General features: G+C 37.7%; 53 protein-coding genes and 1 tRNA gene (2 of these 54 cut by a window edge). 34 read left to right on the top strand and 20 right to left on the bottom strand.

The features are described 5' to 3' along the window. Positions 1–743 carry the 5' portion of an adenylate/guanylate cyclase domain-containing protein gene (locus tag RM706_RS08480; protein ID WP_311350625.1) on the bottom strand. Its footprint begins 373 nt before the window's first position, so the window shows 743 of its 1,116 coding nt (coding positions 1–743); the start codon lies at positions 741–743; its stop codon lies off the left edge, out of view. A gap of 152 nt (positions 744–895) precedes the next feature. Between RM706_RS08480 and RM706_RS08475 the strand changes: the two genes are divergently transcribed. The 11 genes from RM706_RS08475 (at position 896) to RM706_RS08425 (ending at position 9,131) form a co-directional block, all read left to right on the top strand. Next, a complete protein-coding gene (locus RM706_RS08475; protein ID WP_311350624.1) occupies positions 896–2,155 on the top strand; it encodes a serine hydrolase domain-containing protein in 1,260 nt (419 codons plus the stop codon). 20 nt (positions 2,156–2,175) lie between these two features. Further along, complete coding sequence (locus RM706_RS08470) at positions 2,176–3,048, top strand: SDR family oxidoreductase (protein ID WP_311350623.1); 873 nt, start codon at positions 2,176–2,178, stop codon at positions 3,046–3,048. Positions 3,049–3,059: 11 nt separating this feature from the next. Then, positions 3,060–3,407 (top strand): DUF983 domain-containing protein, encoded by a 348-nt coding sequence (locus tag RM706_RS08465; protein WP_311350622.1) that lies wholly within the window; start codon positions 3,060–3,062, stop codon positions 3,405–3,407. A 99-nt stretch (positions 3,408–3,506) separates the two neighbouring features. Next, the gene (locus tag RM706_RS08460; protein WP_311350621.1) at positions 3,507–3,797 is read left to right on the top strand and encodes a hypothetical protein; all 291 of its coding nucleotides are present in this window, start codon (positions 3,507–3,509) and stop codon (positions 3,795–3,797) included. 11 nt (positions 3,798–3,808) lie between these two features. Then, positions 3,809–4,729 (top strand): NAD(P)-dependent alcohol dehydrogenase, encoded by a 921-nt coding sequence (locus RM706_RS08455; RefSeq protein ID WP_311350620.1) that lies wholly within the window; start codon positions 3,809–3,811, stop codon positions 4,727–4,729. A 27-nt stretch (positions 4,730–4,756) separates the two neighbouring features. Continuing rightward, the gene (locus RM706_RS08450; RefSeq protein WP_311350619.1) at positions 4,757–5,335 is read left to right on the top strand and encodes an NAD(P)H-dependent oxidoreductase; all 579 of its coding nucleotides are present in this window, start codon (positions 4,757–4,759) and stop codon (positions 5,333–5,335) included. Positions 5,336–5,442: 107 nt separating this feature from the next. Then, positions 5,443–6,399, top strand: a complete 957-nt coding sequence (locus RM706_RS08445) for an NAD(P)H-dependent oxidoreductase (protein WP_311350618.1) — start codon at positions 5,443–5,445, stop codon at positions 6,397–6,399. 2 nt (positions 6,400–6,401) lie between these two features. Further along, positions 6,402–7,109, top strand: a complete 708-nt coding sequence (locus tag RM706_RS08440) for a GNAT family N-acetyltransferase (RefSeq protein WP_311350617.1) — start codon at positions 6,402–6,404, stop codon at positions 7,107–7,109. Between the two features lie 11 nt (positions 7,110–7,120). Continuing rightward, the gene (locus tag RM706_RS08435; RefSeq protein ID WP_311350616.1) at positions 7,121–7,573 is read left to right on the top strand and encodes a DoxX family protein; all 453 of its coding nucleotides are present in this window, start codon (positions 7,121–7,123) and stop codon (positions 7,571–7,573) included. A gap of 23 nt (positions 7,574–7,596) precedes the next feature. Further along, entirely contained in the window at positions 7,597–8,697 is a 1,101-nt protein-coding gene (locus RM706_RS08430; protein WP_311350615.1) for a serine hydrolase domain-containing protein, read from the top strand. After that, positions 8,694–9,131, top strand: coding sequence for a hypothetical protein (locus RM706_RS08425; RefSeq protein ID WP_311350614.1), 438 nt, complete (start codon positions 8,694–8,696; stop codon positions 9,129–9,131). Before RM706_RS08430 ends, RM706_RS08425 begins: the two co-directional genes overlap by 4 nt. A gap of 166 nt (positions 9,132–9,297) precedes the next feature. Here RM706_RS08425 and RM706_RS08420 read toward each other — a convergent pair whose 3' ends face one another. The 4 genes from RM706_RS08420 to RM706_RS08405 are packed head-to-tail and all read right to left on the bottom strand — an operon-like array spanning position 9,298 to position 13,843. After that, the gene (locus RM706_RS08420) at positions 9,298–11,100 is read right to left on the bottom strand and encodes a serine hydrolase domain-containing protein (RefSeq protein ID WP_311350613.1); all 1,803 of its coding nucleotides are present in this window, start codon (positions 11,098–11,100) and stop codon (positions 9,298–9,300) included. After that, entirely contained in the window at positions 11,093–12,040 is a 948-nt protein-coding gene (locus tag RM706_RS08415; RefSeq protein WP_311350612.1) for an alpha/beta fold hydrolase, read from the bottom strand. Before RM706_RS08415 ends, RM706_RS08420 begins: the two co-directional genes overlap by 8 nt. A gap of 43 nt (positions 12,041–12,083) precedes the next feature. After that, positions 12,084–12,815, bottom strand: a complete 732-nt coding sequence (locus tag RM706_RS08410) for a LytR/AlgR family response regulator transcription factor (protein ID WP_311350611.1) — start codon at positions 12,813–12,815, stop codon at positions 12,084–12,086. Then, positions 12,812–13,843 carry a sensor histidine kinase gene (locus RM706_RS08405; RefSeq protein ID WP_311350610.1) on the bottom strand — a complete coding sequence of 344 codons (1,032 nt, stop codon included), beginning with the start codon at positions 13,841–13,843 and terminating at the stop codon, positions 12,812–12,814. The genes RM706_RS08410 and RM706_RS08405 overlap by 4 nt, the downstream gene beginning before the upstream one ends. Before the next feature lie 221 nt (positions 13,844–14,064). Here RM706_RS08405 and RM706_RS08400 point away from each other — a divergent pair, with 221 nt between their 5' ends. The 12 genes from RM706_RS08400 to RM706_RS08345 all read left to right on the top strand — a co-directional run bounded on the left by RM706_RS08400 (position 14,065) and on the right by RM706_RS08345 (position 22,392). Next, positions 14,065–15,348 (top strand): DUF5686 family C-terminal domain-containing protein, encoded by a 1,284-nt coding sequence (locus tag RM706_RS08400; protein WP_311350609.1) that lies wholly within the window; start codon positions 14,065–14,067, stop codon positions 15,346–15,348. 100 nt (positions 15,349–15,448) lie between these two features. Then, positions 15,449–16,042 carry a Crp/Fnr family transcriptional regulator gene (locus tag RM706_RS08395; RefSeq protein ID WP_311350608.1) on the top strand — a complete coding sequence of 198 codons (594 nt, stop codon included), beginning with the start codon at positions 15,449–15,451 and terminating at the stop codon, positions 16,040–16,042. A 148-nt stretch (positions 16,043–16,190) separates the two neighbouring features. Next, positions 16,191–16,835 (top strand): hypothetical protein, encoded by a 645-nt coding sequence (locus tag RM706_RS08390; RefSeq protein WP_311350607.1) that lies wholly within the window; start codon positions 16,191–16,193, stop codon positions 16,833–16,835. A gap of 12 nt (positions 16,836–16,847) precedes the next feature. Continuing rightward, entirely contained in the window at positions 16,848–17,300 is a 453-nt protein-coding gene (locus RM706_RS08385; protein WP_311350606.1) for a DoxX family protein, read from the top strand. A 5-nt stretch (positions 17,301–17,305) separates the two neighbouring features. After that, entirely contained in the window at positions 17,306–17,848 is a 543-nt protein-coding gene (locus RM706_RS08380; protein WP_311350605.1) for an NADPH-dependent FMN reductase, read from the top strand. A gap of 99 nt (positions 17,849–17,947) precedes the next feature. Continuing rightward, positions 17,948–18,295, top strand: coding sequence for a hypothetical protein (locus tag RM706_RS08375; RefSeq protein WP_311350604.1), 348 nt, complete (start codon positions 17,948–17,950; stop codon positions 18,293–18,295). Between the two features lie 2 nt (positions 18,296–18,297). Next, complete coding sequence (locus RM706_RS08370) at positions 18,298–18,792, top strand: anthrone oxygenase family protein (RefSeq protein WP_311350603.1); 495 nt, start codon at positions 18,298–18,300, stop codon at positions 18,790–18,792. Between the two features lie 45 nt (positions 18,793–18,837). Further along, on the top strand, positions 18,838–19,218 hold the full coding sequence (locus RM706_RS08365) for a DUF5367 family protein (protein ID WP_311350602.1): 381 nt from the start codon (positions 18,838–18,840) through the stop codon (positions 19,216–19,218). A 90-nt stretch (positions 19,219–19,308) separates the two neighbouring features. Beyond that, on the top strand, positions 19,309–20,148 hold the full coding sequence (locus RM706_RS08360; RefSeq protein WP_311350601.1) for an NAD(P)H-binding protein: 840 nt from the start codon (positions 19,309–19,311) through the stop codon (positions 20,146–20,148). Between the two features lie 70 nt (positions 20,149–20,218). Then, positions 20,219–20,359, top strand: a complete 141-nt coding sequence (locus tag RM706_RS08355) for a hypothetical protein (protein ID WP_311350600.1) — start codon at positions 20,219–20,221, stop codon at positions 20,357–20,359. 2 nt (positions 20,360–20,361) lie between these two features. Further along, positions 20,362–21,627: a serine hydrolase domain-containing protein gene (locus tag RM706_RS08350; protein WP_311350599.1), complete on the top strand. Its 1,266-nt coding sequence runs from the start codon at positions 20,362–20,364 to the stop codon at positions 21,625–21,627. 57 nt (positions 21,628–21,684) lie between these two features. After that, positions 21,685–22,392, top strand: coding sequence for a hypothetical protein (locus RM706_RS08345; protein WP_311350598.1), 708 nt, complete (start codon positions 21,685–21,687; stop codon positions 22,390–22,392). 27 nt (positions 22,393–22,419) lie between these two features. On the opposite strand, the gene RM706_RS08340 is transcribed toward RM706_RS08345, so the two are convergent. From RM706_RS08340 to RM706_RS08315, 6 genes are all read right to left on the bottom strand, one after another. Then, complete coding sequence (locus RM706_RS08340) at positions 22,420–23,274, bottom strand: helix-turn-helix domain-containing protein (protein WP_311350597.1); 855 nt, start codon at positions 23,272–23,274, stop codon at positions 22,420–22,422. Positions 23,275–23,558: 284 nt separating this feature from the next. After that, positions 23,559–24,122, bottom strand: coding sequence for a BfmA/BtgA family mobilization protein (locus tag RM706_RS08335; protein ID WP_311350596.1), 564 nt, complete (start codon positions 24,120–24,122; stop codon positions 23,559–23,561). 293 nt (positions 24,123–24,415) lie between these two features. Continuing rightward, a complete protein-coding gene (locus tag RM706_RS08330; protein WP_311350595.1) occupies positions 24,416–25,675 on the bottom strand; it encodes a phage integrase SAM-like domain-containing protein in 1,260 nt (419 codons plus the stop codon). A 217-nt stretch (positions 25,676–25,892) separates the two neighbouring features. After that, a tRNA-Pro gene (locus tag RM706_RS08325) sits at positions 25,893–25,967 on the bottom strand. Positions 25,968–26,035: 68 nt separating this feature from the next. Beyond that, positions 26,036–26,329 carry a hypothetical protein gene (locus RM706_RS08320; RefSeq protein WP_311350594.1) on the bottom strand — a complete coding sequence of 98 codons (294 nt, stop codon included), beginning with the start codon at positions 26,327–26,329 and terminating at the stop codon, positions 26,036–26,038. A 222-nt stretch (positions 26,330–26,551) separates the two neighbouring features. Next, positions 26,552–35,170, bottom strand: coding sequence for a T9SS type B sorting domain-containing protein (locus RM706_RS08315; RefSeq protein ID WP_311350593.1), 8,619 nt, complete (start codon positions 35,168–35,170; stop codon positions 26,552–26,554). A 158-nt stretch (positions 35,171–35,328) separates the two neighbouring features. Between RM706_RS08315 and RM706_RS08310 the strand changes: the two genes are divergently transcribed. Next, positions 35,329–36,447 (top strand): PQQ-dependent sugar dehydrogenase, encoded by a 1,119-nt coding sequence (locus RM706_RS08310; RefSeq protein ID WP_311350592.1) that lies wholly within the window; start codon positions 35,329–35,331, stop codon positions 36,445–36,447. 10 nt (positions 36,448–36,457) lie between these two features. On the opposite strand, the gene RM706_RS08305 is transcribed toward RM706_RS08310, so the two are convergent. From RM706_RS08305 to RM706_RS08285, 5 genes are all read right to left on the bottom strand, one after another. Continuing rightward, the gene (locus tag RM706_RS08305; RefSeq protein WP_432264971.1) at positions 36,458–38,062 is read right to left on the bottom strand and encodes an alanine/glycine:cation symporter family protein; all 1,605 of its coding nucleotides are present in this window, start codon (positions 38,060–38,062) and stop codon (positions 36,458–36,460) included. A gap of 121 nt (positions 38,063–38,183) precedes the next feature. Continuing rightward, positions 38,184–39,260, bottom strand: a complete 1,077-nt coding sequence (locus RM706_RS08300) for a hypothetical protein (protein WP_311350591.1) — start codon at positions 39,258–39,260, stop codon at positions 38,184–38,186. Between the two features lie 74 nt (positions 39,261–39,334). Continuing rightward, a complete protein-coding gene (locus RM706_RS08295) occupies positions 39,335–39,853 on the bottom strand; it encodes a hypothetical protein (protein ID WP_311350590.1) in 519 nt (172 codons plus the stop codon). Further along, the gene (gene murQ / locus RM706_RS08290) at positions 39,853–40,662 is read right to left on the bottom strand and encodes an N-acetylmuramic acid 6-phosphate etherase (protein WP_311350589.1); all 810 of its coding nucleotides are present in this window, start codon (positions 40,660–40,662) and stop codon (positions 39,853–39,855) included. The genes RM706_RS08295 and murQ overlap by 1 nt, the downstream gene beginning before the upstream one ends. A 2-nt stretch (positions 40,663–40,664) precedes the next feature. After that, entirely contained in the window at positions 40,665–41,414 is a 750-nt protein-coding gene (locus RM706_RS08285; RefSeq protein WP_311350588.1) for a DeoR/GlpR family DNA-binding transcription regulator, read from the bottom strand. A gap of 183 nt (positions 41,415–41,597) precedes the next feature. Between RM706_RS08285 and nagB the strand changes: the two genes are divergently transcribed. The 7 genes from nagB to RM706_RS08250 all read left to right on the top strand — a co-directional run bounded on the left by nagB (position 41,598) and on the right by RM706_RS08250 (position 50,295). Further along, complete coding sequence (gene nagB, locus RM706_RS08280) at positions 41,598–43,529, top strand: glucosamine-6-phosphate deaminase (protein ID WP_311350587.1); 1,932 nt, start codon at positions 41,598–41,600, stop codon at positions 43,527–43,529. 38 nt (positions 43,530–43,567) lie between these two features. Next, positions 43,568–44,842, top strand: a complete 1,275-nt coding sequence (locus RM706_RS08275) for an MFS transporter (RefSeq protein WP_311350586.1) — start codon at positions 43,568–43,570, stop codon at positions 44,840–44,842. Next, positions 44,835–46,364 carry a glycoside hydrolase family 3 protein gene (locus tag RM706_RS08270; RefSeq protein ID WP_311350585.1) on the top strand — a complete coding sequence of 510 codons (1,530 nt, stop codon included), beginning with the start codon at positions 44,835–44,837 and terminating at the stop codon, positions 46,362–46,364. The genes RM706_RS08275 and RM706_RS08270 overlap by 8 nt, the downstream gene beginning before the upstream one ends. Positions 46,365–46,374: 10 nt before the next feature. After that, positions 46,375–47,040, top strand: a complete 666-nt coding sequence (locus RM706_RS08265; RefSeq protein ID WP_311350584.1) for a class I SAM-dependent methyltransferase — start codon at positions 46,375–46,377, stop codon at positions 47,038–47,040. Next, the gene (locus tag RM706_RS08260) at positions 47,037–48,116 is read left to right on the top strand and encodes an anhydro-N-acetylmuramic acid kinase (protein WP_311350583.1); all 1,080 of its coding nucleotides are present in this window, start codon (positions 47,037–47,039) and stop codon (positions 48,114–48,116) included. The genes RM706_RS08265 and RM706_RS08260 overlap by 4 nt, the downstream gene beginning before the upstream one ends. Before the next feature lie 264 nt (positions 48,117–48,380). Further along, positions 48,381–48,863, top strand: coding sequence for a hypothetical protein (locus RM706_RS08255; protein WP_311350582.1), 483 nt, complete (start codon positions 48,381–48,383; stop codon positions 48,861–48,863). A 172-nt stretch (positions 48,864–49,035) separates the two neighbouring features. Then, on the top strand, positions 49,036–50,295 hold the full coding sequence (locus RM706_RS08250) for a hypothetical protein (RefSeq protein ID WP_311350581.1): 1,260 nt from the start codon (positions 49,036–49,038) through the stop codon (positions 50,293–50,295). A gap of 318 nt (positions 50,296–50,613) precedes the next feature. On the opposite strand, the gene RM706_RS08245 is transcribed toward RM706_RS08250, so the two are convergent. The 4 genes from RM706_RS08245 to RM706_RS08230 all read right to left on the bottom strand — a co-directional run bounded on the left by RM706_RS08245 (position 50,614) and on the right by RM706_RS08230 (position 55,564). Next, positions 50,614–51,828 carry a multidrug effflux MFS transporter gene (locus tag RM706_RS08245; RefSeq protein ID WP_311350580.1) on the bottom strand — a complete coding sequence of 405 codons (1,215 nt, stop codon included), beginning with the start codon at positions 51,826–51,828 and terminating at the stop codon, positions 50,614–50,616. 252 nt (positions 51,829–52,080) lie between these two features. After that, positions 52,081–53,622 carry an acyl-CoA carboxylase subunit beta gene (locus RM706_RS08240; protein ID WP_311350579.1) on the bottom strand — a complete coding sequence of 514 codons (1,542 nt, stop codon included), beginning with the start codon at positions 53,620–53,622 and terminating at the stop codon, positions 52,081–52,083. 5 nt (positions 53,623–53,627) lie between these two features. After that, entirely contained in the window at positions 53,628–55,070 is a 1,443-nt protein-coding gene (accC, locus tag RM706_RS08235; RefSeq protein WP_311350578.1) for an acetyl-CoA carboxylase biotin carboxylase subunit, read from the bottom strand. An 8-nt stretch (positions 55,071–55,078) separates the two neighbouring features. Beyond that, positions 55,079–55,564, bottom strand: a complete 486-nt coding sequence (locus RM706_RS08230) for an acyl-CoA carboxylase biotin carboxyl carrier protein subunit (RefSeq protein WP_311350577.1) — start codon at positions 55,562–55,564, stop codon at positions 55,079–55,081. Positions 55,565–55,766: 202 nt separating this feature from the next. Between RM706_RS08230 and udk the strand changes: the two genes are divergently transcribed. The 3 genes in view from udk to RM706_RS08215 are tightly spaced (at most 25 nt apart) and all read left to right on the top strand, a layout consistent with a single transcriptional unit that may run on beyond the window. Then, positions 55,767–56,375, top strand: coding sequence for a uridine kinase (gene udk / locus RM706_RS08225; RefSeq protein WP_311350576.1), 609 nt, complete (start codon positions 55,767–55,769; stop codon positions 56,373–56,375). A gap of 1 nt (position 56,376) precedes the next feature. Continuing rightward, on the top strand, positions 56,377–56,703 hold the full coding sequence (locus RM706_RS08220) for an FtsB family cell division protein (RefSeq protein WP_311350575.1): 327 nt from the start codon (positions 56,377–56,379) through the stop codon (positions 56,701–56,703). Positions 56,704–56,728: 25 nt separating this feature from the next. Next, on the top strand, positions 56,729–57,671 hold the 5' portion of the coding sequence (locus RM706_RS08215; RefSeq protein ID WP_311350574.1) for a methylmalonyl-CoA mutase subunit beta. 434 nt of this gene lie beyond the right edge of the window; 943 of the gene's 1,377 nt are visible here — the first part of the coding sequence; it begins with the start codon at positions 56,729–56,731; the stop codon falls past the right edge of the window.

Genomic DNA, 57,671 nt, shown 5'->3' with positions numbered 1-57,671 from the left:
TTGTTTTTAAGACCATTATCCAATTTCCAAGTAATAACAATTTCATCACCTACATATTGATAGACCTCACCATAGTTTTTGATAATGGCATCTGAAAAACTTCGATAGTAGTCTCTTAGTAATTTGAAGTATGTTTTATGACCTAGTTTTTCAGCAATAGTGGTACTATCTTTCATATCTACAAACATAAAAATGCGGTTTTCATCTACCGGCCTATGATAACGGCCAGTAAAGAAATTGTATAGTATATTCTGCCCGAGATTCTCGCTAACTTCAGCATAAAGTAATGAAGCTAAAAGGGAAAAAAGTAATTGAATCCAAGTACTGATATGAGTGATGCTTAAAAAAAATGCCACGTATTCGCCCCATATCTTTTTGCTAAACATAGACGCATTGGATACGATACTTGCGGCCAATAGGTATAATATCAAAACTAAAACGGAAAGTACTAGCGTGTACAATAACAATTTGCCTATAATCTTCTTAGGGAAACTTTGCCTTATAAAAAGCTTGTTGACAATGAAGACTTCGATACAACCTACAATACAGCCAACCAAAAAAATACTGACGGATGCAAAAATCACTATCTCGAATGTTAAGGGAACGTCAGATTCTATAATTTCAATTTGCTCAGGATTTACTGCATATTGAGACCACATTATGAGTAATGCTATTGAAAGCCAAATGATTCCAAAAGGAAGTATACGTTTAAGGTAGTATTTGTTTTTAGCTGAAATTGACATTGTTACAAAGGAATCAAACTTTCAAATTATATCATAGTAAAAAGTTCCGATTCTCATTGTATAGGTTCTGAATTTCATTTCAGAACGATTGCCTTTCCTTTCTAAATCATCTTTGTACCATCAAAAATTTATAAATCAAAAAACAAACAATTATGACAACATTATCTAGAATTATCGGATTAACATTACTGAGCTTATTTGTGCTCTTAACCTCCTGTTCAAGCGATGACGATAGTATAACTATCGAACCCACGCCCACAGGAATTCAAACCCAAGCAGACCTTAACGCTTATTTCGAGGAAATTATCGAAACAAAGGAAATTCCCGGATTTGCGGTAAGCATAGCAATTGGGAATGACATTGATTACAAGGTTTCTTTTGGCTTTGAAAACATTGCGGCACAACGGGATTTTAGTAATCAAACCGTAATCAATATCGCTTCACTGAGTAAATCTTTTGTGGGAGCTGCAACGGCCAAAGCCATTGAACAGGGATATTTTACCTTAGATACACCCATCAACGATTTATTGCCCGTTGAGATAGTTAATCTTGAAAACCCCAACGCGGTAATTAGCATAAGACATTTAGTGACGCATACCTCAGGCATTGTAGACGACCCATCTACCTATATTCAAGCGAATTATGTCATACTGCCCAATCAAAATTTAGGGACAACCGGTGCCAATATCCTGACGGACGGTTTAGAACTTGCAGTAATGAATCCAGTACCGCTTGCTGAATATTTAGGGGAGTATTTCTTGGAGGATGGCGCACTCTATGGTAATTCCAACTTTATGAATAGCGAACCGGGTGAAGTATGGTCATATTCCAATGTAGCAACCTCGTTAATGGGATTCGTAATTGAATCGGCTACGGAAGAAGATTTTGATTCCTACGTTAACACTCATATTTTACAGCCCTTGCAAATGAACAAGTCCACTTTTGATGTGACTGAGGTGAACTGGCAAGAATGGGCTATTCCTTATCTAGATAAGAACACACCACTACCATTTTATGGAAATCACGGCTACCCAGAAGGAAGTATACATACTACAAATGATGATTTGGCCAATTACCTTTTGGATATGACCAAGGGCATTAAAGGACAATCCAATACCTTATTCGGAACTGCCTACTACGAATTGTTGTTTACACCACAACTTGATGCAGGTATCGTACCTAATGGTTTTGCTGAAAACCACGGACTGTATTGGTATAAAACGGGTAATAGCTGGTCTCACGGTGGTAACAGTTTAGGCGTATCAAGCCATATGGAAATTAAGGCTAATGGAAGTTCTGGTTTTTCAGTGATTGCGAATATGGATGCAACCTTTTCAGAAAACTCACCTAAATGGGAAGCAGTTTTACAACTCATTGAAGCTGGAATACAGGAGTACATTCAAAACAGATAATTCATCAAAACACAAAAACAATGTTATTAAAAACGAACAATAAACGCATATTGCTTGCGGGTGGTACAGGTTACTTAGGTGGTCATATTGCTAAGGCTATACAGGAGCGAGGTTTATCTGCACGATTGCTTTCGCGAAAGCAAGAGAAACTAAAACAGTATGAATCCTCAAAGATTCAAATTATGGAAGCTACTGTAACGGAACCCAACACATTATCTAGGAGCTGTGACGGAATCGACACCGTAATCTCTACCATAGGTATCACACGTCAAAAAGATGGTTTTACCTATATGGATGTAGACTATCAAGCGAATCTGAATCTATTGCGGGAAGCACAACGTGCAGGAGTAAGAAAGCTTATCTATGTCTCTGCCATTAATGGGGATAAACATCGAGACCTCAAAATTTTTGAAGCTAAGGAAGCTTTTGTTGATGAACTTAAAAAATCAGGATTGGAATACACTGTGATACGACCCAACGGATTTTTCTCCGATATGAAAGACTTTTTTCAAATGGCAAGAAAAGGACGTGTATTTCTCTTCGGAAGCGGAGAGCAATTGATGAATCCCATTCACGGAGCCGATTTGGCAGAAATCATATTGAATATGATAGATGAACCAGCCAATGAATGTTCCGTAGGAGGACCAGATGTACTGACTCAAAACGAGATTGCTGAACTCGCTTTTGATGCCCAAGGTAGAGCACCTAATATTTGGCACCTGCCAGATTGGGTGAGACGTTTTAGTCTTTGGTCGGTACGCACATTCACTTCCGTTGAGACCTATGGCCCAATTGAGTTCTTTCTGACCTTGATGGCTAATGATAATGTAGCAATGCGCTACGGAACCCATAAACTAAGAGACTTCTATTTCGCAGAAGCAAAAACCAATTAAAACCTAAAGTGATGATACATAAAATATTAAATAACAAATGCCCTCATTGTGATAAAGGTCATATTTATAGAGAGAAGAACATCTATTTCAATTTTAGAAAACCTAAGATGAACAAAAGCTGTTCCCATTGTGGATATGCCTTTGAGAAAGAACCTGGCTTTTTCTTTGGAGCGATGTACGTAAGTTATGCTTTAGGAATTGCTGAAGCTGTAGCAGTATTTATTATCGGAACATTCTTCTTTGAAAACACATTCGATTTGAGAATTCTACCCTGGATAGCCATCACCATTCTTTTGTTATCATCCTTCAATATGAGAATGGCAAGAATCATATGGATTTATCTTTTAAAAGGTGTTTAAAGAAGTTCGGATTTACATTTCAGAACGATTAATGTCTCAATCAATCGCATCTTTGAACCATCAAATTACAAGAGTTTATTCATCAACAAAAAATCAATTATGAAAACCGACTTTTATTTACTAGCAACGCACTTACAAGAGATACAACTCTTGGCGATACGACCCCATTTGGATGCTATTGTAGGCAAAGGACAATGGAATTTTGACCTCGAAGATTGTGATAAAGTGCTACGATTGCATAGCAATCAATTAACCAAAGAAAAGGTAATTCGATTTTTAAATCGTATCGGACTTTTTGATAGGGAACTACACTATTTAGAAAGTGAACAATATGCTCACATAGGTACAGTCCGCCCCTTGTCAATTTACAATTTGTCAACAAACGCCTAATACGCAGAAAAATGAAAGCAGTAGTATATTCCAAATACGGCTCACCAGAAGTACTTCAATTGAAGGAGCTTAAAAAGCCTAGTCCAAAAACCAATGAAATTTTGGTTAAAGTAATGGCCACTTCAGTAACTTCAGGAGATGTTCGTCTACGAGCCTCTGATTTTCCAGCTTTGGTATGGTTACCTGCACGTTTGATTTTTGGATTGTTTAGTCCTAAAAAGCAAATCTTGGGTCACGAATGGTCGGGAATAATTGAACAAATAGGAACCAAGGTAACTAAGTTTAATGTAGGCGATGAAGTTTTTGGAACGACATCAATGCTCAAAACGGGAGCCTATGCCGAATATATGTGCATTCCTGAATATTGGAATCAAGGTGTGGTCATTAAAAAGCCGAAGAATCTGTCTCACAAAGAATCGGCAGTAGTACCTATAGGCAGTATGACGGCACTGTTTCTATTGCAAAAGGCAGAGATTGCTAGAGACCAAAAAGTGCTTATTTACGGTGCTTCTGGTAGTGTGGGGAGTTATGCCGTACAATTAGCAAATCATTATGGAGCTAGTGTTACCGGAGTTTGTAGTACACGAAATGTAGCACTAGTAGAACACTTAGGGGCAGAGACGGTAATCGATTATAAAAATGAGGATTACACGAATTCTTCCGAACAATATGATATTGTATTTGATACCGTAGGTAAAACATCAAAGTCCAATGCTAAAAAGGTTTTGAAAAGCGATGGACGATTCGTCACTACAAAAATGTTGACCAAAGAGAGCACAGAACTGTTACTTAAAATTCGTCAACTGGTAGATAGCGGACAACTAAAACCATTAATTGACAAAGAATACAGCTTAGACACTATAGTTGAAGCGCATCGCTATGTGGATTCTGGTCGAAAACGTGGAAATGTTTCGGTAGTCGTCCACCATTAAAATCATCAATCAAAAAACGAACAGAAAATGAAAAAAGTACTCATCATTAACGGACATCCAGATAAGGAAAGTTTTAATTGGGCTTTGGCAGAAAGCTATAAAAAAGGTGCTATTTCAGGAAGTGCCTTAGTAGAGACTATCAATCTTTCTGAATTGAACTTTGACCCTAATCTAAAGTACGGTTACAGAATTCCCTACGAATTGGAACCTGATTTACAAATAGCCATCAAGAAAATAAAGGGAGCAGAACATTTGGTTTGGGTCTTCCCGATGTGGTGGTATGGTATTCCTGCTTTATTGAAGGGATTTATAGACCGCACTTTTTTACCAGGTATCACTTTTAAATATCAAAAAGGGAAACTTTTTCCTGAGAAATTGCTGAAGGGAAAAACTGCTCGAATAATAATTACAGCAGATACAGTGAGTTGGTATAATAGTTTGGTGATGAAAAATCCTGCTATCAATCAATTTAAAAAAGGAACGCTTGAATTTTGCGGTATAAAACCAGTAAAGGTTACCTATCTCGCAGCAGTAAAAAATTCAACTAAAAAACAACGTACACAATGGCTATCTAGAGTTAATCGACTAGGAGTTAGTGTGTCCTGAAACGCAGCTTAAAAGACTTTTAGAACAAATTAGATTTCCGCTCAAACAAGTATTATGAGCAGGAGGTCAAGAAATTTGCATCAGTATTAATCAAAAAATAGAACAAAATGAAAAACATTTTAGCCTTTTCTGGAAGCAATAGTCCAGAATCTATTAACGAAAAGTTAATCCAATCTGTAATTGAAAGATATTCGGAGTATGAGATTAATTTAATTGACCTAAAGCAATTTGAAGCACCCATTTATTCGCCAAGTATTCACGCGGAAGGCATACCAAAATCAATTCAAGATTTGTACGCTATTTTTCAAGATAGCGATGGTTTCATTATCGCTTCACCAGAGCATAATGGTTTGCCTACTGCATTTTTAAAGAATACATTGGATTGGCTCTCTGTGTTTACTCAGCAGTTTTTTGGTGAGAAGCCAGTTTTATTGCTGAGTACATCACCTGGTGCCACAGGCGCACAAACACAATTAGCATTGTTAGAAAAGTTGATGCCAATTTGGGGTGGGCAAGTAAGAGGAACCTATTCACTGGGGAGTTTTCAGGAGAGTTTTGACCCTCACACTAATAGCATTAGTAATATTGAAGAGTTAGAAAAATTGGATAAAGAATTTTATACTTTCGCGAAGGCGGACTACAAACCAAAGAAAACCAATACAGGAGTAGTGCAGTCCTACTTTGATGCCTTTCAACAAGGAGATTTAGATGCGGTTCTTAATGTTTTTCATCCTGATTGTTATATCGTAAGCGTGAAGGAAGAAGAGCGATTAAAAGACCAATTGCACGGTATCTATCGCACCCGAAAGGAAGCAAGACAGTTCTTAAAGAATATCGTATCCCTTTTTGAAACCAAAGAATTTATAGTTGACACAGTTGTAGAAGCAGGTAATAATCTGGTTATTGCCAAAGGTTCATTCTCACACTTGGTGAGAAGTTCAGGAAAGCTATTTAACAGCAACTGGGTACAGCTTTGTGTTGTTGAAGATGAAATGATAAAAGAATATCGTTTTTACGAAGACTCTGCTGCGCTTTTTGAGGCATCTAACATTGAATATGCATAAAAGTGATACTGGCGGTACAACATCAATTTGAATTTTGGAGACATATTGGTCAAGTGGGCGGATACTTCCATCAATACAAAGGATTTTCCAGTCTTTCCCCTGAAGATGCTACTTGGCCTTCAAAAATATTCAACCTTGAAGAACAACATATTCAAGGATTGAAAGAGAGTGTTACGAAGTACCAGTTGGCGAAGTCTTTGGCGGTAGAAGAAAATGTGGGGATTGAAGAACTTTTAAAAGTGCAAGGGCTTACCCAAACATCTTCTGTAGAAGCGATGACAATGCATATGAAAGAAGAACCAAAATACGCTGGCTCTTCAGATATTGAAAAAGTAAGAGATGTTCTAGGCGCACAAACCTTTGCAAGAATTGCTTCGGAAGCTTTTCGGTATACCATTTATGAGGGTACCATTAGTCCTTTGATACAGAGCGATAAGATTCAACTTTTCTTAGGAAAACATAAAGGGGACTATGTGAGCTGCGGCATTGTGTTTCAAGATTCCAACGGAGATTCTGGGCTACATATGATTGGTGCCAAAAAGGAATACAGAGGATTGGGCTTAGGAAAGAAAATGACTGAACATTTGCTTTCTATTGCTTTAAGAAATGATAGCGAGTATATCCATCTAGTAGCCTCAAAATTGGGAGCGCCTATCTATAAAAAACTTGGTTTTCAGCATCAAGGTAATTTAAAGTCATATACTATTTAAAACAATCTATTATGAAACCACTCATCGTTCTATTATTAAGTTTTGCTATTTCCATTTTAGCCATTAAAATTATCAAAAAGGAGTATGATTTTGCCTTGTCTGCTAGAATTGCAATGTCAGTAATGCTTGTATTTACGGCTATTGGACATTTTGTGTTTACCAAGGGAATGACAATGATGATACCGGATTTTATTCCTTTTAAAGAAAGCTTTGTTCACCTTACAGGCGTATTCGAAGTCTTAGTTGCCATAGGACTTCTTGTCCCTAAATTTCAATACCTATCTGGTTGGGCTTTAATCATTTTTCTCATACTAATGCTACCTGCCAATATTTATGCTGCAGTTCATAAAGTAAACTATCAAACAGGAACATTCGACGGAAACGGTCTTGCTTATTTGTGGTTTAGAGTTCCGTTGCAAATTCTTTTTATCGCTTGGACGTATATCGCTTCCGTCAGAATGTAATCCTATTAAAACCAAAACGCATTATGAAAACACTAATCCTTATTTTAACGATGTTCCCATTCCTGCTTAACGCACAGGAAGTTTCCGAGCTTTTGCAGGAGAAACTAATCAATGATACAGAAAATCCTGTTCACGGTATGTCATTTTTGATTGAAAGAGATGGAGATGTCTTGGTCAATGAAGCTGTGGGGTTACGAAAGAAAAATGGAGATACTTTACAGGTAACAGACCAGTTTAGAATTGCGAGTAGCACAAAGCTTTTCGTTTCGACTATTATTTTACAGTTGGAAGAAGAAGGCAAGCTTTCCCTTCTGGATACTATCTATCCGTATTTAAAGAGTATTGAATTCTTGAAGTTAGATGAATTTCATTGGCATAAGAATAACGCTTTCGCGAAAGCAATAACCATAAAGCAACTCTTATCTCATAAAAGTGGATTAGCTGATGTTTTTAATGATAGGCAACAGGTACTCCTAGAACGTGTATTGAAAAATTCACAGCAACAGTATCAACCCAAAGATGTGGTAGATTGGTATTTTGAATTTGGCCTTCATAAAGAAGCAAAATTCAAACCAGGAGAAGGTTGGCATTATTCGGATATGAACTACGTACTGTTAGGTTTCTTGATAGAGAAATTGGATAAAAAATCATTATCGCAGTCCATTCGTGATAGAATTCTCAATCCGTTGGATATGCAAGACACCTATTTTGAATTTTACGAAAAGACGCACTCCAAAAACGCTAGAATTCATCAATATGTAGGCGCTACGGATTTTAATGAAGTCAATACCTCCTTTGATTGGTCAGGTGGAGGATTGGTTAGTACGCATCAAGACGTAGCTACATTTATCAAGGCGCTGTTCAATGGAAAGCTTATCTCGAAAGAATCATTGCTAAAAATGATAACCATAGAAGAAACTTTTGAAAACCACCTTCCTTACGGGCTTGGTGTTTATGAGTCTGTTTATAATGACCAAACCTTCTATGGACATTATGGCTTTTTTGGTACGTATATCGGCTACTGTCCAGAAACTAAAACAGTACTGTCGTATTGCATCACTCAGGCGATGCCTTCTTTTAATGTGTATGAATTTGTAAATTACGTTGTGAAATTCGTAAAATGAGTTTAAGAAAAGTCATAGCAGTTGTTTTTATGGGCATTGCCTTTATTTTTAGTGTGTTTTTCTATTTAGAAACCAATCGCCCAGAGGATTTTGCCGAATATTTTAATTTATCATTTTATACCCAATATGGCCCTGTCGCTATTTCAATAGAGCTTTTTATTGCAGGGTTTTATCTGTTTAAGGCAAGCAAGAAAGCTAATTTTGCGCTGGCTTTGTTTGGTTTTACTACGGTCATTGATATCCTTTTTCATATCACTTCACTCATAACTAGCAATACACCTTTGTATGCGATGTTTGTTTTCAGTGGCTGCGCAATTGGAGCGTTTTATATTTCTTTCTCAAATGCCTTCAATCTTGGAAAAATAACGTTGCTCGCTACCTTAACAAGCTTTGTGATGGGAAATGCGATTGAGTGGTTCTTTAATTTCTACTAATCTTTTTAAGCTCAGGAACAATTTTTTTGATAGTGAGGCTTTACGTTTTATCGATAGCAAGCTCAGGAATCTTATACTAACATCTTTTAACCAAGACAACTCTTTCTTAGGCTTTCTAAGAGTATCGTAACATATATTGAATATTCAAACTAAGGAACTTCTTTTCCTAATACCACAATCTAAGCGGGAATACTCCCCAGTAAATTAAAACAAGTGTCCATTGTAAAATAAATAATGTTCCGGCCGTATCTATTGTCAAAGTTTTGGTTTTCCATATTTTTCTAATTCCCAAAATCATTGCTAGAGGTAAAAATCCAGTAACAATTGCTAATAAAACATTTGCAAAGGTGAAATCACCTAAGTTTAGAAAAGATTGGTTTAGAAGAAAAGGTAAAGGAATTAAAAGCCCTATGATGGATAGAAATGGAAGTGTTATTGTTTGATTACGTTTGAATAGTTGTTTTTGAAAAAGTAAATAGAACCCACGAAATAGGATAATCATCATACCAACTAACCCTAGAATAAGACTTATCCACATTAAACCTAAATAAAATGAGCTAATTTTTTCATACGTTACTAGTCCATCACTAATCATTGGTGTATTGTCGTTTTTGTAAAAAACGTGAGAAGCTTTAACTCTATCCTTTTTTCTGAATAAATTATCTCCAAGGGGTAAAAGGTCGTAATCCTCTTTTTGAATGGATTTAATAACGAGTTTATTATTTTCTAGCTCCACTTTTATTGAGTTAAAAAGTAAATCTAGATAAGCAAACATTTTGAAGCGAATGGGATTCATCTTGTAATATCCATCAAACTCTTTAAAACTTGAAGCTAGATTGCCATTTGTCTTTTGTTTTTCGTGCTTAGTAATTCCTAGGTGATTTATGAAAATTGTATTGAATTTCTCATAATTTGCAGCTTCACTATCCGCGTTGTAACTGATGAAAAATCCTTTTTTTTGTTCGGGGAATAGATAAAATGTTGCTCTGTAACCAATTGTATTTCCACGATGAAATTTCCCAACGACACCATACCTATCTCTGTAACTTAACCCAAATTGATATCCTGATTTTAATCCATTTTTATAAGATTCTGTTGATGTCGGATTTCCCATTTGTTTCAAAAGCCCCTTATCAATAAAAACCTTTCCATTAATAGTCCCGTCACTCATTAAGAATCTTGCGAATAGCCCAATATCTCTTGCAGTTGTGGTGAATTGACCTGCTGGACGTAAAAACATAGGTATGTTCTCTTGCGTTGTTCCATCATCAAAATGACCCATAGCTAGATGTGGGTCGATATTCACTCCTTTTTGAGTTGTAAATTGAAAAGTGCTGTTCTCCATACCTAGAGGAATCAAAAGATTTTTATCCAAATAAGTTTCATATGATTCCTGAGCGATTTTTTCAATAATTAAACCTAAGAATGAATATCCCATATTTGAATACGAAAATCGAGTGCCTGATATGTTTCTTACTTTTAATACAGAAGGGTTTTTGGAAAAAATATGTTCTAAAGGGGTAGAAGGCGTAGATTCTGTGCTAAATACTTGCCAAAATCTAGAATCTTCAATTCCTGAAGTGTGATTTAATAGGTCCCTTATCGTAACAGGATTATCTTCTCTCCAAGGATTAATAAAAGGTATGTCGGGTAAAATTTTGTAAACAGGGGTTTCAATATCCAATTTCTCTTGGCTTGCTAAACGAAGGATGCCTGTTGCAATTAGGGTTTTAGTAACTGAACCAATTAGTACTCTATCGTTCTTTTCTAAAATTTCTTTTGTATCGGCATTTTTTAATCCTATTGCTCCTGTTGTAACTATATCATCACTAATAGTTGACCATACAGCACCTGTTAAATTTTCGTTTGTAACAGCTTTTTTCAACTTTTCATCTAAAGTTTCACTGTTTTGTGCGACCGAGATATTCGATACGAACAGGAGTAGAATTAATATTGTTGATTTAATCATTCATTATATTTTTAATAACGATTTCTTGTATCTTATCGCCAGCAATACCGGGAATATTATGCCCAACATCTTCTAGCCAAAACAATTCTTTTTGAGGTGCTTTAAGTGCATCAAAATATGCTTTGGTTAGCTCGTGATGTGTTGTTAAATCTTTATCGCCTATCAAAACATATAACGGACATTCCAAATCTGGAACTTGTTTTTCTAAATCTATTCGATACAACTGCTGATAGAGGGGCATCCATTGGGACGACCAACCTTTAAAATATGATAGATATTGCTTGAACTGTTCATCAGAGAAATCACTTCCATTATAAACGGTTTCCCAACGATGTAATATGAGCATCTGTTCGGCATCTTCAAAAGGAATTTTCACCGTATTCAACTGCGCTACTGCTTTGATGTTTTTATTCTTATTGAAATGATTGTGCAATAATTCTAAAGCCATTTTTTGACTTTTCGTATGATTGACAATAGGACTTACCGCAATAAAATCACTAACTTTTTTGGGAAACTTTTCGGCTAGATGAAATCCTAATACCGTACCCCAAGAATTACCCAAAACAACGATTTGCTTCCTATTAAATCTGGTAAGAAGATGTGATAAAACTTCTTCTGCATCCTGTTTCATTACCTCAATTGTAGGTAACGCATCAGGTTTGTTAAGTTCCTTTGTTTTTCCCGAACCTCTTTGGTCCCAATGCACCACTACAAAATGCGCTTCCAATTGTTGTGTTACTTTATCGCTATGTGATGAAACCGCTGCTCCAGGACCACCGTGCAAATACAAAAGAATTGGACTATCTATACTTTTCCCTTTGATGCTTATATACTGCTGTATACCGCCTATTGATATGGTAGCTGTAGTATCTATTTCTTTGGCAGTTACCTTTTGTAGGGTGATGCACATTAGAAATAGTAGGATTGATTTGATATTCATAACTATTCGTTTTTTGATTGATTTGATGAATTCTGTAGAAGCTTTATACTATCAACTTCCTAATATTATCTAAATAACTTCGGCTTACTTTTACCATATCGCCATTGGTCATAATAAGTTCGTAGCTTGAAGGATAGCTATAAGCCTCCTTAACTGCATTGATATTGATTACGGTTGACCGATGCACCCTAATGAATTGTTGGGTATTCAGCTTTTCCTCTAATTTAGAAAGACCATAGCTCGTTAAATGTGAATCTTTTTCAAGAATGAGTCTCGCATAATTACCATCCGCCTTGATATAAATAATGGTATCTACGGGAATATTGATGAGTTTATTCCGAACCGATACTAGAATATTGGTTAAATAGGTTTCTTGTTCGTTTAAACCGCTTACCAAGTTCTGTAGCTGTGATAAATAACCCTTATCATTATCCATAATTTTTTGAATAGCCTCGTCGAAGCGTTCTTGCTTAAAGGGTTTTAAAAGGTAGTCCACAGCGTGAACTTCAAAGGCTTTAAACGCATATTGGTCATAGGCCGTAGAAAAGATAATTTGTGGCATTTCTTCCAGCCTTTGCAAGACTTCAAAACCTGTAAGACCTGGCATTTGAATGTCCAAAAAGACCAAATCGGGTTTAAAGGTATTGATGGCCTTTACGGCATCGACCCCGTTGTTACATTCCTCGATAATAACCAAATCTTTGTGGGATTCCAAGAATTCTTTAATCAACTTTCGAGCTGGGGCTTCGTCATCTACGATAATTACTTTTTTCATTGTTGTTTTAATGCTGTATTAATTGGAATGGAAAATGAAACACAAAGCCCTGAAGGCTCATTATTGTTCAATTCCAGTCCTTTTCCATATAGTTTTATAAGTCGTTCATTGGTGTTCGAAAGTCCAACACCTTTGTTCAATAATTGCGAGTGTTTTTGTCCAGTGATTCCCTTGCCCGTATCACAAATCGTAAAATGCAAGTTCTCACTAAGTCGCGTCACTTCAACTTTTATAAGTCCACCTTTTATTTGGGGCGAGATTCCGTGCTTTATAGAATTTTCGACAAGGGGTTGGATAATCATAGGAGGTATCAAAACATCCTCTAACCCTTTTTCAATTTCAATTTCATATTGCAGACGTTCGCCGAAACGCTCTTTTTCCAAATCGAGGTATTTCTGTGCAAATTCCAGTTCTTCTTTTACGGCAACCATATCTTCACGAGAAACCTTTAATTGATATCGGAACAAATCCGACAGTTCATTGACCATATTCCGTGCATTTTTTGCCGTGGCGGGTATTGCCGAATTAATAGTATTGAACACGTTATATAAAAAATGAGGATTGAGCTGTGCCTTTAATGCAGATAGTTCGCTCTGCGCATTGAGCTTGCTCAGTTCTGCCGATAGCAGTTCTTGTTTCTTCAACTTTTTGGAATACATATAGAGGTGAAAAAAACCAAACTGAATGCTATAGAAAAGTAAGGTCAAGTATACATCCCATACTTCCCGAGAACCACGCAACCTAAAAAGACCAAAGCTATCACAGAGCGTATAATAGATAACAATCCAGATGTATATAAAAAGAGGCATAGTAAATAGATGTAACAGTCCTATTTTCCAAATGGGGTATTCGTTCAGTTTTTTAAAATAGAGCCATAATAACGGAATGGTCAACAATGCTTTAAGTATATAGTTTAAGAATACCCAGGAAAGCCCGAGCCATTGTCCTATATCAATGGCTGAGGTGGCGTATTGTAAAATGCCCATTACGATGTAAAATGTCAATATGAGTATGATTTCTTTTTTCACTTTTCTGATATGCTGTTTTGCAATAAACGATTAATAATGAATTGAATCGCAAATATTTAAAATAAATATAGTTCGTCCTATCGGAATCTTGTGAGTTGCAATATAGCGTGGTGAACGTAGAATTGCAGTTTACAAGATTATATGTCCGTTCAACACGAAACGCTTCCTTACCCCTCGAATCCATCATTCCTTTGCGGAGTCAATTATTAAATCGAATTCTTATGAAAGCAATTAAAAAGTATCGCAATAATGTATATGCCGTTTTAGTTTGTATTCTTTTTGCACAAATAACCCAGGCACAAAATCAAGATGTGCCTCAAAAAAAAGCAACGAATAAGATTAGTATTCCACAAGTTCTTTTCAGAGGTGTATTATTTGAGAATCAAGATAAAAACCAAGTTTGGTACATTCCAAATGTCTTTGAACTGTTTCCCGCAAATACTGTGGAAGGTTTTGTATTTAACCCACAAGTAAAGTTTACCCAAAACTATGAGGGTGGTCGGTTTTTTAGCCTGAATCCGAATCTTAGATACGGATTCGGAAACGAGCGATTTCAAGCGCAGTTAAAATCTCAATACTATTATAGCCCAAAAAACTTTGGGTTATTGGAACTCTCTGGAGGGCGAGCCATAGAACAGTTATACAATGAGAGCACATTAAGTGCTTTTAACAACACCTTGTCAACTTTTGCTCTAAGCGAAAACTTCCTAAAAATTTATGAACGTACTTATGTAGAATTAGGTCATACGTTTTCACCATTAAAGAATTTTCTTTTAACGACATCCCTAAGTTGGAACGAAAGAAACCCCTTAAACAACTTAACCAAATACGAAGAGGACGAAGATTTTACATCCAACACTCCTGAAAACGAGGAACTGGATAATACCACTTTCACGAAAAACACAACTGTACTTTTTGACGCTCAACTCCGCTGGCAACTTGGGCATCAAATGGTAAGGCAACGCGGTTCGCTAATCTCTAAAGGAAAATACCCGGCGTTGACCCTTTCGTACGCCAATGCCACTGACGCTATTCTTGGTGGAGATATATCGTTTCAAAAACTGGCTTTCAGTTTTCAGGGTGATTTTGAAATCGGTGATTATAGTTTTGGAAAGGCATTTATCGAAATTGGGGATTTCTTATCCAAGGATAATCTCACTTTCGTTGACTTCAAACATTTTAAAGGGAAAGAAACCGTTTATGGTACTTATGATATTGACCAGTTCCAACTTTTGGATTATTACGGGAATAGTACGGCAGAATTCTATATCCAAGGACATTATGAGCATTATTTCAGACCTTTTTATTTTATTTATGATGAGCTAAACTATCGGCCGGTAGCAGGTATCCGCTATCTCTACACCGAAACAGGAGGCCATTATGCAGAATTAGGCCTTGGAATGGACAAAATGTTCAAGGGCAATTGGCGTGTAGATGTATACAATAGCTTTCGAGACGGGGAACACGAGAGTTTTGGAGTGAGAGTAGGGTTTAGTATTGATTAATCTAGTAAGATGCATTTTGAATAGCTAATTTTATCATTATTGCGTTTTTTCGCATTTGGTATTATTTCTTTAAATTAAAAGCATTAAAATACTTGAAGCATTGAACTTTAAAGCATCACATACGCTTATACTTGACAACGTATCTCGGTTTATCGATTTAACTGAGTTAGAGAAACAGAAGTATATTTCTTTATTGACAGAAATTGAGGTAAAAAAGAAAGATTTCCTTATGCAAGCGGGTGAGATTGTTACCTATGAATACTTTATCACCAAAGGGTGTTTAAAAGTATACACCTTAGATGAAGATGGTGCGCCTCATATTTCAATGTTTGCTGTTGAAGATTACTGGACAGGTGATATTTCTAGCTTTATGACAAAGGAGCCAACCAGGTATTACATCAAAGCAACCGAAGATTCTGAACTACTAGGGGTATCAAGAGCTAATTATGATTTGCTATTTCAGGAAATTCCAAAGTTTGAACGATTTTATCGCATTCTGTATCAAAGGTCATTGATAAGTTACATCAGGCGTTCTAATTACGGCATTTCCTTAACTGCTGAAGAACGGTATATCGCATTCAAAAAGAAATATCCACAAATCGTCAATAGAATCACTCAAAAAGATTTAGCTGCATATATAGGAATCACACCAGAATTTATGAGTAAGATTATTACAAAAGTCAACCGAAAGTAAATTCCCTCTGGGAAAGCCCCCGAGACATAAGTTAGAAAGTAATTTTTTGATTTCATAGCAAGCCTCGGAGCATTTAAATCTCGATTATCGAGTAAAAGTCTTAAACTAGTTCATTTTTTTTCACTCTTTCCAATCGGAATTTTGGAGTGTGAAAAAAGTAGAACTCATATCAGTAGTCTTTATAATTGGTTTTGTAAGTATTTTACAAGCGCAATTTACCCAACTGGAACTGTTTTCAGGATTCGAGAAAACAGACTTCACGCTACTTTCCAATTATTCAATAAATGACAGTAATACATTAGGTATTACTAACCTCGCTTTCTTTCAGAAATTCAGAGACAAGGAAAATCAAATTTTTGATGAAGTAGGCGTACAACCTACATTATGCTGGAATATTAGCAAGAATATTGCGCTAGGACCTTCTCTGTATTACAACAGTTTTGGAGGGTTTTCAGAAAGGCTATCGGCCAAATTCACGCTAAAAAAATCGAAAGCCTTACTGGTAGTCATTCCTACAGTGGCATATTCAGAAAAGAAACGGGCAAGTCAAGCAGAGCTATTTGCACAATTTCAATTACATACACCACTAAGTGGAAATATTTCCTTGTGGTTCAACGGGCAGTATCTGACGGTTTGGGACAAATTTAAAACGCACTCCAGAAGTTTCCAACAATTACGTTTAGGCCTATCCTACCAAGGACATCAATTTGGGCTTGGGTCAGATTTTGACCAATACGGACCTAAACCTATTCAGAAATCCTCTTTTGGATTGTATTACCGTAAAACATTTTAAACCATATATATTATGAAACATTTATTCAAAAAATTAATTAAAACACATTCCAATCTCGGATTTAGTATTGCACGTTTAACTCTTGGACTGGTCATATTTCCGCACGGGGCACAAAAGTTATTAGGACTCTTTGGTGGATATGGCTATTCCGGTACGATGGAGTCGTTGACTGCTCAAATGGGCTTACCAAGTATTATAGCCTTCTCGGTTATTATGATTGAGTTTTTTGGCTCCATTTCATTGGTTCTTGGACTCTTTTCAAGGTTTTGGGCTATATCTCTTGCAGGTATGTTCACAGGTATCATAATTACTACTCAATTAGAACACGGCTTTTTTATGAATTGGTATGGCAATCAAGCAGGAGAAGGTTATGAATATTCATTGCTTGTTATTGGTCTAGCTTTAAGTATAGTATTCAATGGAAGCGGAAAATGGTCTATCGATAGTTTAATCTCAAAAAAATAATAATTATGAAAAAAGTAATCACACTGGCAGGGAGTAATAGTCAAAAATCCATTAACAAAAGTTTACTATCCTATACATCTAGTTTACTAGAAAATGTAGAAATTATTTCAATCGACTTAAACGATTATGTTCTACCCATTTATGGAGTTGATTTTGAAGCAGAGAATGGAATCCCTACAGCAATAAAAAGATTAAATGAAATTATCAATTCGGCAGATGCATTTATTATCTCTTTAGCAGAACATAATGGTTCCTATGCCGCAGTATTTAAAAATACCTTAGACTGGTTATCACGTTTAGATACGAAAATTTGGAAGGAGAAACCTATGCTGCTTATGGCGACTTCCCCTGGAGGAAGAGGTGGAAGTACCGTACTTCAATCTGCAAGCACCTATTTTCCATTTTTGGGAGCAAAAATCATAGAAACCTATTCGCTACCGTCTTTTTATGACAACTTTAAAGAAGGCGAAATCATAGAAGAGAATTTTAGAAAAGAATTAGAAGATAAAACAGTCAGATTTTCTAAAGAAGTCCAAACCAGTTTATGAGAATGCACTTTTCGAACAAATCATACTTCCGCTCGAATAAATGATTGGTGGCATATCTGAGCAACTTTGTGTCATCATAATTAATAAACCATTTGTAAGATGACAATTTTAATAAAACTGTTCATAGGAATTTACATAACAGCTACGATAGCAGTTGCTGAATCAAAAGTAGTTAGCAATTACCAACCTATTGATTACTCAAATTCTGTTACTAAAGACCCTGTTAAGACAAAAGCATTTGAGATTCTTACAAACAAGTGCAATGTCTGTCACGCCAAACGAAATCGTAGACGTGTGTTTACGGAAGAGAATATGGATGACTGGTCAGCTGATGTGTACAAACAGGTATTCATTAAAAAACGAATGTCCAAGGGCATGAAGATAAAACTAACCAGTGATGAATATCAAGATTTACTAACCTGGGTATCATCCTTAAAAAGCAATTAAAAATGGAAATTAACTTTAGAATCATCGTATTAATGCTAGGCATCTTATTTACTGGACTTACGGCAGGTTTATGTTTTACGTGGTCTAATGCCATAACCCCAGGAATTGGGAGGTTGGACGACTTGGGTTTCCTGCAAGCGTTTCAAGCGATGAATCGCGCTATAATCAATCGTAGTTTTCTTATTACGTTTTTTGGTCCTGTAATACTCTTATTTATTAATGCGTATTTGCATCGAAATGCACATCCATCGACCTATTGGTCTTTTCTTATAGCTGCAATACTGTTTTTGGTTGGCATTGGTCTTATCACGGTTTTTAAAAATGTACCGCTCAACGAAATGCTTGATAAAACCGTACTAGAAAATCTTTCGTCCTTAGAACTTAAAGAGCTAAGAACTAAGTTTGAGAAGCCATGGAACAGATGGCACATCCAGCGCACCATAGCCTCTTTCATGGCTTTTGCTTTACTACTCATCGGAATCATTTATAATAAATAATCAACCTGTGCTGAGCATAGTCGAAGCATCAAAAAACGAACAGTTATGAAATATACCAGAACAATATTTATCGGAATCCTAATTTGGATAATTGGCGCGAGTTTATATACCCTCTCCTATTATGTGCCACTGTTAGAAAATGCAGAGCAACAGGCCAATATATGGCTGTCAATAGTCATAGTGCCCATAGTTTGGCTTGGGGCGAAACTGTATTATAAAAATGGTGTTCATACATACGGGCTTAGGACGGGACTAATTTTCTTTATGATATCGGCAATTTTAGATGCGCTCATTACCGTACCATTTACCATACTTCCCTATGGAGGAAGCTACTATGATTTCTTCGTCGATTTTGGGTTTTGGTTCATTGGGCTAGAGTTTATTGTAACCACAATTGTGTATTGGTATCTCAGAGTACATCGCTAAAGAAGTATCGCAACTTATTAATAAAAAGTAACATCAAAAAAGCTTCAGGGATTTGAAGCATAATTATTTATCAATTTAAAATCAAATGAAATGGGAACAGAGAACATCTTAGTTATCGGAGGAACAGGAAAAACTGGAAGAAGAATTGTAACTCAATTGGAAGCGTTAGGGCATAATGTGCGTATCGGTTCTAGAAGCGCTACGCCATCATTCGACTGGCATCAACCTGAAGATTGGTCTAAGGCTGTAGAGGGAATGGACAAAATTTACATCACCTATCAACCCGATTTGGCAGTACCAGGAGCTTTAGAAGCTATTGAACAATTGGTCAAAGTCTCAAAGAGAGCCAGTATTAAAAAGCTAGTGTTGCTTTCAGGAAAGGGAGAACGCGAAGCGCAATTATGCGAGCAAGTAGTGATTCATTCAGGTATAGATTACACTATTGTGCGTGCAAGTTGGTTCAATCAGAATTTCAGTGAAAACTTCTTGTTAGAACCTGTTTTAGATGGTGTGGTTGCACTACCTCAGGCAGAAGCCCAAATCCCTTGGGTGGATACCGATGATATTGCCAAAGTGGCTACCAAAGCCTTGACCGAGGACATCCACAACGGGCAGATTTATGAACTCACAGGCCCAAGAACCTTAACGTTCAAAGATGCCGTAGCGGAAATTGCTAAAGCAAGTAACCGTGATATTACGTTTATCCCTATTTCAATACAGGAATATGGCGAGGGAATGCGTAAGGCGGGTCTTCCCGAAGACTTTATCTGGCTTATAGAATATCTGTTTACCGAAGTTCTGGGCAATCCCGAACTAGCAGAAATATCTAGTGATATTGAAAAAGTACTAGGTAGAAAACCTATTGATTTTAGTGAGTATGTTGCAGAAACTGCCAAAACAGGCATTTGGAAAGCTAAAAGTTTAGTATAACAAGAATCATAAAATAAACTCAAGGCTGTGTTCACCTAATAAGTGCAACACAGCCAATAAAAAAAGTGATATGAAAAAGAAAATAGTATTAGGATTAATATTTGGAGCAGGAATTGGACTTTGTGTGGGCATCTTAACAGGCAATATTGCAATAGGATTAGGACTTGGAGCTGGCGTGGGATTGGTTTTTGGGACTATTATTAAAAAATAGCAATGAAACGATTTTTCAAATATTTCGCATTAGCAATAGTATCAATGGCTATCTACACAGTAGTTGTTTTTTTGGGTACCGATAAAGGCTGGTGGTATACACCATTTACTCAAAAAAAAGCGCCCATTCAATTTGTAGCATCTGTACAAGAAGAACTTCAAAAGGAATTTGTCGGTAATATGGCAATTACTGTATTTGAGAATGGAAAACTAGCTGAGGAGTCCTTTTATTCAAATGGAAAAGAAGTTGATAGAAATACTGTTTTTCAAGTTGCATCTCTTTCAAAATTTGTTTCTGCCATAGGTGTAATGAGACTTGTACAAGAGGGGAATTTAGATTTAGACGCACCAGCAGTTCAATATCTAACTAGATGGCAATTGCCCGAAAGTGATTTTGACAACAATGAGGTCACCATAAGAAGATTGTTAAGTCATACAGCAGGTTTAACAGATGGTCTGGGCTATGCAGGTTTTAAAAATCCTGATAATATACAGTCTTTAGAAGCGTCACTAACCAACGCCAAAGATGCAGACCCTGGCCACGACGGGGTATTAAAAGTAGGTATAGCACCAGGAAACGAGTGGCGCTATTCAGGTGGTGGTTTTACTTTGCTTCAACTCATTGTTGAAGAGGTAAGCGGTCAAACTTTTGATGCGTTTATGAAAGCTGAAGTTTTTGAACCCCTACAAATGAAATCGTCATTTTATCAATGGGATGAACGCTTTCGCGAAAGCTTAAGTGAGTTTTATGAAAGTGATGGCTCTAAAGCACAACATCGTTACTACACAGCACAAGCTGCAAGTGCTCTTTACACTACGTTAGCCGATATAGAAAAGCTGTTCTTTTTCTTAGATAAAGACAATGGTAGTCAAGAACCCTTAACTCCTGAATTTAAGAGAATGATGAGGCTAGTTGAAGCGGAAACTCTTGGCGCACCCATTTATGGATTAGGAACTTTTCTTTTTACAGAATTGGAGGAAGGCGAATTTATAATTGGTCACGATGGGAAAAATAACCCGCCTATCAATACCGCTTTTCGATATAATCCTGTAGCAAATAGTGGTATTATTATCCTAACAACAGGCAGTCCAGATTTTGCAACAAGAATCGCAAGTGACTGGGTTTTTGTACAAACAGGAAAGATAGATGCACTCTTATTTGTTATGCAACAAGAAAGAATGATTCGTACTATGATAATCGGTTTAGGTATCATTTTGATTCTCCTAATAGCGATTGGTTTGATTCGAAGAGTGAAAAATAACCGTTAAGGTCTTAAAATAATGCTACCATCATATCCATTAATCAAACCCAAATACTATGCATCTTTGGCAAGAGATTTAGTGAATTTTATCAAGTCTCCTAAAGAGAGACTATTGGTAGAGAAAACTATAAAAAATAAAATCTACGATACCATAGGTCTATTTCTCATAAAAGTAATATTCTCAGTAATGGTTGCGTCTCTACTACAATTTATTTATAAGCCTGAAAACCTTACTTCAACAAGTATGGCAGAACGATTTTCTCCGCTGGTCTTACTGATGGTTGGTGGAATTGTATTACCGCTCTTTGAAGAAATAACATTTAGGCTCTCACTAAGATTTAACCCAATATATTTTGCGTTAACCTCTGGAACTTTTACATATTATATACTTACCAAAGCTGTTTTTAAAAGTCGATTATCTCTTTTAGATGATACATTTTTGTATAGGATATTCATCGCCATAATTATCGTGTTGCTTGCATATATTTTATATAGCAGAAAAAACATAAAATCAGCTCTAGAACGAGGCTGGAAAAAGCATTTTAGAATGATTTACTATTTCTCTTGTGCAAGTTTCGCTTGGCTACACATTTTTAATTTTGAGCTGAGCTTCATTAACTTTCTATGGATGCCTATATTAACTTTACCACAATTGTTTAGTGCAACGATTGCAGGATATACGCGAGTAGCCTTTGGGTTTCAATATCCTTTATTAGTACATATGATTACTAATATTTTCTTTCTTAGTATTACGTTCTTATCTATTGATTAAGTAAGATTATATTAAAGGGAAGGTCAACTATTTTATCTGACTTGGGCGATAGCCAAATTTTTTCGCAAAAGCGTTAGAAAACGAACTCAGACTATCATAACCCACCTGCCACGCAGCCTCTTGTACTGTAGCCTCATTTTCACTAATGAGTTTATATGCTGAAGTAAGCCTTTCATTTTGAAGATACTTAAAAACTGGAACACCAAAAATAGCCTTAAATTCTTTCTTGAGTCTGGTGGTGTTGAAGCCTATGGCTTGGGATAATTCTGAAAGCGAAGGCGGGTTTTCCAAGTTTTCTAAAAGAATATCTTTTGCTTTATTCAACTGCTCTCTGTGAAGTGGTTTTGAAACTTCTTCCTGCTTTAGGGCAAGTTGACCAAAGAAGTGAGATAATAAAGCAGTAATCTGGCTTCTGTAAAACATCATTTTAGTTTTCCCTGAATAGTTGTTTGAGAAAAATGCATCAACGATATTTTCCATTTCTGGCGTCATAAAAAAACTGGGGCCTTCTACATAATGGTCCTTAGGTTTTACCAATTCTTTCAAAAGGTCCGAAAACAATTCACCTTCTTGATTAGGTAGTTCTTCAAGTTTGCTTAGCTTGGTTGCCACTACAATACACCTAAGGCTTTTGTTTGGACTAACTGTATGTTCAAATTCTACTTTCTCGTCTGCGTAAAATGCAAAGGAAAGCCCCTTGGTGTAGTGAAAATCTTTCTGTTTTTCATCATATTTTACAGCTAAATCTACATTGCCCGAACCGTAAAAAGCTACTGCAACAATAGGTTCGTCAAAATAACAGGCATCCACTTCTACTTTGGTAGTATTTGCTTCTTCTACCAAAATCACGAAGTCATTAATATGAATAAAATCACGGGTCATTTAAGCTACGGAAATTTAATGATTATCATAAACAACTGTATGGGAAATAACCATAAATATTAACTTAATTCTAATACAAAATGCATCTTGCCAATCTATATTATAACCTTCTAGAATATTCGTCTTACGTTACTGTTTATAAAGGGTAAAAAAACGATAGTCGTAGCAAGCAACTTTGGATTCAACACAACAAATTGTAATATCAAAAAAGCGAGCGAAACAAAGTTTCGTGCTGCAAGTCCCAAATCCTTACCAAGCTTCATCCTATCTTTTTGCGAGGTAAATCAAAGCTCTTTATTTAAATCTTGTTTCAAACTTTCCAAATCGCTTTCTTCGATTTCAATTTTATAGTACGATTTTCCAAATCGGGATTTTTCCAAAGTAATCTGATTCAATAATTTCAAAACTCTTTTACGTTCCTTTTTCCAATTCTCCTTGAGCATAAAATTATCATACTGGGTTACTTTGTCCCTTCTTAAAGATTGGTCGTATATTTTTTGCTGCAACTCTAAATCCTTTCGACTGTTTTTCTCTTCTCGTTCTGCAAAGTCAAATACCTTTTTGAGCATATCATGAATTTTTGGAATACTGCTATTCTTCTCCCAATTTCGAAGTAGTTCTTCCAGATAATCCAACCTTTTGCTCAACCGGTGTTCAGAACCCATATAGTTCATCAAATACTTGTTCTTTGGTGAGATTTTCGCCCCTTCAAAGAAGTCCATCATCAGTTCCAAAGTCATCGTGTGCGACTTGGAAATCTTCTTTGAAAACTCCCGATATCTTTCGGCAACTATCCGATTGATGCTTATAGCCGAGAAATCACTTATTTTCTTCTTTTTTAGTTCCATTTACAGTAAATTTTTTCAACGTTTATAGGGTCTCACAGGTTTTTTACTGTGTTTTTGCTACAAAAAATAATTATTTAATATTTTCAATTCATTGAAAATCAATGTTTTGCACCTTGTAACATCGCTTTAGCGTGTTGCCCTCTTGCTTTACAAACCTTTATCCGCTTCGCTGCTAAATTTTGTAAACCTCAAAAGGTACTTTTCATTGAAAAAGTAGGTTGCGCCCTTTCGGATTTTTGCTTTACGCTTACCTATCGGGACGCTACAAAAATCCAACAGAGGCCATGCGCTTTTTAGTTATGGTTAGATTTGGGGGCTTCGCTTCTTTGTTTCTTTTTTGCTTCGAACACTTCCATCAGGTTTTGCATATCCTCCCCTACTTTCTTTTGTAGAACCCTTGCATAAATTTGAGTCGTTGTAAGTTTGGTATGGCCTAATAATTTGGAAACCGTTTCTATCGGCACTCCATTCGATAGGGTTATCGTTGTAGCGAAAGTATGCCTGGCCACATGAAAGGTTATGTTCTTATGGATACCACATGTCTTGGCTATTTCCTTTAGGATTTTGTTGGTCTTTTGATTGCTATAAACTGGAAGTAGTTCACCAGTAGGCTCAATTTCATTTTCGTATTTATCCAGAATCTCCTTTGCCTTTGGAAGTAAAGGAATCTTAAGTAGCTCGTTTGTTTTTGTTCTCTTTGTATGTATCCATTTGTTTCCGTCAATACCTACCAAGATTTGGTTGCAGTTCAATTCCTTGATATCGATAAATGAAAGACCTGTATAGCAACTAAACAAAAAGATATCTTTGACCCGTTGTAAACCTATTGGAATAAAAGAAGTTTCTTCCAATAGTTCTAGTTCTCTTTCTGTAAGATAGTCTCGTTCGTTTTTAACAAACCGAAGTTTGAAGTTCGCAAATGGATTCTTCTCCAACCATTCCATACGAATGGACATGTTGATTATTTTCATCAGTCTAGACAGATGTTTCATTACACCATTATTGGTGCATGTTCTTCTTTCCTTTTTTGGTTTATAGGTTCTGATATAATTCTCGAAATTCACAATGAACCTATAGTTGAGTTGTACCAAATAGATATCATCCGTTTTGTGCTTTTCCTGAAGAAACTCCCTCAAATAGTTCTCCGTAGAGTAATAGTTTTTCAAGGTTCCTGCTCTGAGTTCATTATTGATATTTTGATTGTGGTATTCAACGGCCTTCATCAAGGTCATTCGCTCTTCGTCCTCCCCGAAGTACCTTAGCTTGATTCCTTTGGCCGAGATTACCTTCCTTTCCGAGTGCAATTGCTTGTGGGCATTGAGAACTTCGGCATATACATCATCTAAATAGGTGTTTAGTAAAATTAGGTTTGGGTCTGTTTCTTTGGCTCTACACCTGAAAATATCCCAATTGCACACCGCAATGTCCCGTTTAATACTAAATTCAGAACGTTGTTTATTGACCGTAATTCGGACATAAATGTCCAATTTTTCGGGATTGCTACGTTTTTTCCTAGTGAAGAAAATCACTCCTAAAGTGCTGTCTGTACGCATGTTCTAAGTCTTTTTAGTTAAACATCTTTTTGTTTAAAGACTACATCTAGATTGCCTAAATATTACATAAAATTAGCACAAAATGCGTACCGCTTTGTACACCGAATTGCACACCAGAAGGGTGGTTTCAGATGATATCATATGAATGCAAGGAAAATGAAAAACCCTGATAATCATACGATTAGCAGGGTTTTGACATTGCCAAAATGGCGGTTCGTCGGGATGACAGGATTTGAACCTGCGACCACACGGCCCCCAGCCGTGTACGCTAACCGGACTGCGCCACATCCCGAAAAAGAAAGGCAAAAATAGAAATTAATTATGATTTGTAGTTTACGAATTGATGGTATTTTTACCAATCTAATTACCTATAAGAAACTCTCGAATATCCATGAAAAAGGCTTCACGAGCTTCAGCTGAATCATTTTGCGGGTTGAATAAAAAATAACTTATAGTATGTTTTTCACAAAATTCTTCAATATTAGAACCCTTCCATAAATGGAAACTCATTAAGAGGGTATTATAATCGATTGTGTAAGGCTTTTCAGCAATGGCACTTAAGTAAAGGTTCAACATAAAAATAGATTGCTCATCTATTGCATCTTTACTATCAAATAAAAAGGATGAAGTGTGGGGTTGTCTTTCTTTTTTCATTGCTATTATTAGATGAAAAGTTAGTTGGTGTTTTGCATGACCTAACAAAATTCAAATTAAAACAATACAAATTAAAACCAATGCTCTCCAAAGGTGAATCGTTATTTTATTGAGCTGAACCACCAAAATACAATGTTGAATTGAAAGAAGCAAGATAAATAGTTAAAACAGTAATCACTTGCTATCAATTATTTACTTAATAATTTCTCCAATCTGGGAAACTTATCTATATAAGGTAAAGTGACCAACGAACTGTTGTTTCTCTATATCATTGGCATTTACAACATACCAATAATCACCTGTAGGCAAAGGGCTGCCTTCATAAGAACCATCCCATTTTTTTACCTGATCCAATTCTGCCACTACCCTACCGTATCGATCATAAATAATAACCTCAATATTGGGAAAGAATTCTCGGTTTTGAGGAAACCAGTCATCATTTAGACCATCACCATCGGGAGTGAAGAAATTTGGAAACTCTGGCATACCTTCAAAATTGAAGGGAAAAACAACTTCCACAAAACAACCTTGCGCATCTACTACCCGTACCGTGATTGTTGCATCGAAAATAATATTGAAAATATTTTCACTTCCCTGTGAATCCCCTTGAAAGAAATATTCATAATCTCCAAATCCTCCTGTTGCTATTGCTGTTACTTCATCCGCAGCAGTTTTCATAACTTCAACCGAAAGCGGTTCATACGCATCTATTGTAAATTCTACAAATGTGGTACATCCGTTAGGGTGATACAAAAAGGCAGTACGATCCCCTGCTGGTAAATCGGCCCATTGCATTTGTTCTGTTGCCAAATTGATATCATCCACATCTAAAGAAATCAATACATCCGATAATGAAGACGAATTAAGTGGTACAATGGTAGTCGTACTATTTGGAAAAATGCCCTCACAACCGTAAACCACTTGGACCTCAGCATTGATATCCACCCCAATTCCTATTGACACAACAATGTTCTCCATACAGCCGTTGGCATCACGTACAAAGAAGGCATAGCTTTCTCCACCTGTCAAGTTGTCAAAAAATAGGTTGTCATTTCTAACAAAATCTATATCATCTGAGGAATTCATTGCTACTTCGTAGTAAGACGTACCCATGGCATCTATAAAAGGAGTTCCCCCTGTTACAGTAAGCTGAGCCGTGCCATCAGCAAATCCAAGACATATTTCTGGCGTCTCTACTGAAGATATTTGAATTGTTTCAGGTTCAAAAACTTCAACGAATGTGGTTTCCGAACATCCTTCAGAATCTTGAATCAAAATAGTATATTCCCTACCACTACTATCACCTTGTAAGTCTTCAAAAGTATAAATACCAGGATTGTCGGGGTCATTAAAGAATTCATTAAAATTAGGTCCGATTGCAAATTGTATCAATCCTACGCCCCCACTATTCACCTCAACGGTAATCGTGCCATCCTCTTCACCACTGCAGCTTACAGGTGTAGCCGTTGTATTAAAAACAATAGGTTCTGGTCTTGCAACTACATATGGACCTTCAATATCTTGACAACTAACGCCGCTCGTAACCGCAATATAATAGTCGGTTGCATCATTTAGTCCTTCAAAAGTTCCAAAATTGTTAGAAGCGACCATAGTAGCTGTTGGTGAAGGATTAAATGCATCAACAGGATCACCCAAATAAAGTGTGTAGACATTAGACCCTACTCCACCCGAAGAAAATGATTCTATTCTACCATCAATTTCATTGGCACAAGAAATATCATCTGGTTGGTTGACCACTAAATCAATATTTTGAGCGTCGACCAAAGTCAATCCATTCGAATTTATAGTACCGCAAGTGTTAGTAGCATTAATTTTACGTACTTCAAACTGATAAAATCCTTGAACCCCATCAATCAAAGTTTCCGTAGAAGCATTACCAAGACCATCTTCCATTCTTGTAAATAAATCCATAGGATTACCTCCTGCCGAGCTGGCCAAGCGATATTCATACTCAAATCCAACTTCAGGGTTTTCAATACGCAAGCGCATTTGACCAATACCTCCACAACCTGGGGCTTGCACCTGTACCAAATCAGGAATGATTGGTGGTGGTGGATCCACATAATACGGTATGGTCATGCCGATACAACCAAAACTTGATGAAATCTCAATGGCATACCAGCCTTGACTGATAAACCCACCTGAAGCTCCTGAAAAGGTTGGTGAATCCTGCAAACCACTTCGTGATATCTCATCAGTTATATTATTACTGCCCAAATAAATCAGTTGATAGATGTATCCTGCACCAAGTACTCCACCTGCTGCGCCAGGTACTGCTGTAGAAGCATCACCGGTTGACGGATCAAAGGCTTCTAAAACAGCGTTGTTCCCATCTGGGCAAACCAAGGCTTGAGGCTCCCGAATTCCAGCCGTAATCGGGTCTATAGGGTTAAGGGTAATATCAAATGTCTCTAAACATCCTTCTACATCTCTGAAACCTACTTGGTAATCACCACTACTTAAGTTCTCAAATCGATTTACTGCACCCCACGTCTGAGTTTCCGTTTCATAAGTACCATCATTATCGCTATCAAATAGCAATCGGTATTCGTAGGCAGCGGAATCCCAACCACCATTCAAATTTGCTTCTATGACACCATTGTTGTCATTACAGCTTACATTTCCAATCTCAATAGCACCGGGAACTAATGGACCATTTGGTGCACGTACCGTCGCAACATTGCTCATAGTAGGACACTGAGGATCAGCTGATGTGGTTATGGCCACTTCATAATTTCCTCCAACCAATCCCGTAATTCGCGCTGGATCTCCACTCGCATCTGGGAAATTGGCAGTATCAAAACTACCTATGGCCTGAGCAGGAACAACACGATTTCCATTGACATCCAATAAAAAAGCTTCATAATTAAAGATTCCATTATAATCCGTAACCTCAATAAACAGACTACCATTGGCATCACCATCGCATAAAACGGGTCCAGCTTCAGTAATTAAAGCAGTAGGATAGATTGGTGGGGCAACGGTATACCTTGGCAACGGATAGCTACAGCCATTTACGCTATCATCTTGTATCTCAAAAAGATAATCTCCGGCATCAGGCAAATCTACCACTGCAGTACCACCGCCTGTAACACTAACATTAGCGACTGTGGTACCCGAGGGCGCTGAAGTTATTACTGTAAAATCAGAAGTACCGACAACAGTAATCTCAACGCGCTCAGGATTTGCACAGGTCAATTCATTCAAGGTAGTAAGACTTGGTAATACATCAGTAGGAGCGAAAACCGTGATGGTAACACTATCTTCGCAACCATTGGAATCTATAGCATAAATAGTTATCGTTTGGTCAGTACCATTATCAACTATATCAAAATCAGGACTACTTTGATAGCTATCGGCTGGGTCAATACGATATCCATAAGGACCCCCATTACCAATATTTGGACCAACAATGGTAGCTGAAATAGTTGCCGTGCTAAAACGATTAGTGCCATTTTCACAGACCAAAGTTTCATCCGTAGCGGTGATTTGAAATACAGGAGGTTCTGATACAGATGCGGTTTCGTCGTCAATACATCCTCTGTTAGTTTCAACCACTACACGGTAGGTATCTGGGTCAAGCCCATCAAAAGAACCAGATATATTGCTGCCTATCTGTGCTCCTCCTGAGTCAAATAGTCTATATTCAAAAATACCATCGATATCAGATCCTGGATTCAATACCACGTTAATACTACCATCATTCGCTCCATTACAGCTGATATCACTTTCTCCCATATCGGCAATGACCGGGACGGTCGCAGTATCTAAGGTGATACCATCGACGGTGAAGGTACAGAAAAGACTTCCGTCATTAGCAATATCATCGGTAACCATTACTTCATAATCTCCTGGGTCCACCCCTGTAAAAATACCAGTAGTATCACCCGTCGTATTTCCAGTGGGTGTACCTGTACCATCTCGCAATTCAAATGTAAAATTCCCACTACCTCCATTAGGGGTAACCGTTATTACACCGTCTGTATTATTACAACTTGGCTCTGTAGAGAATTCCGCTGAGGCAGAAAGAATCTGGAAAACCTCAGCAGTAGTATCGACATCACAGCCATTGGAATCCACAACATTTATATCATATACTCCGATGCTGGGTACGTTAAATGTTGCTGTTGTAGGATTGATACCATCGTAGGCTGGAACCAAGGTCTGACCGCCCAAAGTGAATGTCGGGTTATCGATAGTAGCAGGCATAGTCACATCAATCTGAAAACTTGCCGGAGGGGCGCCCGTAATACATTGATTGTTGACTACGATTGTAGGAATCGGCAAATCAGGATCTAATTGAACAATGGTTGCAGAAGTTTGAAATTCGCAGCCTCGCGAATCACGAACCCAAATGTCATAGGCGGTACCAGGTGCTAATGAACCTGACAAAGCGACGGTAGTTTCGAAACCATAGTCACCAGCTGCTGGTGGAGTCCCTGAAAGAACTACAGCATATTCATATGGAGAGTCGTTAGGCAATATTCCTGGAGCATATGGTGTTCCACCACTTCCCCTGAAGGTCAACTGGCCAAGTTCATTACAGTTGGCATTTTGGTTTTCAATAATGTCAACACGAGGGTAATCTAATATTGCATCACCTGTATCACCGTCCGAACATTCTGTACCTCCGACGCCATCATCGACTACCGTTATGGCGTAAGGTCCTTCTGGAACATCCAATGTTCCCGTAGTACTTGTTGCAGTAGCATCTGTAAATACGATTGCTCCAGTATCTAAATTTTGAATTTCAACAAAAAAGGTAGCTCCCGTAGTACCGGTAATCGTCCAATCTAATGTGACCAAATCACCTATACATGTAGCTCCCCCAACATTTAGAACGACGTCTACAGTAGATGGGCCTTCCGGTACATCAATAAGTTCTTCATAAGTACAATTTGTAGCATAATCAATGACCTCTACCGTAAATGATTGACCAAATTGAATATTGGCAAAACAATAGGATCGATTTGGTGTTGGTGGCGTTCCCCCTAAATCCGTGAACGATGGATCCTCAATTCTTCGAATTCCAAATGGACCTGTTCCTCCAACAATATCAACGCAATAGGCAAAACCTGCATCATCACAAACCAATGGTAGTATCGTAGTGGGCACAATATCAACTGTAGTAGATATGATATTAATCTGGTCTTGGTCAATACATCCTCTAGAATCTAATGTAATCACATTGTAATTACCTTCTGCCAAACCATTAATCGCCAATGGCAAGTCTGTTAAAGAAACATCTTCTTGCCTAAAGAACTCGTTTCCAAAAATATCTTCTACTATAATGATAAAATCAGGTCTACCATCAGCAATTGAATTAATAGTAATTCCACCAGAAACAACACCTGCTGCACAAACAGCAGGATTGGCCGAAACATCGGCGTCTGGTGGGTTTGTTAAGTCATCTGCAATAGCAACAGTAAGGACACCTGTAGTACAGTTTCTAGCATCTTTTACAATGTATTCATAAGTACCTGCGGATAGACCAGAATAAATGGTCTGCGAACCATAAGTGTATCCTGCCGGCTGTGCAGCATCAAATGGGCTATCTACGAGGCCTGTTCCTTGAGGAGCAAAAATCACCTCAAATGCTGGTGTACCGAAGGATACATCAGGGATAATCTCCACGTAACCACTATTGGGATCACCGCAACTTGGTCCTACTGGGTTCGATGTGGCCGATATGGCAACAGGAGCAGTGAACGTCAATGGTGGGGATGTATTCGTACAACTATTGTTATCTGTTACTTCAACGGTATAATTACCGTCGTCACCTAAAGGAACCGTATAATTAAAAGGATTTGAAGGTATAGGAAGACCAACGTGCCCTGCTACCGGAGTGCCATCTAGATAAATTGTATAAGAAGTACTTGCCAAGGTAGTAATATCTCCACCGTTAATGCTAATCTGCATTTCGCCATTACCACCACACGGAATTTCAGTAATCAAATCCAGGTCAATCTGGACTTGGGGGGGAATGGTCACTTGCAATTGGTCGGTACAATTGTTTCCATCCATTACCTCCACTGTGTATGTGCCCGGAACCAACCCTGTAAAGTTTGGACTTCCCTGTAAAGCCCCACCGTTAATTCGATATTGGTGGGTTGCCAATGCAGCCGTTCCAGCAGTGGAACTCACCATAATTGAACCATCATTTGTGGGCGAAAAACAGTTGTCTACAGCTCCTAAGGTAATTGTTGGTGGATCAACTGAACTTAAAGTAAATGTAGTTGATGCGGTACATCCTTCAGCATCTGTTACCGTAAGGGTATAGGTACCTTCCGCAGTAAGGTTTCCAAAAGTAGGACCGCTTTTAGGTCCTTGGGTGATGCCTGGAGGCGTTGGCCATTCCAATTCATAACGGTATGTGCCGAAACCACCCGAGGCGTTTGCCCTTACCCGACCAATATTGTTATTGGCACAACTCATATCGGTGACATCTGGAGTTATGCTCAGTGGCGTAGCAGGTTCTTCAACAGTAACACTTGCCGTATCGGTACAACCCGTATCATCGTCCGTGACCGTAATAGTGTAAGTGTTGGCTCCTAAATTGGAAATAGGCACTTGCAAATTAGTTTCCCCAGTACCATTAAAGCCACCTGGTGTTACTGTATAGGAATACGTATTTGCAAATCCATCTACCAAAAAAGTAGCATTGCCATCTGTTGCACCGTTACAAACCCTCAAATCACCACCAGACCCCACTCGTGCTCGAATGGAACTGATAACGGCTGGCGTAAAACTTTCTTCATAGGTGCAACCATTAACATCGGTGATTCTGAATGTATGGTTGATATTATTAGTGAGACCTGCAAACGTGTTGTTAGAACCATTGTTGACGACAGCACCAACCGGACTAATAATTTCATAGGTGTTGATAGGAAAGTTCGACGTTGGTGTTAGCACTACATCTGAAGTATTGGCCGCACAATTGGTATTGTTTTGTGCAAAATCAATATTGGTAGGGGGGTCTACATCGGCAATGGTAATTGCCGTAAAATCCCTTCGACATCCAGAAGCATTGCGAATCGCAGGCGTATACGTACCCGCAGGCAGATTATTGAATGTTTGTTGCGTAAAAAAGTCGCTTCCGTTAATACTGAATTCAAAAGGACCGCCACCTGCTCCAGTATAAGCACCAGGAAAAGTTATTGAACCATCATTTATACCTCCTAAACCATCGCACGTTAAATCTGCCCAAGTTGGGTCAGCTCCGTTTATTGCACCACTTTCAGTGACAGTAATTGAATCGGGCAAGGTAATAAAACAACTAAAACCACCCTGCTCGTATCGAACCTGAATGGAATTGTAGGTGCCAGCTGGTACGGAAAGTAATGGATCCGTGCTCCAAGGATCCGCTGGAGTCGCCCTAAAGGAAAGGTTGTATCCTTTGGCGTCAACTACCGTAATGTCTAATCGTGAACCACCATTGGTGCAGGTTCCATCAATACCAGCTACAGTGACATCGGGAGGTGTCAACTCTTGTACATTGGCTGAAGCTGTTATGATACATCCATTGGCATCGGTAATAGTGAAATCATAGGAGCCCGCAGTAGTAACATTGTATGTCGTTTGTGTAGTATAGGAGCCCCCTGAATTTCCCCCATCACTCACAGTGAACGTATATGGAGCAGTTCCCCCAGAAGTCCTTACAATAATGTCTACCGCTGGAGAACCACAACCAGGTTCAGAACTCAAACTTTCGTTCACCTCAGTGGATGCCGACAAGGGCACTATTCCATCACCAATGGTTATTGGGCTGCCATTAATATCAAGGCTTTGTTGTGGTGGTGGAATTCCATTAGCGATATCACCTGTACATTGCTGAGTTTCGACTTGAACGCTATATGTACCAAAACCAACTGCACTAAAGGTATAAGGGTTGGTAGTAATAAATGTGGTGAATTCAATTGGAATGCCCACTTCATCCAATAATGTATATCTAAATGGTCCTGGCACATCATTTACGGTCACTTCAATACTTCCGGTATCCCCAAAACATTGGGCATCAATAAACTCTACATCAATACTGATATCCTGTTGTTCGATAACAATAGGTTCGTATGGGTATTCACAGGTGTTTGGAGTATTCTGTAGCCTTGCGATAACTACGTAAGTGTCGGGAGCCAGTCCATCAAAAATTGGTGATGTCTGCCAATTTAAACCCCCATCGATACTAAACTCATAAGCACTTGAAAGATTGGTGATTTGAATACGCCCATCAACACCGCAGATATAATCTCTTTTTATATAGGTTTGGGTAATCGTACTTTTTTTCACCTTAAAAAAGTATTGCTGCCCATCCGCTATTACACGAAACTCTGCGCCAGAGCCGGCTGGTATGGTACTCGCATCTAGGTTAAACGTTTGTGACGTAGCTACCGTTGTGTAGCAAGAAGTAGTGGTATTGGGACAGTCTTCGTTAATATCAGGAACACAAGCTCCGCCTAGAATCTGCCATTGTACCGAGCCATAAGGTCCTCCGGAAAGTGAAATTGTTCTATCGTCAGAATCACCGCATAAATTAAAACGAGCTACGGTGAACCCATTGTTACTACATCCAACTTCTTCATCAGCTCCCTGTATAATCGTCATGAACATTGGTGATAAAGCCACTGATTCAGATACATTCACTTTTGAAACTTTCGCATCTATTCCAGCTGTTTTGGAAGAAGGGAAAGTTTCAGTCTTGGGTGTGCCAAACTTTGTATCAAATACATAAGTATTTGATTTAAAGACTGCCGAATAAACTACAACTGATGATAACACCAATAGCACGGCATACAGATGACGCCTTGTTTTTTTACGGGGCATAGGTTAAGCTCGGTATTTTTAATGTATTGAGGATTTGGGAGCCTAATACATTAATTAGTAATTATTTAAACTTATAAAATCTAGTTAATTTTAACATTTCATTGAACTACATGAAAAAGCAGTTCATCTATATTTATATACACTCTAACGATAAAATTATGAAAAAGCGTGCATTGTATACCTATTTTTTCGTTGTACTGCTCTTTGAAGCTTGTGGCCAGGCCGTTGACAAAAATATAAAATCACCTGTAACTAATTCATTTACAGAGTCTTTGATTATTAAAGATCTTCAAAATCCATGGGGAATGGCTTTTTTGCCCAATGGGGCAATTTTAACAACTGAAAAGGCTGGAAAACTCATCCTATTTCAAAATGGTTCAAAAATAGAAATAAACAATTTACCAGATATTTTAGTGCGTGGGCAAGGTGGATTTATGGACGTGGAATTACATCCAAATTACGAAGAAAATGGCTGGATATATTTTTCTTATTCCTCTTCAGAAGGTAATGGAAGTGGAGGCAACACAGCTATTATGCGAGCAAAATTAGATGGGAATCAACTGAAAAATAAGGAACTGTTATACAAAGGCGTTCCAAACACCAGTAAAGGACAACATTGGGGTTCAAGAATTGAGTTTGATAATGATGGGTATTTGTACTTCTCCATCGGTGATCGGGGCAATCGAGATGTGAACCCACAAGATATTACTAGAGATGGAGGGAAGATTTACCGAATTCATGATGATGGGCGCATACCTCATGATAATCCCTTTGTTTCAAATTCTAAGGCTAAAAATGCTATTTATAGTTACGGACATCGAAATCCTCAGGGATTGGTTAAGAATCCCTTTACAGGGGAGATTTGGAACCATGAACACGGCCCCAGAGGCGGTGATGAGATTAACATTGTCAAAAAAGGTAAAAACTATGGTTGGCCCGTAATTACTTATGGCATCAATTATAGTGGCACCAAAATCACCAATGAAACTTCCAAAAAAGGTATGGAACAACCCTTGCACTATTGGGTACCTTCCATTGCTCCTTCAGGAATGACATTTGTTACCTCAGCTAAATACCCGGATTGGGAAGGAAATCTTTTGGTGGGTTCTTTGGCTTTTCAATATTTGGAGCGATTGGAATTCAAAAACAACAAAGTGGTATATCGCGAAAAGCTCTTAGATGGTTTAGGCCGAGTTCGTAGTGTTCGGCAAGCTCCAGATGGATTCATTTATGTTGGCGTAGAAGGCAAAGGCATCTATCGATTGGACCCAAAATAAGTGGATATCTCTATTCTGAACCCTTTCTCTTTATAAGAGAAAGATATTTGGAGAGTTCGTCTTTTGCCTTTGGAAACAAAAACAATAGCCCTATAATATTTGGAAATACAAGAGCAAGTATCATGGCATCTGAAAATTTGATTACGGCGTCTAAAGTTATGGCAGCACCTAATATTGTAAATACCAAGAATAATATTTTATAAATCAAGTCAGATAATTTTCCTCTTCCGAATAAATATTTCCAAGCTTGTAATCCATAGTATGACCAGGAAATAATAGTCGAAAAAGCAAATAAAATCACAGCTAATACCAACACATAAGACGAACCTGGTATAGTACTTTCAAAAGCCCTTGAAGTTAAATTGACACCCCCCATTCTTGATCCATCAGACATTAGTGCCTGTTGATTAATGACATCACCATAAACAAAAGCGCCGTCAATATTAAAAATAATGATTACCAAAGCTGTTATTGTACATATTAAGACAGTATCAATAAAAGGCTCCAATAAACCGACCAATCCTTCAGAGGCAGCAAACTTTGTATTTACGGCAGAGTGTGCTATGGCCGCGGAGCCAGCACCGGCCTCATTTGAAAATGCTGCTCTTCTAAAACCCTGTATCATAACACCTATGAAACCGCCAGTTATGGAGGCCCTTGGTGTAAATGCATCTGAAACAATCAAACCTAAGGCTTCTCCAATTTTATCAAAGTTTGAGAAAATGATAAATAAAGCTGCTGCAACATAAAGAGCAGCCATTAAAGGAACAACTTTTTCAGTAACCTTGGCTATGCGTTTTATACCGCCGATAATAACGATTCCAACAAAAATTGCAAATAAAACTCCTATGATTGTACCGGTGTTTGCACCCTCTAACCCAAATCGGGTGATGATTTGGGCTGCGGCCTGATTTGTTTGAAACGCGTTACCTCCACCTAAAGACGCACCAATGCAAAGTACGGCGAAAATGCCCGCTAGTATTTTGCCCAAATGAGCAAGTCCATTTTCTTTAAATCCACGAGAAAGGTAATACATTGGGCCGCCGTAAACGCTACCTTTTTCATCAATGTCCCTATACTTTACCCCTAAGGTACATTCCACAAATTTAGAAGACATGCCCAATAACCCAGCAACTATCATCCAAAAGGTAGCACCTGGTCCCCCAATGGAAATTGCCACTGCCACCATCGCAATATTCCCAAGCCCAACTGTACCTGAGACTGCTGTTGTCAAAGCTTGAAAATGATTTACTTCACCATAGTGACCTTCATTTTTTATGGTGCCTACAATATCATCTTGTGATACCTCTTCAAGGTAATCGAACTTACCACGCACCACTTGTATTGCTGTTTTAAAATGAAGGATATTTATAAACTTGAAATAAACCGTAAAAAACAAAGCCCCAGTAAGCAACAGTATTAAAACCATTGGTATTCCAACACCAAAAATTACAATTTTAGAAAAAATTAGGTTCTCCCACCAAATGGCAAATGGCATAAAGCTGTCATTTATTTGTTCATCTAGGCCTTTTGCCTCCGCTCTTACAATAGTCGGGAAAACCATAGTAAGTAAAGCTAAACTACATTTTAATTTAGTGGAAAAACCTAATCGCATAACGCTCGTTTTATGATTTAAGCAAGCAAATTGAAAAGTATATTTTTGAAGAGTTGAAAAAGTCAGAAAAAAATTGAATTTGTCAGTAAGTCAACTTCCGACGTTTTAATAAAAAAGAAGGCTAAAGCTTAATGTTTTTAGGGTCTAAACGCAAACGTATTTTACGCTCTCTCTTTTTTGAAAGTTCAAAGAGTGTTTCTTTCAAAGGAATCAAATGGACTTCCTTACTCCAATTACCCTTACCGAACAGACCATCCAACAAAGCGAAAAGAAGACGTTTGACTTCATTATAATCACTAATATCATAGTTTTTTCCTCTGATGGAATGATTCTTAGGTTTTATTTCTAACCAGCCATTTGCATCTTCTTTTCGCTTTATTGCAAATAAATGAAGTAAGTCGTATTGTGAATTGGTCAATTTTATACTTTTTTCTTTATCTCCCATGAATCCATTAATCAAAAGGATGCGTTCAATTTTATTTGCACTTCGGTTTATCCTTAATTCAAACAAAAGTCTTTCTACCGAAGGGATATGATTTTCAGATAGTTCTTTTACCCAACTCAACGCCAAGGCAAAGAATATCATAATTAAAGAGGTCTTAAAAATGGCAGAGAACAAAGTGACGTTTATAGGGGATCCCATCAGTTTATAAAACTGTGCTAACAATGTAATCAAAATACAAAGCAGAGATAGGTAGGCAAGCGATTTTAAACGCCTTTTGGCAAAAGAATACCAAAGTACGCTCCCTAAAAATATTAGGGTTAATAAGGCATAATATACATCAAGTTCGTTGACAAATTCTGACCTCCCAAAAACTATTTTATTAATAGTCGGTAGTAAACAAAAAAGAAATGGCAAGCCTACAATAAGATTCCAATATTTAGACTTAATAACAGGCTGCAAAAAATTAGGCAAATAACGAAACCATGGGAGTGCCAATAAAATAAATAAGCTGTTGAATAATGAGAGTACACTGCGAAAGCCATCAACAATATTAGTATCTAATTGTGCTTGTTGAGCAAAATAGACTTCGACCAAACCTGAAATACTCCAACATAAAACCGAAAGTGCCAACCACACTTGTCCAAAGTCATTTTGCTTTTTTCCTATATGCCACCATATTGACAATAGCGCTACAAAAGCAAAAAGACAAGTACCAAACTGCCACCACCCATAAAAAAGAAATGTTTCGTTCACGGAATCAAAAATCTGAGCTTATAAATTGGCTACATCCAAATATAGCAAATCAAAGATTGCACTTAAGTATTGTATTATAGTGAAGCTTTTACTTTGCCTGCTTTTTTTGCTACTGATTTTCTTTTATCGTTTGATAACCTTATCAGGTGAGGAGGCAACCATTTTTTCAAATCTTCATCATTTTTTGCCCATATTGCAAGGGTCTCCATAGTTTGGCTAAGTACTATCCAATCTTGATGATGTATCAGATTATTTTTCATGATTTCAGTAGCATTTTTAATCTGATTTGCCGACATATCGTTTTTCAGTTGCAGGAACAATTGTGACAAAGTCCATTGAGTCGAGGCTTGATCTATTTTAGAAATCTCATTTAAAAATCTATCTATAAAGGGAATAAGGAGCTTTTTATTTGCTTTACAGATTCGTTTCATACCATTAGAAACCCGCAACCGAACAACTTCATCGGTGCTAAAGTAACAATGGAACAATTCATCAAATAAACTCGGATCGTTTAAAATTTCTTCGACAATTTCAACAGTATTTCCTAATGAATTTGGATGTCCTCCTTTTAAACGTTCTTCAAAATTGCTCATTATTTTATGCCCTTAATCGCTTCACGCACCGAACCGTATTTCTTCAAAGCCTTTTTTGCATCAGCATATTCTATATTTAAGGCCTCAACCAAATAGCGGGTACCACGATCTACCAATTTGTTGTTACTCAATTGCATGTCCACCATTTTGTTTCCTTTGACCCGCCCAACGCGTATCATAAAAGCTGTAGATATCATATTCAAAGCCAGTTTTTGACTGGTTCCACTCTTCATACGGGTACTTCCAGTTACAAACTCAGGACCTACGTTCATAGCAATGGGAATATCAGCTGCTTGAGCCAAAGGGGCACCAGGATTATTTGTAATACCTGCAGTTAAGATTCCGTTTGCTTTGGCGTCAGCTATACCACCCAAGACATAAGGAGTGGTGCCTGAAGCTGCAATACCCACCAATACATCGTTCGTATTAATGTCGTAATCCTGTAAATCTTTCCAAGCTTGTAAGGTGTTGTCTTCAGCGAATTCTACCGCTTTTCGAATCGCGCCATCACCTCCGGCTATAATGCCAATGACCCTATCATGTGGCATTCCAAAAGTTGGGGGAATTTCAGAAGCATCCAAAATACCTAATCGTCCGCTTGTTCCAGCACCAATATAAAACAAGCGTCCGCCTTTATCGAAACGTTCCACTAAAGCTTCAACCAATTTTTCGATATTTGGAATTACTTCGGTCAAGGCATTTGCCACCTTCTTGTCTTCTTCGTTCATTTTTTGAAGTAGCTCTAATGTGGATAGTTGGTCCAAATCTTCATGCAATGAAGATTGCTCCGTAATTTTAGTATAGCTCATAGTTATAAAAGACGTATGTTTTGGTTTTTAAAAGCTAGCAATTGATTGTGTGAGGGCTCTAATTCGGTAATCATGGTGTCAATGGTATTTATACCACAAGTTTTATATCGGTGCTGCGAATTCAATTTCTCTGAGATACACAATAGCACCGCTTTTTTTGATGCAGCAATAACTGCTTTCTTGGTTTGAACAATATCCCAGTCGAATTCAGTAAGCCCATAATCGGCATCAACATATCCAGTACCGATAAAACTATAATCCACTTTAATATCAGAAAGATTATGAATGGTATTGGAACCCATAGCTATTTGAGCATCTTTAGACAACTTTCCGCCAATGAAAATAGTTTCTACATTAGGTTTGTTCAATAATTCACTGGCCACCGGCAGGCTGAGCGTGAAACAGGTCAAGTTAATGGAAGGTGGCAGTAAACGAGCAAGTTCTAAGCAAGTGGTGCCTCCGTCTATTAAAACAACACTGTTGTCCGTTAATAAGTTTACAGCCTTTTCGGCTATCTTGGTTTTCTTCTCTAAGGCATATACATTATTTCGTGCCGGGCTATAATTGGCAAAACCTAACGAAACTGCACCGCCATGTACTTTTCGCAGTTTATTCTCAACGTCCAGTTCTTTGACATCTCTTCGAACAGTATCGATTGAAACATCTAATTTTTCCGCAATATCAGTAAGTTGAATTCTATTGTGCAATTCAACCTCATTTAAAATAGTTCGCTGGCGCTCTTCTTTTAGCATATTTCTTATTCTAATACAAAGATATGCAAATCCTTTTATTGCTGTTTTAATCCCTATTAATATTAATTAAATATTAAATATTGCATAAAACCGCATTTAAAAATGCAAAAAACAGCAAATAATTATATATTTGCCCCAAGTAAACGCATAAAGTCGCAATTTTTAATCGTATTAATAATACCTATGCAAACCATAACAGCACCTAAAAAAAGCTTTGATATCTCTTACAAACCTGTAGGGCAGTTCGAAGAAACCCGTTTTGAAAAAATTCATAATGTGATTTTTGAAAGCTCTAATCAGGCCTCAATAATCGTCGCCCAAGAAATCGCACGCCTCATTAGAAAAAAGCAGCTGCAGGGACTACCTTGTGTTTTAGGCCTTGCCACGGGCTCATCACCCATTCGGGTTTATGAAGAACTCGTACGCATGCATAAAGAAGAAAGCTTAAGCTTTTCAAATGTCATTACCTTTAATCTAGATGAGTACCTTCCAATGGAGAAGAACAATCGTCAAAGCTACTGGTATTTTATGCATGAGCATCTGTTTAACCATGTGGATATTGCCCCTGAAAACATTAATATTCCCGATGGCACTCTCATCGGAGATGATATTATACCATATTGCTTGAACTATGAGCAAAAAATAAAGGACTATGGTGGTCTTGATTTTCAACTCTTAGGTATTGGTAGAACGGGACATATTGGATTCAATGAACCGGGCTCACATTACAATTCGGGTACAAGGGTAATTACCTTGGACCATATCACCCGAGTTGACGCTGCACCATCATTTTTAGGTATCGATAACGTGCCAAGGCGGGCAATAACCATGGGGATTTCAACAGTACAGAACGCAAGAAGAATAGTGCTTTTAGGATGGGGACAGAACAAAGCGGATATCATCAAAAAAACCGTCGAAGGTGACATTTCCTCAGAGGTTCCAGCTACTTACTTACAGCGACACCATAACTGTACTTTTGTATTGGACAATGGGGCAGGCAGTAAACTGACCAGAAACAAAACTCCATGGTTGGTTGATGAGTCTTGTGAATGGACAGACACCTTAACGGCCAAGGCTGTTTTATGGTTGAGCATAACCTTAAATAAATCTATTTTAAGCCTAACCGATAAAGACTACAATGATAACGGCATGTCGGGTTTATTAGCCCAACAAGATTCTTATGATTTGAATATCAAGATGTTCAACAGGTTACAGCGCACTATCACCGGTTGGCCTGGTGGTAAACCCAAAGCAGATGATAGCAATAGACCTGAGCGCGCCCAACCTATTCAAAAAAGAGTTATCATTTTCAGTCCACACCCGGATGATGATGTCATTTCCATGGGAGGGACTTTTGACAGACTCGTAGAACAAGGACATGAGGTTCACGTTGCCTATCAAACCTCCGGAAACATTGCAGTAACTGATACAGAGGCCCTAAAATTTGCTGAAGTCTTAAATACGGTCAATCCATCCAAAGAGAGTAAATCACTAATAAGTGCTATTACCACCAAAACAGAAAGTAAGGTTGATACTCTTGAGGTTCGGAAGCTAAAAGGAAGCATCCGGCGAGGGGAATCTTATGCTGCCACGCGATACCTAGACCTTCCAGATGAAAATGTTCATTTTCTCGATCTTCCATTTTATGAAACGGGAACAGTCAAAAAGAACAATTTGACTCAAGATGATATAGATATCATGATCAATGTAATTAATGAGATTAAACCGCATCAGATTTATGCGGCAGGCGACCTTGCAGATCCACACGGCACCCATAGTGTTTGTTTGGATGCCGTTTTTGCAGCCTTAGATACTTTAAAAGAAGAGCCCTTTATGAATGACTGCTGGGTTTGGTTGTACCGAGGAGCTTGGCACGAATGGGATATCCATGAAATCGAAATGGCTGTACCTATGAGTCCTGCTCAAGTTCTTAAAAAACGAAATGCGATATTTTGCCATCAATCACAAAAAGATGGTGTCATGTTTCAGGGTGATGATACTAGGGAGTTTTGGATGCGTGCAGAGGAACGTAACAAAAATACTGCAGAAAAATACCGCAAATTAGGACTTGCCGAATATGCTGCCATTGAAGGCTTTGTCCGTCATCACTTTTAAGTGATGTAAAACTATTACATTAGTAGAAACTGTAGCCAATGATTCAAAAAAACAAGTGGGCCTGGGCCTGGGTACCCATACTCTACTTTACGCAAGGGCTTCCGTATGTGATGATTGTTACGGTATCAGTCATCATGTACAAGAAACTGGGCATCAGCAATGCCGATATTGGACTCTATACCAGTTGGCTCTATTTACCTTGGGTGATCAAACCGCTTTGGAGTCCATTTTTAGACCTCATCGGTACAAAAAGAAACTGGTTTCTATTAATGCAATTAATCATTGCATTGGCATTTTTAGGGGTAGGCCTATTGCTACCTACCAATATTTTTTTCGTTACTACATTGGCCTGTTTTTGGATGGCAGCTTTTGCTTCTGCAACCAATGACATCGCGGCCGATGGGTATTATATGATTGGGTTAACCCAAGAGAAACAATCCTTTTTTGTTGGAGTACGAAGTACTTTTTACAAACTCGCCAATGTTACTGGCCAAGGTTTGTTGGTCATTATGGCTGGATTTTTAGAAAACCATTACGGGGACAATACCAAAGCATGGTCCATGACCATGCTGGCAGCAGGAGTTTTAATGTTGGTCTTGACCATTTCGAATTTCTTTGCGACACCAAAATATGAATCATCTGATGCCATAGAAAAACAGAAAGCGACTGGTTTTTTTGAGGTTTTTAAGTCTTTCTTCACCAAGCCCAATATTGGTATTGCATTAGCTTTTATCTTGTTCTTCCGTTTAGGAGAATCTCAATTGGTAAAAATGGCTTCCCCATTTTTGCTGGATTCCAAAGAAGTGGGTGGATTGGCTTATTCCACTGCCGAAGTAGGCACTATATATGGTACAATTGGGGTGATTATGCTTACTATTGGTGGAATTTTAGGTGGAATTTTGATTTCTAGAGATGGATTGAAGAAATGGATGTTCCCTATGGTTTTGTCATTGAACATTCCTAATGCATTTTATGCCTTTTTAGCGATTACCAAAACTTCTAGTCTAGCAGCAGTTATCACTACCGTAGTTCTGGAACAATTTGGTTACGGTTTTGCAATAGCAGGTTTTATGGTATTCCTCATTTTTGTTGCCGAAGGCATGTCAAAGACCTCGCATTATGCCATCGCTACAGGATTTATGGCATTAGGTATGATGTTGCCAGGATTGGTAAGCGGTTATATTCAAGAATGGTTGGGTTATGACGGTTTCTTTGTTTGGGTGGTATTGGCAGCCATACCATCGCTGCTGTTATTAAAATATATTAAATACCCTGCCGATTACGGAAAAAAAGGAACGACAAACGATGACTAATTTACTTCCTCTTGTACAAGCAAGAACCCAGCTAAGCTTAAAAGAAAAAGTAGGGCAGTTTTTTATGCCTGCCGCTTTTATCAATGATACGGAAGAAGAGGTCCAGAACATGGAACAACTTATCCGTACTTGTGGTATTGGCTCCATTTGCTTTTTTCATAGTCGTGCCAGCGCCGCCACAAATTATGAAGGCAAAAAGAAAGTGGTCTATAATGCAAAGAGTTTGGACAGGCTCAAAGAGTTGATTTCAAGATATCAAGAAGCATCAAAACACCCATTATTGATAGCCATTGATGCGGAATGGGGCTTAGCTATGCGCATTGAAGAAACACCACAGTATCCATACGCTCTGACCTTAGGAGCCATTAAAGATCATACCGAGCTTATTTCGGAGGTGGGCGAACATATTGGTGAAGATTGCCGTAGAGCAGGCATTCATTGGAATTTATGCCCGGCGGTGGATATCAATAACAATCCGGATAATCCGGTTATTGGATACCGTTCTTTTGGTGACCAACCTAACACGGTAGCTCAAAATGCCTTGGCCTTTATCCAAGGGATGTCAAAAAGTGGGGTTCTGAATTCCATCAAACACTTTCCCGGGCATGGCGATACCGCTGTAGATTCCCATTTGGGATTACCTCGAATAGATAAGTCGAAAGAAGAACTATTGGCCAATGAGCTGTATCCTTTTAAAAAATTGATAGCCCAAGGAGTGGATTCGGTTATGGTAGGGCATTTGGCCGTATCTGCGTTAAGTAAAAGTGAGACAAGGTCTTCGACCCTATCAAAACTGATGATTGCAGGAGTCATTCGTAAGGAATTTGGTCACTCTGGTGTAGTCATTACGGATGCTTTGAACATGCACAGCGTTTCAAAGTTGTATGATACCAAAGGGCAACTGGAGTGGGAAGCTTACGAAGCCGGAAACGATGTCTTGTGTTTTGCAGAGTATACTGAAGAAGGTATTGAGCTAATTCTTAAAAATGCATCAAAGAAGGAAATCGAAAACAGTTTTGAACGTGTATGGTCGCTTAAGGAGAAGGGATTTCAAAGTTCAGCCCAAAACCTTGCTTATGATTATCAGGGCTTGATGAAGACTTTAGCAGCAAAAACTTTGACCTTGGTCAAAGAAAAACCAGAGGCTATTGAAAAGTTTCATCAATCCGGGTTTCAATTCACTCAAGTAGGTAAAAAAGAACATAACACCTTTGGGGAAGGCATCAAAAGCAATCAAAAGAATGAGGAGAATACTGTCGTTGCCATATTCCCACCAGAAATGAAACCAACAAATCGTTTTGGACTTTTAGAAGACGATATTGAGAAGGTAAATGGTCTTATTGCAAGTACGAACTGTATTGTTTATCTCTTTGGAAACCCCTACGCATTAAGACTATTTAATTGGGAAAAGGCAACAGCCGTTGTTGTTGCGTATCAAGATTTTGATATTTTTCAAGAAAATGCTGTAGCTCATTTTTATGGACGAATTCAAGCCGAAGGTGACTTACCAGTTAAATTGTAATGTTGCTTAAATGAATGAAATCATTACTTCATGGGAACTCAATGCAGCGGAATGGATTAAAACCATTGCTAATGGATCCATAAGCTCTCGACAATTTACCAACAAGGCAATTCTTGATGCTATTCTATCTTTAGATTCAAATACTATTATTGACGTCGGCTGCGGTGAAGGTTGGTTGACAACTATCTTGGCAAATTCCGGCAAAAAAGTTGTAGGTATTGATGCCATTGAAGCATTATTGCAGCATGCCCGTAGCAAGAGTGATGTGCCCTTTTTTAAAATGACTTTTGAACAAATCACTTCAGGAGTTTCGATTCCTTATGGTCCTTTTGACCTAGCTGTTTTTAACTTTTGCCTCTATCAAAAAGATGGGCTGACCGATTTATTGGCACAAACTAAAAATGCGCTTGTAGATACAGGAACTATTTTAATACAGACCCTTCATCCATTTTTTTTAATAGAGCAACAGCTGCCTTATGAAAGTCAATGGCTTCAAGATTCATGGAAAGGGCTTGACGGCAACTTTACCAATGGACATCCTTGGTTTGCCCGAACTTTTGAGGATTGGCATACTGAATTACAAGGGATTCCTGATACCAAAATATCTTTTAAAGAAATAACGAATACTGCAGGCAAACCTTTATCATTGATCATAACCATTAAGAAGACCAGATGAAAATTTTTAAGGTATTAGGTATGATGTCCGGCACATCCCTTGATGGGTTGGACATCGCGTATTGTCATATCTGGAACGAAAATAATCGGTGGGATTTTGAAATTCGTCAAACCACTACCATTTCATACGATGCTGACTTGTATCAAAACCTTAAAAACGCCATTCATCTTTCTAAAGAAGAACATCGGCTATTACATATCGATTATGGTATATGGTTGGGGCAACAGGCAAAAACCTTTATTGAGAAACATGGGTTAGAAGTTGATTTTATCGCGAGCCACGGCCATACTTCGCACCACCGGCCGGAAGAAGAAGTCACTTTTCAATTGGGTGATGGGCAACAATTGGCCAATGCCTCAGGCTATAAAGTCATTTGCGATTTTCGCTCTTTAGATGTTACGCTAGGCGGACAAGGCGCCCCCTTGGTGCCCATTGGTGATACCCTGTTATTACCAGAATATGAGTTTTGTTTGAACTTGGGCGGTATCAGTAATATCTCTTTTGATACTGATGGAAAACGGATTGCGTTCGATATTGGCTTGGCCAATATGCCCTTGAACTTTCTTACCGAAAAAATCAATTTAAAATATGACGAAAACGGGCAATTGGCTCGTAAAGGTCAATTGTTACCTGAGCTGCTATCGCAATTAAATGCATTAGAATACTACCAACTCCCCTACCCAAAATCAACGGGTTATGAATGGTTTATAGAAGCGATTATACCCTTACTAGAGCGCAGTGACGCTAAGACCGAAGATCTGTTGCATACGATTATCCATCATAATTGCGAGCAAATAGCCCATGTGATTATCAAAGAAAAGCCCAAACCCAATAGCCAAGTTTTGGTTACAGGAGGCGGTGCTTTGAACAGCTTTTTTATGGATACCCTTCAAGAAAAGTTAGGAAATCACTGCAAGGTTCATATTCCGCCAAAAAAGTTTATCGAGTTTAAAGAAGCCTTAGTGTTTGCCTTTATGAGCGTGTTAAAAGACTTAGGGCAAACCAATGTGTACTCTTCAGTTACCGGAGCAAAACAAGATTGTTCTAGCGGAGTAGTTTTTGTACCTAAAAATTAGAATATTGCTATATTACAGGTATAATGGAGATATGATTAATAATCATATACAATCGTTGTAAACAATTATGCATAGTTTTCTAAAATTTCTTCTGGGAGTTCTTTTAATTGTTTTGGCAATCGTATGGTTTATGCATGAAAGAAAAAAAATACTTAAAGAGAGGGAAAATAAAGAATATATACTGATGTCTTATACGATAGAATTCCTTCTAGGGGCTTTCACCCTGTGCGGAATTGGAATTAGACTTATTTATGATTCATTACAATGAACGAGAATGAAGATTATTTTAGAATATCCAAAAATGGACATGTTCATACGCTAAGCGATAGGATTCCATTAAAGTGGAAAGGACTAATTATTTGGACTTCTTCTTCCGTTATAATACTAACATTTGTAGTCGGTGCTAGAGTAGCAATTTTTATTGCAATTTTGACGTTCATCGGGTATTTATTATATCGATTCGCATCTTGGATTTATTATTCAGAAATCAAAATTGATGAAAAGAGTGGAAAAATTACTCGATTGAAAAAAATACTGGAACTTACCAAAAAAACAGATTTGATAACTGATAAGTTTGACCCAAATAAATTTGAATACTCAGAACTAAATCGAAGTGGAAAAACTAAATTTCTCATGTCTTACAGAACTCATAAAAATCACGATTTATTGATTCTAAAAAATGAGGCAGACAAGAATCGGATTAAAAAATATATTACTGAAAAAATAACTGTTTACAACAATGGCTAAAATTCATTGCTTGCGGATTTCCTTACAGGAAATCCGCAAGCAAAAAGTTAACTTTAGGGTTCGGCGGGATTGTCCTGCGGACAGATTACCGTAACGAACCTTAGCCCAACCATCGTGTTTAATTATAGTGCCTAAAAATCAATTAGAATATAAAAGGTAAGAATACTAAAATATGTCAGACCTAGAGAAACCCTACAATGTCGCATACCTCAATTTTAGCATAATTGACGAACTTGACTTTGTAATTGGCGGGTATGGCAAACCCAAGCAAGAATTTATTTTCTCGCTAAATAGTTTTATAGAAAGTTATGTGCTAAATGAAACCTTTCATTTTTCCGTGCTCGAGTGGTATCATTTTACAAATACTAATAAACATACTTTTAAAAATGGCAGACCTATTTATAATATACTCTTTAACAAAGGAGATAAAATAATCTTTCGAGACTGGTTAGGCCCGTTTTATGGTAAATGTCTATTTTCTGAACCATTTATTGAAGGAAAAGATGAAAGCCAATTCCATATAGATAATTTCCAGAAAAATTCCTCAGAAGAAATAAAGAAGAAATATTTCAAACCTATAATCTTTTTAGAACCAGACGAAAAATTCCCCTATCTCTGGAGAAATTTCGGATTCAATATTTTACCGAAAGAACCTAATTATCTAATAATAGCAATAGGTAGGTCTCAAAAAGAAATGCTACAGGGGCTTTACAACGAAAATTCAAATATAAATTGTCATTCTTGCATGCCCTACAGCGGAATGAAGGCTCAAAAAGAGGTCAATTCTTCGCTTTTACCTTCAAATCAGTCTTACAAAATCTTATCAGAATTCCAGAATCAAAAAATTGAAACCCTAACCAAATATACCGGATATAAAAAAATACCTATCCCTCCGTTAGTTTCCATCGTTCTATCTCAATGTTATGAACTATCCGATATTCCAATTAAATTAAAGCAACTAAGAGAGGACTTTACGGACTTAAGAAATTCGTTTGGCACTCTAGAAAAAAGGATTGAAGAAGCAGATAATATTAAAAGTCAAATTGATGCTATTGATGAAATAAGTGACTTTTGGCATTCATTTTCAAAAAAATATAATAGTAAAAATTCTAGGCTTCTACATCATTTTTGGGATATAAAGAAAGCTTCCGGAGTGGATGGCGCTCTGGAAAAAGTTGTTGATAATAAGGATAGCACAGAGGAGTTTTTATCAAACCTGAATTATGTTAGCCTCGCTGGTAAAATAACTAGCAAAGCTTACTCTTTTTTTAAGGATAAAAAATCATTAAATCGATTTCAGGGAATAATAGATTTATGGGAATTATCCCAAAAAACGCCAGCATTAAAACAACAAGCAAAAGATTATGAGCGATTGTTTAAGGTTAAAATTGACCTAAAAATGTTAAAGCAACTTTATAATAACACAGTCTAATTTTAATCAAGAAACAAAAGATAACTAAACACAATCTATAAACAATATGGGCTTAGAGCTTAATCGCAGGGTTAGTGCATTTTTATAATGACCGCAAAATCTCTTGGATTTTGCTTTGGACAAAAAAAGAAAAAACAATACCAAAAGATTTCGCAGGGGAATTTTTTCTGTTATGGTTTTATTTTATTGGAATTTGGGTTATTCAACCGAAAGTGAACAAATTGTACGGGGAATAAAACACTATGGCCAGCAAGGGTTATAGTTTATAACTCCTTTTCGTTAACTTGAAACTCTGGAACCCTTTGAGCGGTGACAAATCTAATGTCTACTCAAAAAAACCAGTCTCTTCCTTCTGGACAGTACAATTAAGACAACAGCACCTAAACCACAACAGGCCAAACCAACAAAGAGTGGCAATGCCAAATCTTCCAAAAAAGAACCAATCAAGGTAGCAATAGGTACCGAGATCAACGTGGATACAAAACCATTGATGGCAGCACCAATACCTGCGATATGCCCAATTGGCTCCATAGCTATAGAGCGGAAATTCCCCCACATAAAGCCCAGACAAAAAAACTGTAAAAACAGAAAGGCCACCAGAATGGCTACATTAGGATTGGGTGTATTCCAAAAAAATAGTACATAACATATAGCTACCAGACTAAAGGCAACTGTCGCAGCTAATGAAAGATTTCGCATGCCAAAGCGCATGACCATCGTACCATTGGTAAAGGTTGATGTACCAATAGAAATGGCCAGCCCTGCAAAAATATAAGGGAAGGCTTCACGCATGCCGTACTGATCTTCAAAAATATGTTGTGCAGAACTGAGATACACTAAAAAAGCTCCTGTTACCAAACCAGAAACAAAGGTATAGGTTACTGTTTCTGGATGTCGCAACATCTCTTTCGTGCCAGAAATAAAACTTTTGGGTGAAAACTTGACTTTATACTGTGGTTTTAAGGTTTCCTGTTGACGTTTCCAAAACCAAATCCAGAGTACTATCCCTAAAAACAAGTGTACATAAAAAATAGTCTGCCAATTAAAATGGTCCAATATAAATTTTCCCAAAGCAGGTGCTACCACGGGAACCAAAATAAAAAAGGCGGTAATAAATGACATTACACGAGCCATATAGTCTCCGCTATAGGAATCACGAATAATAGAAATCGCGATCGTTCTATGTGCTGATAAACCAATTCCTTGCAACACCCTACCTAGTACCATGACCTCTAAATTTGGGGCTGCTAAACAAATGACACTTGCAATTCCGAAAACTACAAAACCAGCATATACCATAGGTTTACGTCCGTATTGGTCTGAAAGTGGCCCAAAGAACAACTGCCCTACTCCCAAACCCAAAAAAATCATGGTTACAAACAATTGATTGTCTTGTGGGTCAAAACTATTGATGCTTACGCCAATATCAGGTATAGCAGGCAGCAAGGTATCAATGGCCAAGGCCACGATGGACATTAATGATGCCATCAATGCGATAAACTCAAAATTAGGTTTTAGCTGTTCGTTTTGCATTCGGCAAAAGTAGGTATACCTCAAACACTAAAAAACAATAAACTAACCCATTGTGTATTTTATTAAAAATTTGTCAATTCGAGTGATTTTTATGTACCGTGTTCATAAAAATTGTATCGAGAATCAGAATTTTTAGATTAAAAACCTTGTTCTCGATACTTTTTCCCACAGAAAAAACTCGAACTGACGGCTTTTGTAACCTATAAACTGTAAAATACGCAGCGAGTTAAATCATGGTATTTGTTTTATAAATTACAACGGTATATTCCCATGCTTCTTTTTAAGAGAATCCACTTGTTTGTTCTCTAACATCGCAAAAGACTTAAGCAGTTTTCGTCTTGTATTCTCCGGTAGAATCACCTCATCAATAAAACCACGTCGCGCAGCCCGATATGGATTCGCAAATTTATCAGCATATTCTGCTTCTTTCTCTTTAAGCTTGGCTCCAGGGTCTTCGGCGGTCGCAATTTCTCGTCTAAAGATAATTTTACTTGCCCCCTTTGCACCCATAACAGCAATCTCAGCGGTAGGCCACGCATAATTGAAATCAGCTCCAATATGCTTTGAATTCATTACATCATAAGCCCCTCCATAGGCCTTACGTGTAATGACCGTAATTCGTGGTACGGTGGCTTCACTCAATGCATATAATAATTTTGCACCATGCATTATGATTCCGTTCCACTCTTGATCGGTACCCGGCAAAAACCCTGGTACATCAACCAATACCAACAAAGGGATATTGAAGGCATCGCAAAAACGGGTAAAACGCGCCGCTTTTGAGGAACTATTGGAATCAAGAACCCCCGCTAAAAACATAGGTTGATTGGCAATTATACCAATACTTCTTCCGCCTAAACGCGCAAAGCCCACTATAATATTTTCAGCAAATTCTTTATGTATTTCATAAAAAGAATCCTCATCAATAATACCATCAATAACCTCATGCATGTCATAAGGTTTATTGGGATTATCAGGCACAACACCCTTTAATTGTTCCCGGAGCTCCTCTCCTATTTCATAAGGCAGCATTTTAGGTTTTTCCGTATTGTTTTGTGGAAGGTAGCCTAAAAGCTTCTTTACATCTTTCAAACAGGCAGCATCATTCGCTGAAGTTTTGTGGGCCACCCCAGATTTGGACGCATGCGTCATTGCGCCTCCCAATTCTTCTGAACTCACTTCTTCATTGGTTACTGTTTTTACCACATTTGGTCCCGTAACAAACATATAACTGGTCTGTTCAACCATTAATATAAAATCCGTCATGGCCGGGGAATACACCGCCCCTCCTGCGCATGGTCCCATAATCGCTGAAAGTTGCGGAATCACTCCTGATGCCTGAACATTACGATAAAAAATATCAGCATAACCTCCTAAAGATTTGACCCCTTCTTGAATTCGTGCTCCCCCAGAGTCATTTAATCCAATGATGGGTGCACCAACTTTCATGGCCAAATCCATCACTTTGCAGATTTTTTCTGCGTGGGTCTCTGACAATGCTCCACCAAAAACGGTAAAGTCTTGTGCATAGACATAGACCAAACGTCCATTTACAGTACCATAACCCGTTACCACACCGTCGCCAAAATAAATTTCTTTATCCATTCCAAAATCCGTGGTACGGTGTGTAACTAAAATTCCCATTTCCTCGAAAGAACCCTCGTCGAGAAAGTATGCTATGCGCTCCCGAGCCGTTAGTTTTTTCTTAGTATGTTGTTTTTCAATCCGTTTTTCACCCCCACCTAAATGGGCTTCTGAAATACGGTCTTGCAATTTTTTTAATTTAGCGTCCATGTGCATTAGTTTATGGGCAATCGTAACATTTTTTGGTCTTCAAAATATTGTTTTAGAGCAATCACAGCTGCTATTTTAGCATCTTGTTCCCGTTTTTCGTGCAGTACTTCTGGGGAATAATAGTCCTTTACAAAATGGGTGTCAAAATTACCAGAGCGAAAGGCCTCGTGCTGCATCACATACGAACCAAATGCCAAAGTAGTTTCTACCCCTTTTATCTCATAACTTTCAATCGCCTTGATCATTAATTCTATCGCTTCTTCGCGAGTAGCACCATACGTGATCAGTTTTGACAACATGGGATCGTAATAAATTGGAATGTCCATTCCTTCTTCAAAACCGTTATCCACACGAATACCTTTACCGACTGGAAGTCGGTAGCGTTCTAAATTACCTACGCTGGGCAAAAAGTCGTTCAAAGGATCTTCGGCATAAACACGAAGTTCCATAGCATGCCCACGAATCTTTAAATCTTCTTGCCTAATCTGTAACTTTTCGCCACGGGCGACTTTTATCTGTAATTCGACCAAATCAACCCCTGCAATTAGCTCTGAAACTGGATGCTCTACCTGTAAACGGGTATTCATCTCTAAGAAATAGAAATTATGATCGGCATCCAATAAAAACTCTACGGTACCGGCACCGACATAATCACAGGCCTTTGCTACTCTCGTTGCCGCAAGACCCATTTCATTGCGAAGTTCTGGAGTCAAAATTGAAGAAGGTGCCTCTTCAACTACTTTTTGATGACGACGTTGAATACTGCATTCCCGTTCAAAAAAATGAAGGAAATTGCCATGGGTATCTGCCATAACCTGAATTTCGATATGTCGAGGTGAAGTCACATATTTTTCTATAAAAACCGAACCATCACCAAAAGCAGAGGTTGCCTCACTGATCGCACGCTTCATTTGTGATTCTAAATCTACTTCTTTTTCGACCACACGCATTCCTTTTCCACCACCACCAGCTGAAGCCTTTATCAGAATAGGAAAGCCAATTTCTTTGGCAATTTTGAGAGCCTTGTCAACATCGGTAATTGCTTCATCAATACCTGGCACCATGGGGATATTATATTTTTTTACCGCTTCTTTGGCTGCCAACTTACTCCCCATCACTCGAATGGCATGCGATTTTGGGCCGATAAAAATCAACCCATTCTTTTCAACCGCCTCCGCAAAATCTGCATTCTCGCTTAAAAATCCATATCCAGGATGAATGCCATCTACGCCGAGAGACTTTGAAACTTCAATGATTTTATTACCAAGTAAATATGATTGGTTGGACGGTGGAGGACCAATACAAACTGCTTCATCTGCAAAACGAACATGTGGCGCATTTCTATCTGCCTCTGAATATATGGCTACGGTTTTAATGCCCATTTTTTTGGCTGTACGCATTACGCGAATAGCAATCTCTCCCCTATTGGCAACTAATATTTTATTCATAATACAGATTATTCAAAAGTAATTAGGGTAAATTTCTTTTCCACGGCTTCGCCTTGTTTTACGGTAATGCTTTTGATAATACCATCTCGCGGTGATGTAATAACATTCTCCATCTTCATGGCTTCCAATATCAGTAATTGGTCGCCTTCTTTTACCTCTTGAGCTTCTTCAACCGAAACTTCCAATATCAAACCAGGCATAGGGGCCTCGATACTACTGACCAAAGCAGAATTGCCAAGCACAAAGCCCATACTGTCAATAAGGGCATCCAATGGCGTTTCAACGGTAACATCATAGTCGGTATTGTTGATTTTCATTTGATAATACTTACCGTCTAAATTTCCATTGATAAGTTCAATATGATACGATTGATTATCCTTTAAAAAATGAAATGTGCGCTTGCCCGTTTGAATAATGTCCAATGAAGTTAGGTCAGTATCAGATAGTTCAAATTCATATTGATCATTGACTTTTAATTTATGTGGCTCTCCCATAAGAATTGATTGGCATTTAGCTCTTCTAATATAAGTTTTTTCCTCTTAAAGTTACCATCAAAACTAATCCAAAAACAACTTTGATTATATGAATTATATCATGTTATAAAATGAACGGTTGTTGTAATTATGCAGTAGCCTTAAATGAAGCAAAATCGTAATTATGCTATCAAATCGTTACTTTTGAATTAAACTATTTTTTATGCTCATCATAGGAATTGCAGGAGGTACTGGTTGTGGTAAAACCACTGTGGTCAAACAGATTGTTGAAGAATTGCCTAAAGATGAGGTTGTGGTCATATCGCAAGATTCATATTACAATGATTTGGCTCATTTGACCAAAGAAGAACGTAGTAAGGTAAACTTTGACCACCCTAATTCTATTGATTTTGAATTGCTTATTGCTCATTTGAATAAACTGAGAGCAGGGAATACGATTGAAATACCTGTCTATTCATTTGTTGAGGAAACAAGACTTGCTAAAACAATCACAACCATCCCTAAAAAGGTAATTATTGTGGAAGGGATTTTAGTATTGAGCAATCCCGAACTGAGAAAGTTATTTGACATTAAAATATACGTACACGCCGATTCTGATGAACGCTTAATAAGAAGGTTACAGCGCGATATAAAAGAAAGGGGGCATGATTTTGACAAAGTTTTACATCGTTATCAAACCGCTGTCAAACCTATGCACAATGAGTTTATAGAACCATCAAAAGAGTTTGCAGATATCATCATTCCGAATAACCATTACAATACGGTAGCCGTGGATATGGTCAGAACCATTATTATTGAAAAATTAGTTTAATATGGGTTGGAATGATTTAAAACAAAAAACATGGTTTAAACTAATGACCAACATGTATATTTTGGTTTTGACCCTATTTGTTATTTGGATGGCCTTTTTTGATACCAATTCTTTATTGATTCATCTAGAATTAAAAAAAGAAATCAATAAGCTCGAACAACAAAAGACTTTTTTAGAAAATGAGATTGAAAAGGATAAAAAAGTTTTGAAAAAACTCTCTGACGATGAAGAATTAGAAAAGTTTGCTCGTGAAGAATATTATATGAAGAAAGACAATGAAGAGATTTTTCTAATTGAACACGCCGATAGTACAAAAAGTAAGCAGTAAGCAATTTTTAGTTGAATTTATTAGCATGAAAAGCGAAGCACTTTTTTCAGAATTTCCAGAAGTTTCAGCCAAGCAATGGAAACAAAAAATTCAATTTGACCTTAAGGGAGCGGATTATAATAAGAGCTTAATTTGGGAATCATTAGAAGGAATTCACGTAAAACCTTTTTATCATAGTGAGGATTTAAAGGAAATTGACACGTATCCACTGCCTAGAGATCATACTTGGACTGTTGGACAAGTAATTTATGCTCAAGATGATACCCTCGCCAATAAAAAAGCATTAGACGTATTGTCTCGTGGAGCTTCTTCTTTGGTATTCACAATGACAAACCCCCTTATTGATTGGGGTAAGCTTTTTGAAAAAATTGATTTAAATACTGTCTCGATTCATCTAAATTTTGAGTTTTTAGATTTGGATTTCAAATCAAAATTATTTGAATTTATAGGAGGTAAGGACGGTAAAATTTTCTTGAATATTGATATTCTAGGAAATTTAGCAAAGACCGGGAATTGGTATCATTCCCTAGAAAAAGACCATGAAATTCTGGAAAGTATTTTGGCCAAGAGCAATAAGTCAAATACAGCTATTTTAGGTGTTGATTTAGGACTTTACCAAAATGCGGGTGCCAATATGGTGCAACAATTGGCATATACCCTAGCACATGCCAATGAATATTTGAATCATTTTAAAAATCTCAAAAAATTATCGTTGACCATTAAGGTGGCCGTCGGAGGTAACTACTTTTTCGAAATTGCAAAAATCAAGGCTTTGCGATGGTTGATTCAAAGTCTTTCTGAGGCCTATAACGTTACTATAGATTGCCATATAATTACTATTCCAAGTAAACGAAATAAAACCATTTACGATTATAACGTCAACATGCTTCGCACAACCTCTGAATGTATGTCGGCAGTATTGGGCGGTGGAGATACGGTTTGCAACTTACCCTATGATGCGCTATATC

This window comes from Croceitalea rosinachiae (assembly GCF_031846445.1).
In the GTDB taxonomy this organism is placed as follows: domain Bacteria; phylum Bacteroidota; class Bacteroidia; order Flavobacteriales; family Flavobacteriaceae; genus Croceitalea; species Croceitalea rosinachiae.
Note: the sequence above shows the minus strand (reverse complement) of the source record. Positions and strands in the feature narration are given on the sequence as shown.

Coding starts and splice junctions, on each gene's coding strand:
- RM706_RS08400 (WP_311350609.1), top strand. CDS start 14,065: ATGAAAGCAATTAAAAAGTATCGCAATAATGTATATGCCGTTTTAGTT.
- RM706_RS08250 (WP_311350581.1), top strand. CDS start 49,036: ATGTCAGACCTAGAGAAACCCTACAATGTCGCATACCTCAATTTTAGC.
- RM706_RS08255 (WP_311350582.1), top strand. CDS start 48,381: ATGAACGAGAATGAAGATTATTTTAGAATATCCAAAAATGGACATGTT.
- RM706_RS08475 (WP_311350624.1), top strand. CDS start 896: ATGACAACATTATCTAGAATTATCGGATTAACATTACTGAGCTTATTT.
- RM706_RS08265 (WP_311350584.1), top strand. CDS start 46,375: ATGAATGAAATCATTACTTCATGGGAACTCAATGCAGCGGAATGGATT.
- RM706_RS08245 (WP_311350580.1), bottom strand. CDS start 51,828: ATGCAAAACGAACAGCTAAAACCTAATTTTGAGTTTATCGCATTGATG.
- RM706_RS08355 (WP_311350600.1), top strand. CDS start 20,219: ATGAAAAAGAAAATAGTATTAGGATTAATATTTGGAGCAGGAATTGGA.
- RM706_RS08360 (WP_311350601.1), top strand. CDS start 19,309: ATGGGAACAGAGAACATCTTAGTTATCGGAGGAACAGGAAAAACTGGA.
- accC (WP_311350578.1), bottom strand. CDS start 55,070: ATGAATAAAATATTAGTTGCCAATAGGGGAGAGATTGCTATTCGCGTA.
- RM706_RS08445 (WP_311350618.1), top strand. CDS start 5,443: ATGAAAAACATTTTAGCCTTTTCTGGAAGCAATAGTCCAGAATCTATT.
- RM706_RS08340 (WP_311350597.1), bottom strand. CDS start 23,274: ATGACCCGTGATTTTATTCATATTAATGACTTCGTGATTTTGGTAGAA.
- RM706_RS08410 (WP_311350611.1), bottom strand. CDS start 12,815: ATGAAAAAAGTAATTATCGTAGATGACGAAGCCCCAGCTCGAAAGTTG.
- murQ (WP_311350589.1), bottom strand. CDS start 40,662: ATGAGCTATACTAAAATTACGGAGCAATCTTCATTGCATGAAGATTTG.
- RM706_RS08385 (WP_311350606.1), top strand. CDS start 16,848: ATGAAACATTTATTCAAAAAATTAATTAAAACACATTCCAATCTCGGA.
- RM706_RS08455 (WP_311350620.1), top strand. CDS start 3,809: ATGAAAGCAGTAGTATATTCCAAATACGGCTCACCAGAAGTACTTCAA.
- RM706_RS08460 (WP_311350621.1), top strand. CDS start 3,507: ATGAAAACCGACTTTTATTTACTAGCAACGCACTTACAAGAGATACAA.
- RM706_RS08375 (WP_311350604.1), top strand. CDS start 17,948: ATGACAATTTTAATAAAACTGTTCATAGGAATTTACATAACAGCTACG.
- RM706_RS08425 (WP_311350614.1), top strand. CDS start 8,694: ATGAGTTTAAGAAAAGTCATAGCAGTTGTTTTTATGGGCATTGCCTTT.
- RM706_RS08230 (WP_311350577.1), bottom strand. CDS start 55,564: ATGGGAGAGCCACATAAATTAAAAGTCAATGATCAATATGAATTTGAA.
- RM706_RS08295 (WP_311350590.1), bottom strand. CDS start 39,853: ATGAGCAATTTTGAAGAACGTTTAAAAGGAGGACATCCAAATTCATTA.
- RM706_RS08450 (WP_311350619.1), top strand. CDS start 4,757: ATGAAAAAAGTACTCATCATTAACGGACATCCAGATAAGGAAAGTTTT.
- RM706_RS08420 (WP_311350613.1), bottom strand. CDS start 11,100: ATGATTAAATCAACAATATTAATTCTACTCCTGTTCGTATCGAATATC.
- RM706_RS08220 (WP_311350575.1), top strand. CDS start 56,377: ATGGGTTGGAATGATTTAAAACAAAAAACATGGTTTAAACTAATGACC.
- RM706_RS08275 (WP_311350586.1), top strand. CDS start 43,568: ATGATTCAAAAAAACAAGTGGGCCTGGGCCTGGGTACCCATACTCTAC.
- udk (WP_311350576.1), top strand. CDS start 55,767: ATGCTCATCATAGGAATTGCAGGAGGTACTGGTTGTGGTAAAACCACT.
- RM706_RS08270 (WP_311350585.1), top strand. CDS start 44,835: ATGACTAATTTACTTCCTCTTGTACAAGCAAGAACCCAGCTAAGCTTA.
- RM706_RS08350 (WP_311350599.1), top strand. CDS start 20,362: ATGAAACGATTTTTCAAATATTTCGCATTAGCAATAGTATCAATGGCT.
- RM706_RS08380 (WP_311350605.1), top strand. CDS start 17,306: ATGAAAAAAGTAATCACACTGGCAGGGAGTAATAGTCAAAAATCCATT.
- RM706_RS08320 (WP_311350594.1), bottom strand. CDS start 26,329: ATGAAAAAAGAAAGACAACCCCACACTTCATCCTTTTTATTTGATAGT.
- RM706_RS08435 (WP_311350616.1), top strand. CDS start 7,121: ATGAAACCACTCATCGTTCTATTATTAAGTTTTGCTATTTCCATTTTA.
- RM706_RS08310 (WP_311350592.1), top strand. CDS start 35,329: ATGAAAAAGCGTGCATTGTATACCTATTTTTTCGTTGTACTGCTCTTT.
- RM706_RS08335 (WP_311350596.1), bottom strand. CDS start 24,122: ATGGAACTAAAAAAGAAGAAAATAAGTGATTTCTCGGCTATAAGCATC.
- RM706_RS08240 (WP_311350579.1), bottom strand. CDS start 53,622: ATGGACGCTAAATTAAAAAAATTGCAAGACCGTATTTCAGAAGCCCAT.
- RM706_RS08430 (WP_311350615.1), top strand. CDS start 7,597: ATGAAAACACTAATCCTTATTTTAACGATGTTCCCATTCCTGCTTAAC.
- RM706_RS08260 (WP_311350583.1), top strand. CDS start 47,037: ATGAAAATTTTTAAGGTATTAGGTATGATGTCCGGCACATCCCTTGAT.
- RM706_RS08370 (WP_311350603.1), top strand. CDS start 18,298: ATGGAAATTAACTTTAGAATCATCGTATTAATGCTAGGCATCTTATTT.
- RM706_RS08415 (WP_311350612.1), bottom strand. CDS start 12,040: ATGAATATCAAATCAATCCTACTATTTCTAATGTGCATCACCCTACAA.
- RM706_RS08465 (WP_311350622.1), top strand. CDS start 3,060: ATGATACATAAAATATTAAATAACAAATGCCCTCATTGTGATAAAGGT.
- nagB (WP_311350587.1), top strand. CDS start 41,598: ATGCAAACCATAACAGCACCTAAAAAAAGCTTTGATATCTCTTACAAA.
- RM706_RS08315 (WP_311350593.1), bottom strand. CDS start 35,170: ATGCCCCGTAAAAAAACAAGGCGTCATCTGTATGCCGTGCTATTGGTG.
- RM706_RS08365 (WP_311350602.1), top strand. CDS start 18,838: ATGAAATATACCAGAACAATATTTATCGGAATCCTAATTTGGATAATT.
- RM706_RS08470 (WP_311350623.1), top strand. CDS start 2,176: ATGTTATTAAAAACGAACAATAAACGCATATTGCTTGCGGGTGGTACA.
- RM706_RS08305 (WP_432264971.1), bottom strand. CDS start 38,062: ATGCGATTAGGTTTTTCCACTAAATTAAAATGTAGTTTAGCTTTACTT.
- RM706_RS08285 (WP_311350588.1), bottom strand. CDS start 41,414: ATGCTAAAAGAAGAGCGCCAGCGAACTATTTTAAATGAGGTTGAATTG.
- RM706_RS08330 (WP_311350595.1), bottom strand. CDS start 25,675: ATGCGTACAGACAGCACTTTAGGAGTGATTTTCTTCACTAGGAAAAAA.